The following is a 57,671-nucleotide window of genomic DNA, read 5'->3' as shown; positions in this document are numbered from 1 at the left end:
ACAAAGGCCGTTTCACAAACCCATGATCAGCGCATAGGTTGCATTGTCAACCGCGTAACAATCGCAGGAAATGGCCTCCAGGCCGATGCGGTCGAGAATATCGACATCCCCTCGGCGATAGCGGATCAGATCGCGATTTTGCAGTCATGTAAAAGGACAACCAGCCAAGTGATCAACATTAACAATGAATAGCCCCGCGTGGTTTCTGCTCGTAGGCGGATTACTGCTGGCGATGGGACTGACCGTTCCACTCATCAAGCGCCTTCCGGTTACCTCTTCCATGATCTATCTGGCAGTGGGAATCCTGGTTGGCCCCATGGGACTGGGTCTGTTCCACTTTAATCCGCTCAAAGAGTCGGCTTTACTGGAAGTATTGACCGAGGCAGCGGTGTTGATTTCGCTGTTTGCAGCCGGCGTTAAAATGCCGGCACCCGTAACCTATGCGCGTTGGCGCGCGCCGGTGCACTTGGCGATTTTCTCCATGGTCACCACCGTAGGGCTGGTCACGGTCTTTGCTTACTATCTGCTTGACCTGCCTCTCGGTGCCGCCATACTGCTTGGTGCCATCATCGCCCCGACCGATCCGGTACTGGCCACCGATGTGCAGATCCGCCATCCCGGTGACCGCGACCGGTTACGGTTTACATTAACCTGTGAAGCGGGCATGAACGACGGCAGCGCCTTTCCGTTCGTCATGCTTGGATTGGGCTTGCTTGGGTTGCATGAACTGGGTGAGTTCGGTCTGCATTGGGTTTTGGTGGATGTGATCTGGGCTACTGCAGCGGGGATCGCCATCGGCGTGGCGGCGGGTAGTGGGCTTGCGTACCTGATAGTGCACCTGCGCCGCAATCGGCCGGATGCCGGTATGCTGGACGACTTCCTGGGCCTCGGCATGATCGGTGCGGTGTACGGCTTGAGCGTGCTGCTCAGCGCCTGGGGCTTTCTGGCCGTCTTCTTCGCCGCCGTGGCGTTGCGCCAAACCGAGGTCAGACTCGATCTTGCCGATCCAGAACTCCGGCAGCAGCTACAGGCAGATGTACCGGGCATGGTCGATGATGCGTCACCAAATCATGTCAGTGAAGCGTCCCTGGTATTCAAAGAACACCTCGAACGACTGTCCGAACTCCTGCTGATCCTGCTCATTGGCGGCACGCTGTTTCTGGATTCCTGGAGTTGGAGCGCGCTGGGCTTCGTGCTGTTTCTATTCACCATAGCGCGACCGCTGAGTGTAGTTGTCGGTCTGTTCGGCACCCGTACCCCGTGGCGGATACGCGGTTTGGTCGGCTGGTTCGGCGTACGCGGTATCGGTTCGCTCTACTACCTCATGTACGCCATCCAACATGGACTCCCGGAAGAACTGGCACTGAAATTGATTCAGCTGACGCTGGTTGTGGTAACACTTTCCATTGTCGTGCACGGCATCAGTGTTAAACCGATGATGAGTCGTTTCTGGAAGCGGCGTGAGGGGACTTGAACCGGCTCATCCTGGGTGACTTCATGTGGTCCAGTTCTTTGGGGGCTATGGGTGCCATCGGTCAGGCGACAGCAGTGATTTTTTTGGTGTTTCTAATTTTAGTCGGTGGCGATACCTTCAAGCGCAAACTAGTTCGGTTGACGGTCCTTCGTTTACGTGGAAGAAGATCACCATCAATATATTGAATGGAATTAACAATTCCATTCAGAAATATATGTTCACACTGTTGCTGACTAATATACTTTTAGGTTTGCTCACCTGGCTGACGTTTCACTTGATCGGCCTGGACAACGCCGGAGCCTGGGCGGTGGGTGCGGGCTTAATGCATGTGATTCCCTACATAGGTCCAGTCTTTACTGCGTTGGCGACTGGTATGGCCGCCTTTATACAATTTGATTCGGTCTGAATGGTGCTAATGGTCGCGGGGTCATTGTTGTTAATAGCGACCGCTGTGGGTGTGTTCGTCACAACCTGGGCCACCGGTCGTATAGCCAGGATGAATGCAGCGGCGGTGTTTATTTCGTTGTTGTTTTGGGGCTGGCTGTGGGGCATTTGGGGAATGTTGCTCGGCATCCCGATCAACGTTGTGGTGAAAGTGGTTTCCGAGCATGTGGAACAGTTGCTGCCAGTAGCAGAACTGCTTGACGAATAGCGGCGCAAGATAAGTGTCCATTGCCATAGACGGGTCTCACCACGATCAAGGACTGGGTAATCGGTCGCTGCGACAGTCCGAGCATCACTGCACCTCCACGTCTTGGAGTGCCGACCACGCAGTACTGACATGCTCCCACAGCCGTCCGTTCTCGTCGGCGATGAACAGTGCGGCAATCCCCGCTTGATCCGCCGCGCGCAGCCCGGCGGCATGGCCCAGACAGAGCAGCGCAGTGGACCAGGCGTCCGCCCGGGTGGGATCGTCGTCAAGCACTGTCACCGAGACGGTGTCGTGGGTGATCGGTCGACCGGTGCGCGCGTCCAGCACGTGGCTGTAGCGTCGGCCCTGGGCATCGTAGTAGTGGCGGTAGGTGCCGGAGGTCATGATAGCCAGCTGCGCCTCACGCTTGATAGTGAGCGCCTTCTCGACGCTGCGCTCGCCCGGCAGCGGCCGCTCGACACCGATACGCCAGTGGCCGCCATCGGGCTTGCGGCCACGGGTCTGCAGCTCGCCGCCGATCTCCACGATGTAATCCACGATGCCCGCCGCCTCCAGCAGCATCGCGATGCGTCCCACGCTGTAGCCCTGGGCGATGGAGGAGAGATCGACGCGCAGCCCGGGAAGCACCTTGCGCAGCTTGTCGGGAGGCAGCACCACGAGGTGCCGGAACCCCACCCGTTCACGGGTTCGCGCGAGCACTGCCGGATCGGGGACGGTCAGCGACTCGCCGGTGAAGCCCCAGAGATCGAACAGCGGCTTGACGGTGAGATCGTAGCAGCCGGCGCTCGCCTCGCTGACCGCCCGCGCCGCCTCGATCAGACGGACGATCTCCTCGCCCACCGCGATCGGCGCGGTGACGGCTGCAGCATTGAACTGCTCGATGACCGAGTCGTCGCGATAGTTCGAGAGCAGTCCGTCCAGGCGTTCGAACTCGGTGTTGATGCGACGTCTCAGCGATGCGATGTCCACACCGCCTTGCCGCCACACGGTGACGTGCCAGGTGGTGCCCTGGGCGAGCCCGCTCAGCGTCTGCACTTGCGCAGGACGCCCACAGCCGGCAAGTGCCAGAACAGAGAGTAGCAGAGCGGCGGTGGCTCGGATCACGGGGATACACCTCCCCCCTGGGCCTGGCGGCTCGCCGGATAGGGCGTGAGGCATGCGTAGGTCCAGACCTTGGCCGGCGGGACATTGCGCCACACCTGGGCGACACACCGATCGACCAGCCCCAGGCGCTGTACAACGCGCTTGCGCAGGGGCGATGCCAGACCGTAGCTGAACTGGATCAGCGGCCCCGTCCCTCCCGTGAGCCGCAGCGCCTGTTGCAGCAGTTGTTCCTGTGCCGCCGAGCTCATGGAGAGCAGCGGCAAACCGGAGACCACGGCGCGTACCGGTGTGTTGACGGCCAGGTCTTCCATCAGGGTCACCAGATCCAGTGCATCCCCGTGGCGCACAACAACCCCGGGGAAACGGCGAACGAGATGGTTGCAAAACTGCGCGTCGCGCTCGATCACGACCAGCTGATCAGATCTTACGCCAGCCTCCAGCAGGGCGTGGGTGATCGGCCCTGTGCCGCCGCCCAGTTCCACCACCGTGCCATCGCCGACGGGCAAGGCGGACGCCATGGCCCGCGCCAGTGGCGTACTGCTCGGCGTTATCGAGGCGACGCGCAAGGGCGAGGCAAACCACTTCGAGAAAAATATCAGTTCGGAATTGCGTTTCATTGTCTACGGCCTTTTCCGGCACCCTCATTCTTGAACGTTCAACCGCCAACCCGATCCATCAACGCATCCATCACGGTCGCACCGTGGCGGGTGCCCTACTACGCGGTGTGCATGGAAAGAACATGACCCACTTTCGGGGCGGGCCCGGCAAACACCCGAGCAGCCGCACACGCCCAACCCGGAACGCACGGACTTCTTCGGTTTCGTCCATCCCGGAGAAGGGCGTGATTATAACGGCAATGCGGTGACGATCCAGCAGTTTTCGGGCTTCGCCGCGACGTCGGCTCAAGCGCTCCACCGCGCGGTCAAACGCGGCCACACCTCGATGAAGCCCGCCCCGATCACCACCGCCCAGGCAAGGATGATCACCGCCGTATCCAGCCAGGCGTGAAGCGACACCGATCAGACCAGGCCAGGATGATGGCCGACAATACCACCTTGTAAAGCACACTGAAGTCGTGCAGCACGGCGTAACGAAGGCCGGAGAGGCCCACCCGCAGTTAACGAGGGCGACCCGAATGAGGGCAGCGGTCAATCGAACAGTTCGGACAAGAACGATTTGCGCCGCTTGGGTTTGTGATGATCATCGCGAGGGTAGCGATCGCCCTGGCCACTCTGACGCTGCGGCGCGGCCGCCGGCCCGCTGCGCTCGATGATCTTGTCCAGCTCACCGCGATCCAGCCAGACCCCGCGGCACTGCGGACAATAGTCGATCTCGATACTCTGGCGATCGCTCATTACCAGGTTGACGTCGTTACATACGGGACATTACATCTTGTTCTCCTGATTTCATCGCCCACCGACCAGCGTGCTGTCATGTCAGGATTAAGTAAGTTTCGTTCGCAATTCAATCACACTGACATATCGATCCTGTACGCTGGAAAACAGGCAGCTCGTGAATTGTCGACGTTTGCATTGACCTCCATGACGACATTTCGTTCCCCCAAGCGATGTGCAATGAGATGCCTGCGACCAGCAGTATACCGGCGTCGAGACCGCAACCTGCGCAGACCCGCAAAGCCGTTCGCACAGGGTATAATCTGCCGGTAAAATACCGTCTTCAGCTTTTGCCCACGTCTTCATTGGCCCACTCCCCTGAAGAGCGGATTTTTTTCATTGTATTGACCACAACCAAAATAAGGATACATGCCAATGGCCGGTGTTGGATTACTTGCCCTGCTCGATGACATCACCGCGTTGCTCGACGACGTCGCGGTATACTCGAAACTGGCGGCGAAAAAGACCGCCGGCGTGCTCGGCGACGACCTCGCGCTCAACGCGCAGCAGGTCGGCGGGGTAAGGGCCGAGCGGGAACTGCCGGTGGTGTGGGCCGTGGCCAGGGGTTCGCTGGTCAACAAGCTGATCCTGGTGCCGGCGGCACTGCTGATCAGCGCCTTTCTGCCCTGGCTGATCACGCCGCTGTTGATGGTCGGCGGACTCTATCTATGTTACGAGGGGGTCGAGAAGATCGCCCACCGCTGGCTGCACGCGCCCGAGGCGGACGCCGCCCACCACCAGGCGCTGGTGGTGGCGGCAAGCGAAACCCGCGCCGATGTGCTGGCGGTGGAAAAGGCGCAAATCAGGGGCGCGATCCGCACCGATTTCATCCTCTCCGCCGAGATCGTTGTGATTGCGCTCGGCACCGCCCAGGCGCTGGACATCCTGACCCGTACCCTGGTGGTCTCACTGATCGCGCTGCTGGCCACCGTCGGTGTCTACGGACTGGTCGCCGCCATCGTCAAACTCGACGACGCCGGGCTGGCGCTGGTCGAGGGCGCGGGCGCGGACTTCCGGGGCGACATCCGCCGCGCGCTGGGGCGGGCTGTGCTCTACATCGCACCGCAGTTCATGCGCCTGGTGTCCGTGGTGGGCACGGCCGCCATGTTCCTGGTCGGCGGCGGCATCCTGGTCCACGGATGGCCGCTTCTGCATCATGCCCTCGAGGGTCTGACCCAGGGCATGGGGTCCGTGCCTGGGATGCTCACACCCTGGCTGTTCGATGTAGTGATCGGGCTGGCGGCCGGGGCCCTGGCCCTGGCCCTGGCCCTGGCGGCCATGCTGGGCCTGCGGCGCCTGCGACAGAGCGTCGGCCTTCGCAAGGGATGAGAATGACGGAAAATACCACCCCGACACCGGACAAGCCGGACTCTCCGCCCTGGCATGCCCTACCGGTCAACACGGTGGCGGCGCGGCTTGATGCTGATCCGGGCGACGGTCTGTCGGACGCCGCGGTCAGGGAACGCCGCGCGCGTTACGGCGACAACCGCCTGACCGAACAGCCCGGGCGCAGCCCCTGGCGGGTGTTCCTCGATCAGTTCAGGAGCCTGCTGATCCTGGTGTTGATCGCGGCAGCGGTACTGGCTGGCACCATCGGCGATCTGAAGGACGCGCTGGTCATCCTGGCGGTGGTGATCTTCAACGCCCTGCTCGGCTTTCGTCAGGAGTACCGGGCCGAGCGCGCCATGGCCGCGCTCACGAGCATGCTGGCGCCCGAGGCGGAAGTGCGCCGCAACGGGCGCAGTGGGATGATCCCCGCCGGGGAGCTGGTGCCCGGGGATACCGTGCTGCTGGATGCCGGCGACAAGGTCCCGGCCGACGGCCGGCTGGTGGTCGCCCGCGGCCTGGAAGTGGATGAGTCCACCCTCACCGGGGAATCGACCCCCGCGGGCAAGGATACCGAGCCCTGCACCGCCGCGACACCACTGGCCGAGCGCCGCAATATGGTCTACATGAACACGGTGGTGACCCGCGGGCGCGCCGAGCTGCTGGTCACCGCCACCGGCATGCGCACCGAGACGGGCCGGCTGGCCGGGATGCTCGCCAGTGGCGAAACCACCCCCACCCCGCTGCAGCTTCAGTTGGATAGCCTGGGCAAGCGCCTGGCCGCCATCGCCGGCGTGGTGGTGACCCTGATCCTGCTCGCCGGCCTGCTACGCGGCGAGCCCCTGGTCACGCTCATCCTGACTGCCATCGCGCTGGCGGTGGCGGCCATCCCCGAGGGGCTACCGGCGGTGGTCACCATCACGCTGGCGCTGGGCATGCACCGCATGGCGCGGCGGCACGCCATCGTCAAGCGCCTGGCGGCGGTGGAGACCCTGGGCTGCACCACGGTCATCTGTAGCGACAAGACCGGCACTCTGACCCTCAATCAGATGACCGCACGCCGCCTCTGGACCGGGCAACAACACCTCGAGGTAAGCGGCCAGGGTTATGAGCCGGAGGGCGAGATTCGGGCGCGGGACGCCGCCAACGCGCCCGAGTTGAGGCAGCTGCTGGAGACCGCCGCCCTGTGCAACGACAGCCAGCTGCGTGCCGGACAGGTGATCGGCGATCCTACCGAGGGCGCGCTGCTGGTGCTCGCCCGCAAGGGCGGCCTGGACGAAGGCGCGGCGCGCGAGCGACTGCCGCGCATTGCCGAGATCCCGTTCGACTCGGCGCACAAGTTCATGGCCACCTTTCACCATGACGGCGACAGGGTACAGGTGTATGTCAAGGGCGCGCCGGACATCCTGATCGGACGCTGCGCGCACCTGATCGGCCGCAACGGCGAGGCGCTACTGGATGAGACGCAGCACGCTGCCGTCGCCGCCGAGAACGAGGCGATGGCCGGGCAGGGTCTGCGGGTGCTGGCGCTGGCCTACACCACCCTGCCGGGCCAGGCGTTCGACCCGGCCGGTGATTTGCCGGCTCATGTGCAAGGACTCACCCTGCTGGGACTGGTCGGGTTGCTGGACCCGCCCCGGCCGGAGGCGGCCGAGGCTATCGCCTTGTGCCGCCGCGCCGGCATCCAGGTCAAGATGATCACCGGCGATCACAAGGTCACCGCTGGCGCCATCGCCGGTGGCCTGGGACTGGAGGGCGACACCCTCACCGGTGCCGAGCTGGACGATCTGGACGACGCCCGGCTCGCCGAGCGCCTCGCTGCGACCACGGTGTTCGCCCGGGTCGCCCCGGAGCACAAGGTACGCCTGGTGCAGGCCCTGCAGCGCCGGGGACATGTTGTGGCCATGACCGGCGACGGCGTCAACGACGCCCCGGCCCTCAAGCGCGCCGACATTGGAGTGGCCATGGGCGTCACCGGCACCGATGTCACCCGCGAGGCCGCCACCATGGTGCTCACCGACGACAACTTCGCCACCATCGTGCATGCCGTCGAGGAGGGCCGCGCCATCTACGACAACATCGTCAAGTTCGTGCGCTTTCAGCTCTCCACCAACATCGGCGCCATCCTGACCGTGAGCCTGGCGCCATTGCTGGGTCTGCCGCTGCCGTTCAACGCCATCCAGATCCTGTGGGTCAACATCATCATGGACGGCCCGCCGGCAATGGCCCTGGGCCTGGACCCAGCCCGTCCCGGCATCATGGACCAGCCACCGCGCGACCCGGATGCGCGCATCATGACCCTGCCGCGCCTGGCCAAGCTGCTGTTCTATGGCGTGATCATGACCGCGGGCACCCTGGGCGTGCTGCATTACGCCCTGCAAACCATGGCTCTAGAGCAGGCGCTGACCCTGGCCTTCACCACCTTTGTGCTGTTCCAGGTGTTCAATGTCTTCAACGCTCGCGCCGGTGCGGCCTCCATCTTCCGCGCCTATCTCTTCACCAACGGCAAGCTGTGGCTGGCGCTGGGTGGCGTGCTGACATTACAGGCGCTGGCAGTGCACTGGCCACCCGCCCAGGCGATTTTTCATACCGCCGCGCTCGACGCGCAGGACTGGCTGCTGGCCTCCTGCGTGGCCGCCTCCATCCTGGTCCTGAACGAAGCCCGTAAAGGAATCACCCGAATATGGCGACCAACTGGACACGCAACCACTGATTCAGGCCGATAAGTACAGACAGGATCAAATGCCCATGATGAACGACAACGAGCAACAGGCAACGCCGGTCACGTCGTCGGTCGAGCGCCAGCGCGCGCGTGCCAATCCCATCGGCATGCTGGCGGTGGGGCTGCTCCTGGCGCTGCTGCTGAGCCTGAGCTACCTGGTTCTGCGGGATTTTCTCATCCCCCTGGTCTGGGGCACGGTGCTGGTGTACTCCAGCTGGCCCCTGTACCGGGGGCTGCGCATGCGCCTCGGTGGCCGCGACAATCTCGCCGCCGGGTTGATGACGCTATTGCTCACCACGGCGCTCGTCATCCCCCTGCTGGTGATTACCGCGATGCTGGGCGATGAACTGGCGGGCGCCTACCGGACGGTGCAAGCGCGACTGGACCAGGGTCCGCTCACCCTCCCCGCGTCGCTGGCCGAGATACCCTGGTTGGGAAATCAGCTCACGGCGCTGCTGGAGCGCCTCGCCGGCGACCCGACTACCATCCGCGACTGGCTAACCGCGCAGGGTTCCCCATGGCTGGAGGAGGCACGCGGGATACTCGGTGCGATCGGGCGCAATGTCTTCAAGCTCGGTATCACCTTGCTGGCGCTGTTCTTTCTGTTTCGCGACGGTGAGCGCATCCTGTCGGAGAGCCAACGGGTGCTGCGGCGGTTCCTGGGCGTGCGGGTCGAGGGCTATTGGCGAGCGGTGACGGCCACCACCCGGGGCGTGGTGTATGGCCTGGTCCTGACCGCCCTCGCCCAGGGCGTGCTGGCCGGACTCGGCTATTGGGTGGCGGGGCTGGACACGCCCGCGTTGCTGGGCGCGCTGACCGCCCTGCTGGCCCTGGTCCCGTTCGGCGCACCGCTGGTCTGGGGCGCGGCCGGACTGTGGTTGCTGGCGACGGGTGAGCTCTGGGCAGGTATCGGCCTGCTGCTGTGGGGCGCCCTGATCGTCAGCATGATCGATAACGTGATCCGGCCGCTGGCCATCAGCAGCGCGGCGCGGGTGCCGTTTTTCCTGGTACTGCTCGGCGTATTCGGAGGCCTGCGCGCCTTCGGACTGGTCGGCCTGTTCCTCGGCCCCATCGTGTTGACCGTCATGCTGGCGGTTTGGCGCGAATGGCTGGAAGGACGGCTACAGGTCGCCGAGCCCGGCAAGACGGGTGACCTGGATCAGGAGGGGCCATCCACGACCGATTGACGCCGCGCCTCACGCCAGGCACTGCGACTCGGGATCTGTTCCGCGATGACATAAACCGACTTGAGCTCGCTGCAGTTTCGTTTGCGCATGATGGCCGCGCGTTCTGCAACATGCACGAGGCGTCTGTAAACGGCGGCCAAGCCCGATTTATGTCTACGTGGTCGAGGGTGAGCTCACTCTCGATGTCGGCGACAAAACCAGGGCAATCAAGGCAGGTGAAGCGGTTGCGGAGCCGTTGGATGTGCGGATGCGTGCTCGGAATACGACGGACAAGCCGGCCCGAGCCGTAGTGTTCCAGATAAGCCCGACGGAGAAGTAGTTCCCGGAAGAGGAAAAAAAGGAGCAGGTTGCCGCGCCAGAAGTTCCAGCTGCGAACCGGCTCCATCGCAAGCGGCCTGGCACCCGGACTGGAGCCCGACGCTGATCTGGACTACTGCACAGGCCACGGCGCTGTTGTTCTTTGCATCCGTGCTGGTACACGGGCTGTTCAATGCGCTGATGGGACGGCGCGCCGCGTGACCGGGAAAAACCGTTTCCTATTCCCGGCATGCCGCCGGCGCTAGCGCATACCACTGCCCCGGCAGGCCCTCGTAGAGCGTGACCGCGAACCAGAAGTCCCAAGCGTACCCGATGTCCGCGTCATCCCCGGTGGCGAGGGCGCGCAGCCCGAACCAGCCACCATTCACCGCGCGTCCGGAAAGGATGTGGCGGGCGGGCGGGGCGCTAGCGTCGCGCGGATGACGGGCGAAGAAGTCCCACACGATCTCGGGATAGACGGGTCCATCCCGCGTCGACCAGCGGCCTTCGTTGCCCTCGGCCCCACCGATCCAGTAGTGGCCATGGTCGGTGTCGTTCGGATTGGGGGTGGCGAGGGGGCCGTTGTAGAACACCGTCTCCACCAGCGAGCGGGACGCGGTGGGTGGTGCCCGCGATCGCGGTGGTGCACAGGAGCGCCAGCAATGGCGCGATGCCGAGTCTTGCGAGTCTGCCCGTCCAATGCATGCCGCTATCCTCCCTGTCGCTGCGCAATACCTGGCATTCAGGATAGGCCAGGCGGCGCGCATTCGCTGCATTCAGTCCCGTTCCCGGTCAGGGTAACGTCGCGCTCTATCAAACCACCAGCCAAACCGGCGCTGCGGGGCAGACAAAAAATTACCGGGCGGGGCCCGGTGCAAGGCTGACACAAAATTGTCAGGTGGAGAATCGACAGGACCATCAATCGCTGACCGGGGTCTCCTTCATCGCCGCGTTCATCCGCCGACGTAGCAGGGGGCCGACCAGGCAGGGCAACACCAATCCCAGACCGGCCACCAGCCAGAGCCCCATGGCCAGGGGGCTGGCCCAGAGGATGCTCCAGTCGCCGTCGGACAGTATCAGGGCGTGCCCCAGGTTCTTTTCCATCTCCGGCCCCAACAACAGGCCCAGGATGACCGGCACCAACGGGATCTCCAGCTTGCGCAGAAAATAACCCGCCACCCCAAAGGCCACCATGAAGTAGAGATCAAACGCACTGTGGCTGATGGAGTAGATACCCACGAACGCCACCATGGTCACGATCGGCAGCAGGTACATGGGCGGTATCGACAGCAGCCTCACGAAGAAGCCCACCAACGGAATGTTCAGCCCCAGCAGCAGCACATTGCCGATCAGCAGCGCCGCTATCACGCCCCAGACGATGTCGGCATTCTGGGTAAACATCAGCGGTCCCGGGGTGATGTTCAGAGAGATCAGCATGGCCAACAGTACCGCCGTGGTACCGCTACCCGGTACACCGAGGGTCAACATGGGCACCAGGGCACCGGACGAAGCGCCGTTGTTGCCGGCTTCCGGCGCCGCTACGCCACGGATATCCCCTTCGCCAAACGTGCCCTTCCTGCCCACGATCTGCTTCTCCAGGGTGTAGCTGATAAAGCTGCCCAGCGACGCACCGGCTCCCGGCAGTACACCGGCGATGAAACCCAGGACTCCGCCCCGCAGTTGGGTTGGGATGGTGGACACCAGCTCCTTGAAGGTTAGGGTCAGCTTGCCCACGTTGATCTTCCTGTACCCTTCACCGGCGCGGTTTTCCACAAAGAACAGCAGCTCGGAGATGGCAAACAGGCCGACGATGGCAAGGATGAAATCGATCCCCTCGTACAGCTCCAGCACCCCGAAGGTATAGCGCTGGGTGCCGGTGGAGATATCAATACCCACGGTGGAGATCATGATGCCCAGGGTGGCCGCAATCACCGTCTTCATCGGGTTCTTGCCGGTAATCCCGCCCAGGGTCGCGAACGCCAGCAGGAACAGCGCGAAATATTCCGCCGGACCAAAGGTCAGTGCGAACCGGGCCAGCACCGGCGCCAGCATGATCAGGCCGATGGTGCCGATCAGGCCGCCGGTAAACGAGGCAACCGCCGATATCGCCAGGGCGTCCGCCGCCCGCCCCTTCCGGGCCATAGGGTAGCCGTCCAGGCAGGTCATCATTGCCGGTTCATCACCGGGAATGTTGAGCAGGATGGAGGAGATCCGCCCACCGTACATGGCCCCGGCATACACCGACGTTAGCAGGATCATGGCGGTGTCCGGCGGCAGCCCGAGGGTAAACGCCAGCGGAATCAGGATCGCCACGCCATTGGCAGGCCCCAGCCCCGGCAGACAGCCGATCAGGGTACCGACGATGGCTCCAAACAGGGCAAACATCAGGTTATAGGGTGTTAGCGCCACCGCAAACCCGTCCATCAGAAAGCCAAGAGTTTCCATCAGCTCACCTCCAGCAGGCCCGCCGGCAGGCTCAGATCCAGGCCGTAGTTGAACAGCACAAACACCACCACGGCGCTGACCAGCCCGGTCAGGAAGGCCCGTGCCGGCAGCGCCCCCATCCGCCAGCTCAGGGTGCCGACGGCCAGGGTGGTGGCAATGACAAAGCCCAGGGGCTCCAGCAACAGGGCGTAGATCACCAGCACCACCAGGGAGATGACCAGTTCCAGGGCGGACTTGCCCAGCGGCCACTGGGCGTCCGGATCCGGTTTGACCATCAGGTAGAGACTACCGGCCACCAGCACCACCGAGAGAATGGTGGGGAAGGTTTCCGGGCCAACACTCTCCGCGCCGCCAAACGGCTCGGGCCACTGTTGGGCCGCCCAACCATAGGCCACGGCGAGGACCAGGAGACCCAGGCCGAGGATACGATCACCCAGGCCGCTCATTTCAGCAGACCTATTTCACGCGAGAGGGCTTCGATCTCCTGCACCTGCTTGCGGACGAAGCCCTCAAACTCGTCCGCTGGCGGGTGGAACGGGATCAGGCCGTTGCTTGCCATGACCTTTTTCCATTCGTCGCTGGTATACAGCGTGTCCACTGCCTTGACCCAGTAGTCCCTGGCCTCTTCAGAGGCGCCCCTGGGCATGTAGAAACCGCGCCAGTTCGGGCTCACCGCATCGATACCCTGCTCCTTGGCGGTGGCGATACCACTGAACTTGCCGGGCAGCCGCTCGTCAGCCAACACCGCCAGGACCCGCAGGTCACCGGACTCCATAAAACCGGTGGCTTCGGAAATATCCCCGGTAAAGGCATCCACCTGGCCACCGACCACCTGGGTCATGGCCTCACCACCATTGTTGTAGGAGAGGTAGGGAATGGACGGCAACTGGTCGGCACCGGCCGCCTTGGCGGCGATCAACACCTTGAGGTGGTCCCAGCCACCACGGGCGCTGCCACCGGCGAACTTTACAGCCTTGGGATTTTTCTTCACTGCTGCCAGCAGTTGGTTCAGGTCCTGGTACCGGGAATCCTTGCCCACGGCGATGATGCCGTAGTCAGCCCCCAGGGCACCGACCCAGGTCACCATACCCGCATCCATGCCCGGGAACTGCTTTTGTGCCAGGCGGGTGGTGGTGGCCGTCGATGCCGCCACCAGCACCTTGTCATCCTTGGCGCGTTTACTGACGGTGTGGGCGAAGGCGACACCGCCACCGGCGCCCGCCATGTTGAGGGTCTGGACACTACCGCTTACCAGCCCCAACTGTTGCATCACGTTACCGACGCTGCGACAGGTGAAATCCCAGCCACCGCCCGGATCGGCAGGGGCGATGCATTCGACTTTTCCGGAAGGTTGCCAGGCCATGGCAGAAAGCGTGACGGCAGACGCCGCCACGAAGGACAAGGTTCGCTTGAATAACATGATCGTCTCCTCTTAACTGTTTTGGTGGTCGCTCCTGAAGCGGGCTCGTTATTGGTAAGGCCCCAGGCTGGAATGGCACTTACTTAAGCCAAGAACCACCGTCATCCCGGCCTGCGCCGGGATGACGAAAATCCTGCAATTCGCCTTAAGTTAAGTGCCATTCGCCCCAGACTGGTTATTGACCGGACCAAAGATAGTAGCGACTCACTGACAGGATAAGAGGAGATCATCGGCGCCTGAAGTTTGTGGGCGTAATGCCTTTAAAGAAACTAAAGGACATTTGGATCATAAAATTCACGGGCAAAAATCGCCCGGGTGCTTTAGTCTGATATCAAATGACAACAAAACCGGTTTATGAGACCCGTGTTCCGAAAAACCAAGCTCAAGACCCGGATGATCCTCACCCTTGGCCTCGTCAGTGCACTGCAGACGATCCTGATTGGTGTGTTCGCCGGTTACTACCTCAGCAGCTCGCTATACGACGAAATTGGCCAGCGGGCCCTGATGGTAGCCAAGACCGTCGCCGCGACCCCGGCGGTGATCTTGGGGGTACAATCCCGGGACGTCAGCGGCCTCAATCGGCTCGCCCGGCGATTGGCGACCACCAACGAGGCGCTGTTTATCGTGATTGGCGATCACAATGCCATCCGCCTGGCCCACCCGGACCCGAACCGGCTCGGCCACTCCATGGCCGACGACGACGGCGACGATGGCCGCCAGGCCCTGGTGCACGGCCAGGCCTATGTAGCCAGGGCGATAGGCAGCCTCGGGGAATCGGTGCGTGGCAAGGCCCCGGTGGTGGTGCCTGACAGCGGTGAGATCATCGGCATCGTCTCGGTGGGCTACGGCGTGGACCAGGTGGAGGCCACCATCCAGCGCTACAATTTCGTGCTCTACGGTGTGGTGGGCCTGATGCTGCTGGTGAGCATCATCGCCGCTATCGTCATCTCAGGCCGTTTCAAGCGAGCCATCTTCGGCCTGGAACCCGGGGAGATCGCCCTCTTGTTCCAGGAGCGGGAGGCCACCTTGCAGTCCGTGCGCGAGGGCATTATCGCCATCAACCGTGAGGGTATCATCACCACCGTCAACCGCGCCGCCCTGGAGACGCTGGGGCTCGAGGCCGAGACAACCCTGGCCGGCAAACCACTGCTCGATATACTGCCGGAGAGCGACCTGCTCTCCGTACTGGACTCCGGCAAGCCGGATTTTGACCGGGAAGTGTGGCTGCGGGGCCGGCAGATGATCGTCAATCGCCTGCCAGTGCGCCAGGGGGACGAGATCACCGGCGTGGTGTCCAGCTTCCGCCTGCGCGACGAAGTTGACCAGGTCAGCCGTCAGCTCACCCGTATCCAGCAATACGCCGATACCCTGCGCAGCCAGACCCACGAGTATTCCAACAAGCTGCACACCATCGCCGGGCTGATCCAGATCGGCGCCACCGAAGAGGCGCTGGCCCTCATCGGCAGCGAAGTCAGCGATCACCAGGCGCTGATCCACCTGCTGTTGGAGGCCGTACCGGACCCGGTTATCGCCGGCTGTCTGCTGGGCAAGTACAATCGCGCCCGGGAAATGGGCCTGCGCCTGGACATCGACCCGGATAGCTGGATGTCGGACATCCCCCCTGGCCTGCCCCGGGACCAACTGGTCAGCGTGCTGGGCAACCTGATCGACAATGCCCTGGAAGCCACACGCCTGCACACCGGTGAGGGCGGACGCGTCCAGTTGTCCATGACCGACCTGGGCAATGAGCTAATCTTTGAGGTGGAGGATCAGGGCCCCGGCATATCGGAGGAGGCCCAGCAGAAAATCTTCAAGCGGGGCGTCAGCAGCAAGCAGGGGGATGAACACGGCATCGGCTTGCACCTGGTGCGCCAGTTCCTCAACCGCTGGGGCGGCTCGGTGACCGTGGAGAACCGGCCCGAAGGCGGCAGTCGCTTTACCCTGTACCTGCCCAAGACACCGGAAGCCAGGACTCCGGAAAAGAGGAATGCCCAGTGACCCCCATTCAGCTGCTGATCGTCGAAGATGACCGCAAGATTGCGGAGATCCAGCGAAGATTCGTGGAACGACTGGAGCATATCGAGCTTTGCGGTATTGCCCACACCCTGGCGGATGCCCGGGACCTGGTGGAGGTGATGGCGCCGGACCTGATCCTGCTCGACGTCCACTTCCCCGACGGCAACGGCCTGGACCTGCTGCGGGAGTTGCGGGCCCGGGACAGCAGCAGCGATATCATCCTCATTACCGCCGCCAAGGAGGTGGATACCCTGCGCAGCGCCCTGCGGGGCGGCGTGTTCGACTACATCCTCAAACCCCTGGTGTTCGAACGCCTGCAGGAAGCCGTCAGCCGCTATCGTGAGCACCTGGCACACCTGTCAGGCCTGAACCAACTGGCCCAGAAAGAAGTCGACGTCCTGCTGCCCCGGGGCTCAGCCGAAGAGTCCGCGAACCGGGAAGAGCGCCTGCCCAAGGGCATTGACGCCCTGACGCTGGACAAGATCCGCGAGGTCGTGACCGCCGGCGGGCAATGGAGTGCTGAGGAAGTGGGCGCCGCCATGGGCGCCTCCCGCACCACTGCCCGCCGTTACCTCGAGTATCTGGTAGGCACCAGGGAACTCTCCGCGGAGGTGGCCTATGGCAGCGTCGGACGTCCCGAACGGCGCTACTGTCTCAAGTGAAGAGACAAACCAAGTGTCGGAGGAGGTGCATGCCTCTGGCGTCCGGACGGGCGACGATCTCGATAAACAGATACCTGCACAGTCACTGATAGGCCGCGCTGTTTGCGCCCCGCGGTAGATACGGATCGCACCGTAATCGCTCTCTGTACAACCCCAAAGGGATAACTCGTACGGCGCCTGGATAAAGGTCTTTTCTGCGCCGCGTAACTCGTCCGGGCTGCCTGGATGTCGCGGCCTGTCCCGCCGGCGTCAGCGCTTTCGGCTGGCGGCGGAACTCGGTACTGAATGGCTTCGCAGAGCAGGCGCGTTGCCGGTTGCTTTGTGTTCAGGTCTTGCTCAGTCGGGCTCCATCAGGCTCAGATTTCCAAATCCGCCTGCTGTCTCAAGGTGATCCCTGTCCAGGGTCATCACCTCTTCAAAGGGAACGGATGACTCCTCGCGACTGGTTATCGCCGGCATCCGCTCTTGTGCTTTAAACAGGATATCCACCTGCCGTTCGATGAGATCTACAAACCTGAAGACGATGCCTTCCCGGTCATCCAGCCCTTTCAAGCGCAGAAACTTGAGTGTCAGATTCTGGACAGCGATATCCGCCGTGTGGTTGCTCGACAGAATCAGTTCTTTAAGTGTTACCGTGTAATCCTCTGGAAAGATCTTTTTGAACTTCTTGCTGTGAGTGTGCTCACCGAGATAGAGACAGCCGCCTCGCATGTTGAACACCAGGTAACCCGCCATTAAATTACTGGCGTTCGAAAACGGATCAAAAATGGGCAGCGTGATTTCACACCTTGCCAGTACACGCTGGCCGCTGAATTTACGTTTATCACTCGAGGTTGCTGCAGATTTCATCGTTTTGTCCCTCTTCAAGTGGTGTCCTTGAAATGGAGTATCCGGGTCCCTCTAGATGCATAAAAACAGGATTCCGCAATTAAATCCTGCAAAAGCGATGCCGAATACCAGGATACACCAGACAAGACGACCATATAACTGTTTTTGTTATTATTGAGTGTCTACTATCTTTGATTCACTAGGACCCTGATGAACGATATCCATTCCTGTTAATGGGTTGGCTACTCGACCTGTTCCCAACTATGAGAAAATGTGAGTGGGAATGGAATTAAGTATTGTCTCCCCGAGATATGGCTGGGGTCTGTCCCCGGAATGCGGTAGGTGAACATAACAGGCATTACAATCCCGGCATGCTGGTTGATTATCAGGATCCCAAAAGTGGGGCCGAGGCGATCGCTGTCATCCTTACGGATATTTTGAGTATTGACGATGGGATGACAGTATACCTGCCACCATTTGTTGATGCATGAAGCCTTAGGCAGCTCTACCTCCGATCTGGTCCGCCAATCAGCTGACTACCATCGCCGATGAGGCTCACCACCGCCTGAAGTACGCCATGTCCGTGCAGGTTGACAACCGCGAAGTTCAGGCCATTCCACTGGACTTGATCGCCTAGCCGCGGCGGCCTGCCGAGTTCACTCAGAATCAGGCCTGAGACACTGTCCACCGCCGGGTGGTCCAATTCCCGACCAACGAGGGTGCCGACCAGGCGCAGCAGGTAATTGCCTGTCAGATTGAGCGTCCGCACCAGGGGGGAGAGCACCAGCCCGATCATCAGCATGACGGGCGTCACCCACAAGGCGACGCGCACGGCGTGACTGAGCGCCAGCGCCTTGGGAATCATCTCGCCGAAGACGATGTGCAGGTAAGTGATGGCGATGATCGCCAGCACGACAGCCAGGCCATGCGCCGTGACCTGGGCGCCGAGCCCGGCGAATCCCGCCGCCGTCAACCAATGCTCGAAGAAGACGGCCAGAGTGTGTTCGCCGTACATACCCAACCCCAGACTGGCGAACGTAATGCCCAGCTGTGCGGTGGCCACGTAACGGTCTAGCCGGGTCGGGTCGTCGAGAACGGCCGCGACCTGCCTGGCCCTGCGGCTGCCGGACTCGGCCTGCGCGGCAATGGCCGCACGGGGTGTGCCGATGATGGCGAATTCGGCCGCGACAAACAGCCCGTTGAGAACAACCAGAGCCAGGACCACCAGCAGGACGATGAGCAGATCAGGCATCTCCGCCTCCTGTACCGCGCTGCGGAATCCGCACCAGCACCGACCCGATAGCCAGGCCTTCCAGGGACTCGATCTCGAATTCGATACCGTCGATCGTCAGGCAGCAGCAACCCTCCGGAATCGTATCCAGCCGCTCCAGCAGCCAGCCGGCCAGTGTATCCGCCCGGCCTGGCTTCAATGGCTGGCCTCCGGCGGACTTGATCAATTCGTCGACCTCGTTAAGCGGCAACCGCCCGGGTAGACGCCAACGTCCATCGGGCAGTCGTCTCGATGCCAGCTCGGCGCCGGATTTGAATTCGTCGGACAATCCACCGAGCAGTTCGTGGATGATGTCCTGGAGACTGACCAGCCCCTTGATGTCGCCGTATTCATCGGCGAGCAATGCAATGCGGGCCCGTTGACTGCACAACTGATTGAGTGCGCGGTCAATGGTCAAGGTGTACGGCACAATCAGCAGCGGCCGGACCAGGGACTGTAGATCGGTCAGGTCGTGGTCCGTGGCGATGGCGACGGCGACATCCTTCACATGGATATAGCCGAGTATTTCGTCAGGATTCCCCCGATGGACGATCAGCCGCGTATAAGGCGAGGCTTCGATATCGGCCAGCAGTTGGTCTGGTGGCGCACTCAGATCGAGGCTGGCGATCTGCCGCGAGTGCACCATGAGCTGGCGTACCCGGTGCTGGCCCAGCTGTAAGGCTTCGCGCAGGCGTTTGCTCTCTTCCTGCTCCAGCAGCCCGCCCTCGCGACTCTCGCGGATCAGCAGATCGATCTCCTCGGGCGAATGCACATGCCGGTGGCTCTGTTCGCCGTTGACGCCGAACAGTCGCAGCACCAGGCTGCCGCTGCCATTGAGCAGCGTGATGAACGGCGCCAGGAGCGTTATCGACCAGCGCAGTGGCAGATACGTGCAGATGGCGGTGCCGACGGGGTATTGCAGCGCAACCGTCCTGGGAATGAGTTCCCCGAAGACGACCTGGATCGATGTGAGCACCACCAGTGTGATGGTGGCCGACAAGGCATAGGCAGTGAGCGGTTCGAGTCCCGTATGCTCATCCAGCTGCGCGCCCAGCGCCAGGCCTATCGTCGCCTGCCCGAAGGCGCCGAGCACCAGACTCGAAAGCGTGATACCGAGCTGACAGGCGGCGATATAACGGTCCAGGCGTAGCGGGTCGCGCAGGGTCGGCAGCAGTGCCACCGCCAGCCGCTGGCCCTGAGCGGCCAGTCGTTCGACACGCGTCACCCTCGCACCGACCGCAGCGAACTCCGCCGCGACGTACAGTGCGTTGATGAGGAGGAGCACGATGACAATGAACGCTATCCAAAGACTCATCGCGCCACAATTAGACACCGATCAGACTGACTGAGGGTATTCTGGAGATATCGGCAGGCACAACCATCACCATCGTCAGGATGCAAGACGAGCCGAAGTGAGCTCCACCCTGGCGTAGTCGGTGAAACAATCTATTATGGGCATGGATCAACTCTTCCATATTTGTCTTGGTTCGCTGCATAGCCGCCAGACGGCTGGCGCGTGACATTTGTGCATGAAGCACTTATCGATCGGGACTTCCGCCCAAAAAAGCCATCCTACTGTCGCCTGCACTGCTCATCTACCGGTGTGGAAATGGTAGCCGGTACTTCTCATTCTGTTGCAATGTGCGATAGCGTACAGACGATGGCCACGTCCGGTGATTATGCTTCCTCTGTGATTAAAAGACCATGTGTAAAAAACCACGGGATCATTAAACGTTCACAAGTAAGCACAAGCAGCCTCGACCTGCTCGATACCGCTCTATTTTTTCAGAAGACCGATAAGTCGGTTTTTACCGTATCGAGGCAAATCAAAGCCGGTGTCACTGACACCCCAATTATGGAAATCTGGAGAGTCCAATCATGAAACAATTACGCAACTATCTTACCCTGTTGTTATTGGCTATTACGTTAGCATCGGTCATCGGTTGTACGTCCACCGCAAAACAGGAGAGTACCGGAGAGTATATTGATGACAGTGTTATTACGACCAAGGTGAAGGCGGCCATACTTAATGAACCCACGCTTAAATCCGCCGAGATTAACGTTGAGACGTTCAAGGGTGTGGTACAGCTGAGTGGATTCGTCAACTCCCAGAACGATATCAACAAGGCGGTAGAAATTACCCAGGGTATCAAGGGCGTGACCTCCGTCAAGAACTCCATGCGGCTCAAGTGATCCTGACTATGCCTCGCCAGTGTCAACCTTCCAGGTTCGATGCTGGCCCGGGGTAGTAATGTGTGACAAACCTTGCCCCCTCATCAACTGAGGGGTCACTCTCTCTGGGACGACCATTATAAACCCGCCTGCACCACCGCACAGGTTTTGCAGGTACGCGCCCTGCAGTGCCGATGGGAAACGACATACAAGGCACTAAATTGTCGGGCTCGACAGGCATGGTCACAGTACTTTATCCGCAGCGCTATGTACGCCGCCGTACAGACATTAAACCATTTTGTGGGTAACGTTCAGTTGGTGTTTTCGGGACGTCAGCGGCCAACGTGAGTAACAAGGCTACACAACCACGAATCCTATCCAGAGGCCGTAACGCCACAATTACGATTTCGACGCCATGCATTGGCTGATTGCGGCAACCAGGCACACCTCCTTAGAGCACCAAAGGGATAACCGGAGACGGTATCGGCAGTCAGTCGAGCACCGGGCCAGTACATATCGGTTTTATACTCAAGTCTAGATAATGGATAACCCACATGAAAACTTCACTCTATGCACCTACACTGTTTGCCGTGGCATCTTTTGCCCTGGTCAACGCCGCCTCCGCTGATTTGAACACCAAGGAGGGATATGCGCTCGGTACTCCCAACAATACTATAGTAATGAACGGCTTTAATGGCTGCTGGAGAACCGGATTCTGGACATCCGACATGGCCATCGCAGAATGCGATCCGAGCTTGGTAAAAGTAACCGCTGTCGAGACGCCAAGGGCCCCAATGGCGCCACCTCCGATGAAGTCGGAGGCCATCGTACTTACCCTTGAATCCGATACACTGTTTGAATTTGACAAGTCGGTTATAAGTACCGAAGGTAAGCGGCAGCTGGACAATCAGGTTGTCGCCAAGATGAATGAATACCCTCAAATTGAGATGGTGCGGATCACCGGACACGCCGACCGGATCGGCTCGGAAGCCTACAATCAAAAACTGTCACAGCGCCGGGCGGATGCAGTGAAAGATTATCTTGTCGGACAAGGTATTGTGAGTTCCCGCACTGAAACCGCCGGTAGTGGTGAATCCGATCCTGCTGTTTCCTGTACCGACATGGCCGGTAAAAATAGCAGTAAAAACACGAGCCTGGTTGAATGCCTCAAACCAAATCGCCGCGTTGTGGTAGAAATCAAGACCCACACTATAGTGCAGCAATAGACTGAAACCGCTGCCTCAAGGGCATCCGCGGATGCATCGGATACACAAGGTGACATGAATGCCACCGGCTTAACCCGGTGGCGTTCGTTTACCGCACGGTCTCCGTCCCTCTCGAAATGGATTTTCCCTGATAGACAGGTAAGCGTGAATTGCTTACTTAAACCCTGCGGGATGGACAGCGTACTCAATGATGTGGTTGCTTACTCTGACTCTGCACTGACCCGTCATGAACAAGAGCGAACGTTTCAACGCCGCAGTAACGGTGTTAGGTCGATGGGATACACCTTCCGCATACCCTGTCTATACTGAATGCGTTAGCGCAGTCCGGACCTGAATTCAACCCGAATATAAAAAGGGAATGTCATGAATACAAATAGTGTCGTTTCAAACGCCACCCCACTCAGCCCCGAGCTTGCCGCCAAAATGGATGCCTATTGGCGGGCCGCCAATTACCTGTCTGTCGGCCAGATTTACCTGCTGGACAATCCGCTGCTGAAGGAAAAGCTTAGCAACGAACATGTCAAACCGCGCCTGCTGGGCCACTGGGGAACGACCCCCGGCCTGAATTTTATCTATGTGCATCTCAACCGGCTGATAAAGGAACAGGATCTCAATGTGATCTATCTCGCCGGTCCCGGCCACGGCGGCCCGGCCATCGTCGCCAATACCTGGCTCGAGGGTAGTTACAGTCGCTATTATCCCAACATCTCCCAGGACGAATTGGGAATGAAGCGGTTGTTCAAACAATTTTCCTTCCCCGGCGGCATTCCCAGCCATGTCGCCCCGGAAACTCCGGGATCGATTCATGAAGGGGGTGAATTGGGATACGTCCTCTCCCACGCCTACGGCGCCGCGTTCGATAATCCTGATCTACTGGTCGCCTGTGTAGTGGGCGACGGCGAGGCGGAAACAGGCCCGCTGGCGACCGCCTGGCATTCAAACAAGTTTCTTAATCCAAAAACCGATGGTGCGGTGCTGCCGATTCTTCATCTCAACGGTTACAAGATCGCCAACCCCACCATCCTGGCGCGCATCCCCCGGGAAGAGTTGGAACAACTATTCCTCGGTTATGGCTACCGACCCTATTTCGTAGAAGGATCCGATCCCGCCGAGATGCATCAGAAAATGGCCGCCACGCTGGATGCCTGCATCACCGGGATCCGTGCCATCCAGAGCGCCGCCCGCGAGGAGGGTATCACCGACCGCCCCTGCTGGCCCATGATCATCCTGCGCACACCCAAGGGCTGGACCGGCCCGAAAGAGGTGGACGGCAAAAAGACCGAGGACTTCTGGCGTTCGCACCAAGTTCCCTTCTCCGAAGTGCGGGGCAATAAGGATCACCTCAAACTGCTGGAGACCTGGCTTAAGAGCTACCGCCCGGAAGAGCTGTTTACTGAAGACGGCGCGTTAATACCCGAATTACAGGACCTTGCTCCACAGGGCGAGAAACGGATGGGCGACATTCCTCATGCCAACGGTGGCAAATTGCTGCACGACCTGCGCATGCCCGATTTCCGCGATTACGAAGTAATAATTAAAAAGCGGGGTTCCACGGTGGCTGAAGCGACCCGCGTGCAGGGCACCTTCCTGCGCGACATCATGAAGGCCAACATGAACTCCCGCAACTTCCGCCTCTTCGGTCCGGATGAAACCGCCTCCAACCGCTGGGGCAATGTCTTCGAAGTCACCAACCGGGCCTGGATGGAGGACACCATTCCCGAGGACGACCACCTCGCCCCCGACGGACGGGTGATGGAGATCCTCTCCGAACACACCTGCCAGGGCTGGCTGGAAGGCTATCTGCTCACCGGACGCCATGGCTTTTTCAACTGCTACGAGGCCTTCATCCACATCATCGATTCCATGTTCAACCAGCACGCCAAATGGTTGAAGACCACCTCGAAGGAGATCCCCTGGCGGCGGCCGATCGCCTCGCTCAATTACCTGCTTTCGTCCCATGTCTGGCGCCAGGACCACAATGGCTTCTCCCATCAGGACCCGGGCTTCATCGATCATGTGGTAAACAAAAAATCGGAAATCATCCGCGTCTATCTGCCGCCGGATGCCAATACCCTACTCTCGGTCACTGACCACTGCCTGCGCAGCCGTAACAAGATCAACGTGGTGGTTGCCGGCAAGCAGCCCTCGCCCCAGTGGCTAAGCATGGACGAGGCGATGAAACACTGCACCAGCGGTATCGGCATTTGGGTGTGGGCCTCCACCGACGACGGCGGTGATCCCGATGTAGTTATGGCCTGTTGCGGCGATGTACCGACCCTGGAGACCCTGGCAGCGGTGGACATCCTGCGTCAGCAGATTCCCGACCTGAAGATCCGCGTGGTCAATGTGGTCGACCTGATGACCCTGACGCCCAAAGAGGAACACCCCCACGGCCTGCCGGATCGCCATTTCGACGACATCTTCACCACCGACAAACCGGTGATCTTCGCCTACCATGGCTACCCCTGGCTGATCCATCGCCTCACCTACCGCCGCACCAATCACCATAACCTGCATGTGCGTGGTTATAAAGAGGAAGGCACCACCTCCACCCCGTTTGATATGGTGGCGATGAACGATCTGGACCGCTATCACCTGGTTGCCGATGTGGTGGATCGCGTGCCGCGGTTGCGCCAGCGGGCCGCCCATGTGAAACAATTCGTGCGCGATAAGCTGATCGATCACAAATACTACATCCGCGAATACGGGGAAGACATGCCGGAGATTCGCAACTGGGTGTGGCCCTATTAAACACAGGCCGCCGCGGTCGTCCTCGCAGTGAGACACGACGGTGGATGCCGCGTTTACGCCATTATCCGTCGCGTTGCTCGAAGCGCTTGATCTGCTGTTCGGCTTCGTCCCTGGTGATGCCGTAGATCTCCTGGATCTTCCCCACCAGGACATCGCGCCTTCCCGCGATGACGTCGAGATGATCGTCGGTGAGTTCACCCCAGTACGCCTTCACCTCGCCCCTGAACTGCTTCCAGTTGCCTTTGACTATGTCCCAATTCATATAAAACTCCATATCGATTTCAGAATGACCACAGACTCCAGGCTAATCGAATGCGAGGAGATGGTCTGTACGGCTGCGCACATGCATAAACAGGCAATGACTGCGGGAATCCACAAAGATGTCCGCAGCCGGAACCTATAGGGCATTGTCTGTACGATGTCGAACATAATCCCGCCCCCCCCCCTACACAGGGACGAAGGGTGCCCGGAAACGGTTACCGGATATTTAGACCACCCGCGCCAAACAGCCCAAGCAGGCCAATGACAATCAAATAGATGGCTACGATGTAGTTCAACAGCCGCGGCACGGCAAGTATGAGAATGCCGGCGATCAGCGCGACCAATGGGGCGATGCTCAATGTCATGTTCATGGATATCTCCTTGCGTCAGTGGGAGGTTTGGGATAGTGCGGTTATTCTCACCTCGACCGCGTGCTCCAGACGGTCGTCGATCAATGGAATGAGGTTACCGGCATGCTCGATGCCATCCACCGTGACGCTTACCGCCTGCTGCATCTGTTCAGCGCCGATCTCGACGGCAATATGGTAGACGGTATCGCGATAGCGGTAGTGGACCTTGTATCCCGCCCAGTGGGCCGGGATGCACGGCGCGATGCGCAGGCGATCCACTTCCAGGCGCAGGCCCAGCAGGGTTTCCACGGTCAGCCGGTACATCCATCCTGCCGCCCCGGTGTACCAAGTCCAACCGCCCGTGCCCGTATGCGGCGATGCGCCATAGATGTCCGCGCACATGACATAGGGCTCGACTTTGTAGAGCGCGATGGTCTCGGGCGTGCTGCCGTGATGGATGGGATTGAGCATGGCGAAGAATTCCCACGCACGTTCCCGGTCGCCCAGCATGGCGAATGCCATCGTGGTCCAGATCGCGGCATGGGTATATTGTCCGCCGTTCTCGCGAACGCCGGGAACGTAGCCCTTGATATAGCCGGGCTCCAGCTCCGATGTGTCGAACGGCGGGTCGAGCAGTTGGATCAGTTGCGCATCGCGCCGCACCAGACGCCGGTCGACCGCGGTCATCGCCCGGCGAGCCCGCAGGGGATCACCACCGTGGGATATCACCGCCCAGCTCTGACTGATCGAGTCGATCTGGCATTCGTCGTTGGCGGACGCCCCCAAGGGCGTGCCGTCGTCGAAGTAAGCGCGCCGATACCAGCCGCCATCCCAGGCTTGCGCCTCAATGTTCGCGCGCAGCAGCTCCGCCTGTTCCGCGCATAGCGCGGCGAAGGTAGTGTCATCCCGGCCAAGCGCCAGGTCAGCGAACAGTCGCAGGTTCTCGTACAGGAACCACGCCAGCCACACGCTCTCACCCTTGCCATCGCGGCCGATGAGGTTCATGCCGTCGTTCCAGTCGCCGCAGCCGATCAGCGGCAATCCATGTGCGCCGAAGCGCAAGCCGTTTCTGATCGCCCGCACGCAATGCTCGTAAAGGCTGGCCGCTTCCGGTGAACGCTGCGGCTGGTCGTAATAGGCCTCTTCCTGCGCATTCAACTCACGACCCTCCAGAAAGCGCAAAGATTCGTCAAGCACGCCCGTATCACCGGTCGCCAGAACATAATGGCAGGTCGCGTACGGCAGCCACAGATAATCGTCGGAGAAATGCGTGCGCACGCCCTGGCCGTTGGGCGGATGCCACCAGTGCTGCACGTCTCCCTTGAGGAACTGGCGCTCGGCGCAGCGGACCAGCTGGTCGCGGGCGAGCCACGGTGTCGCGTGGAGCAGCGCAAGGATATCCTGCAATTGATCGCGGAATCCATAGGCACCGCCGGACTGATAGTAGCCACTGCGACCCCACAGCCTGCATGACAGGGTCTGATAGATCAGCCAGCCGTTGACCAACACGTCCAGCGCGGGATCCGGCGTCTCGACCTGCACCGTCCCCAGCGTACGGTTCCAGTACTCCCACACCGCCTCCAGGGCCTGCCGCGCGCCGGCCCACCCGCCGAAGCGCTGGATGCAATCACGTGCCTCATCGTCGTTTGCGGCGGCACCGAAGACGAATACGATCTCGCTGCCCTGCCCCTCGGCAAGTTCGATCCGGGTCTGCAGCGCGGCGCACGGATCCAGGCCCGCACCCACCCTGCCCGACAGACGCTTACGGCGCATTGCCGCCGGCTTGGCCAGCGAGCCATTACGACCGATAAATTCGCTACGATTACCGCTCACCGACCGCTCGTGCGCGTTGACGTGGGCGAAGACTACTCGATTGGCGTATTCGCGGCCGTAGGCATTGCGGGCGAACAGCGCGCCGCTGTGCGGGTCCGTCTCGGTGACGATGTGCATCAGATTGGCATGGCGCCACTCGCCGAGGACGAGCTCCCAGAATCCGGTCAACGACAGCTTGCGGGCGCGTTTCGAATGATTACGCAGCTTGACCACGACGAATTTCACCGGCGCGTCCATGGCGACATAGGTGAAAAGCTCCGAGGAGATAGCGGCTTCGTAATGCTCGAACACGCTGTAGCCGAATCCGTGCCGGCACACATATCCGGACCGGCCGCGGGCAGGCAGGGGCGTCGGCGACCAGAACGCGCCCGTTTCCTCGTCGCGGATGTAGACCGCCTCGCCGCTGCTGTCGCATAGCGGGTCGTTGTGCCACGTGGTCAGCCGGAACTCGTGCGCGTTTTCCACCCAGGTATAGGCGCTTCCGCCCTCACTGACGACCGTACCGATGTGCGGGCTGGCAATGACATTGGCCCATGGCGCCGGCGTGCACTGACCGGGTTCCAGGGTGACGACATATTCGCGGCCATCGGGCGTGAAGCCGCCCACACCGTTGCAGAAGATGCGCTCGCGCGGCGGCAGCGGCGTGACCGGTTCGGCCGCCGCCTTCACTGCCGGCGCCAGGAGGTCCGATTCGCGTTCGGCCGAGACGCGGCGTTCCACCTGCTCGATCAGTGTCTCGGCGGTATCGCTGAAGACGATGCGGGCAACCGACTGGAACAGGACCCGTTCGTTCTCGGAAAGCTCCTCGGCTCGACGTACGAAGACACCGCCCGGTCTGTCGACGACATGCGCCTCCGGCCCCGCGTTGATCAACCCCATGATCTGGTCGTGCAGCAGCGCCCGGTAGCTCGAGAAATCCTCGTTGACGATCACCAGATCCACCGCCAGACCCTTCATCCGCCAATACGCGTGGGCCTGCAACACCTGTTTGACCAGATCGATGCGGTTCAGATCGCCGATGCGCAGCAGGACGATCGGCAGATCGCCCGAGACGGCAAAACGCCACAGTCCGGACTGGCCGAGCCGGTTGCGGATGATGACACTGGGCGCGGCACGGCGCAGGACATTACCGTAGATAACGGAACTGGCCAGCCGGCCATAGACCTGCGCATCGGCCTCGGCGGCGTTGAGATGGCGCAGCACCTCCTGACTCTGGAACCAGGCCATCTCGAAGGCCCGCTCGACAAAGTGCCGGTCGCAATACTTCTCCAGCAGGGCCAGGGCGGCCTCGCGCGTGTCCGCGACACCGGAGATGATCTGCACGGTGGCAGATTCGTCGGCGGACAGGGTGAGCGTGCAGCGGATCGCCACGATGGGATCCAGAACGGAACCCTCGGTACCCGACAGGCGGCTGGTCGAACGCCGCGGACCGCCACCGGCTTGCAGCGCCGCCGGGTTGGCCGTCGTCCGGCACCGGCCGATGAATTTTGCGCGGTCGGTCTCGTAGGACGGTTCATCGGCCAAGGCGCCTGGCGCGGCCAGCAGATGAAACATCCATGGTACCGGCTCACCCGGCGTGCGGCGGCGACGCGTGCACAGAATCGCCTGCCGGTCGGGCAGGATTTCGCTCTGCACGAACAGGTTGCTGAAGGCACGATGCGCGAGGTCGGCATTCAGCGGTGCCAGCACGACTTCTGCATAACTCGTCACCTCGATATGCCGGGTGCGCGACGACTGGTTGGTGAGCGTGACCCGGCGGATCTCGACATCGTCTTCGGGAGACACGCTGATCTCGGTGTGCGCCTCGATCGCCTGGTCGCGCCGCCGGTATTCCGCACGCCCCTGCACGAAAATCGCCTCGTAGTGGTCGGCCTTGCGCAGTGTCGGCTGATAGGTAGCCGACCAGTACTTCCCGGTTTCGCCGTCGCGCAGGTAGATGAAGGTTCCCCAGCCATCCATGGTGGCGTCCTCGCGCCAACGGGTGACAGCCAGGTCGCGCCAACGGCTGTAACTGCCGCCGGCCTGTGTCGCCATGACATGGTAACGGCCGTTCGACAACAGATGGACCTCGGGTAACGGTGTGTTCGGATCGGTGAACACACGCATGAACGCACCAGCTTCCGTGTCGGGCGGGCGCGCGGCGGCGCTCACTTCGGCCGCATGCGGGTGCAGGGTCGCGCCCTTCTTCGGCACCCGTTCCTGAAGCAGCAGTTCGGTCGCACGCGCGAGTGGATCGGACATGAAACGGCGCTGCATCGGCTGGTCGAGCAACACATGCGCGAAGGCCAACAGGCTCATACCCTGATGATGCGCCATAAAGGTCCGCACGATGGCGTGGTGCTTGTCCCGCGGCACCCGCGAGGGTGTGTAATCGATCGCTTCATAGAAGCCATAGGCACCTAGGAATCCCTGGTCGGCCAGCACCTGCAGGTTGCGGCACGCTTCCCGTGGCTGTACCGTCAGCGCCAATGCACTGGCGTAAGGCGCGATGACCAGGTCGTCACCCAGCCCGCGTTTGAAGCCCAGACCCGGCACACCGAAGGCCCGATATTGATAGACATGGGCGGCATCGGTGGCGTTATAGCAGGACTCGGAAATGCCCCACGGCACCGCGCGCTGCCGGCCGTATTCGATCTGCCGTGAAACCGCGGCCATGCAGGTCTTCTCCAGCAGCGTATTCGCGTAACTCGGCATGATCAGCTGCGGCATGAGGTACTCGAACATCGAACCGCTCCACGATATCAGGCTCACGTCGCCGCCATGGCTGGTCAGCAGACGGCCGAGCGCAAACCAGTGCTTCTGCGGGACCTGTCCCTGCGCGATCAGCAGGAAACTGGCCAGGCGCGCCTCCGAAGCCAGCAGGTCGTAACAGGATGGATCGCGGCGGCGTTCACCCACATCGTAGCCAATGGCCAGCAGATTGCATGCGCCGTCATAGAGGAATTCGAAATCCATCACCGCCAGTGCGCGGCAGCGAGACACCAGATCGTCGATGGAATTGAGCCGCTCCAGCGCCGCCTTGACGCGCGATCCCGGGGGCACGGCCGGCCCGGCCATGTCTACCAGCGTCGGGATGCCGCTGAATTGCCGCGACCCTGGCGCCAGAAAATCGAGTTCATCACGCAGTGCACGGGTTTGCCGGTCGAACACCTGTGCCCAGTAGTACAGTTCGCCATCGATATCGATATCGGCGGGCAGCCAGGCGACCAGCCCCCCGCCCGTACGGTGAATCTCGTCCAGCAGATTTTCCGCGGCCACCAGCGTCCCGGGTTGCCCGTTCAGGGTGAGCGCGTGGAGCGTGTCCTGCAGCGAGCTTATCTGCTTCGCCAGATCCGGGTCGGGTGAGGCAGGGACGTGATCGGCAAGCACCTGCAAGGTGTCCTGCAGACCCTGAAACGCATTCGATGAGAATACCGGTCGGTCCTTCAACTCTACCAGGCCAGCTTGCAGGGTGAGCAGACTGCCGGCCAGGTTGCCGCTGTCCACCGAGGAGACATATTGCGGGAACAGCGGTTGCAGTGTGTGCGTGTCGTACCAGTTGTAGAAGTGGCCACGGTAGCGCTCCAGTTTCTCCATCGCCGCCAGCGTGTTTCCAGTCCGCTGCAGTAATTCACCGGCAGCGATGTAACCGAAATCGTACGCCACCAGGTCCGCCAGCAGCGCCAAACCGATATTGGTGGGCGAGGTGCGCGAGGCGATGACCGGTGCCGGATATTCCTGGAAATTGTCGGGTGGCAGCCAGTTGTCCTGTGGACCCACGAAGGTATCGAAGTAGCGCCAGGTCCGTCGGGCCGACGCCCGCAGGAAGGTCCGTTGCCCGACGTCCAGATCCGGCATGGGCGATGCCAGCGGTTGACTGATCCACCAGCCGACCACGGGTGACATCAGCCACAGCAACAGGACGGGTGCCGTGTAGAGCCACGCCGCACCCGCTGTCCACGCCGACGCCAGCGCCAGCCCAATGGCGAACGCAGGCCCGATCCACATCTCTTGCAGATAATCCGCCGGCGTCCGCCGCGCGTTGCGGATCGCATAGGCCGGCAGTTGCCAGATCAGTAATCCGCGTCGTGTGAACAGCATGCGCACACCCGAACGCAGTACCGCATCCAGGTTGATGAACGTGTCGTAGGGCAGGAATACCAGTGCCAGGAACGCATGCCCGAGGGGGCGAACCACGGATTTCCCGGTCAGGCTCAGGTGCGCCGACCAATCGCGTTCTGCGGGTTTGCGGATGAAGTCGATCACGACGGACAGCAAGCAGGGCACGAACAGCACAGCGGTGACCAGCAGGGTCCAGAACCAGACGGGCGCCGGGCCGAACAGCCAGCCGCCCGCCAGCAGGGCCGACAGCGCCGGCGGCACCAGGCTGCGGCGCAGATTGTCGAGCAGTTTCCACCGCAACAGACGCGAGAGCGGATTGGATTGCCGCCGGGTCCTCGCGCTGTTCGGATCACCCGCTACAGGAGGCCCCGGCACGCGCGGCAGCAGCCAGGCGGCGAGCTGCCAGTCGCCACGTATCCAGCGGTGACGCCGGCTCGCCTCTTGTGCATAACTGGCCGGATGTTCCTCGATGAGATCGACATCGGTCACTAGCGCGGAACGTGCATATCCGCTCTCCAGCAGGTCGTGACTGAGGATTAGGTTTTCCGGAAAGCGTCCGTCGACGGCTTGTCGAAAGGCGTCCACATCGTAGATGCCCTTGCCGATGAAAGACCCCTCGCCGAAGATATCCTGGTAGACGTCCGACACCTCACGCGTGTAGGGGTCGATGCCCGAGTCACCCGCGAACAGCTTCGCGAACCGGGACTGACCCGCACTGGTGAGACTGATCGAAGCACGCGGCTGCAGGATCGCGTAGCCCTCCACGATCCGGCCCTTGTCGGCGGAATACAACGGCCGATTGAGCGGATGCGCGAGATTGCCTATCAGCTCGTGTGCAGTATCGCGGGGCAGCTGCGTGTCAGTATCCAGGGTGATGACGTACTTGATCGAATCGAGAATGACCTGATCGCCGACGATGTCCGAGAAGGCCGTGCGTGAACCGCCCCGCAATACGGCATTGAACTGTTCCAGCTTGCCGCGCTTGCGCTCGTAGCCCATCCATACACCTTCGACCGGGTTCCATATCCGCTGACGGTGGAACAGATAGAAGATGCAGGGGCGGTCGTCGCGGTAGGTCGTGTTGAGCGCCTCGACAGCCGCGCGCAGGTACGCCAGCAACGCGTCATCGCCCGGCAGCACTTGCTCTGGCGCGTCTCGATAATCCGTCAGCAGCGCGAAGAACAGGTTGGGGTCGCGGTTGCCGAGGTAGCGGATCTCCAGGGCCTCGAGCAGGCCGTCGACGCCCTGCGGAGTGTCGAGCAAGGTGGGCACGATCACCATGCTGCGGTGGACGTCCGGGATCCCCTTGGAGTAATCCATTCGCGGCAACGTTCGCGGCGGCAGGACGAGGGTGACCACCATATTCACCAGCGGGACAGCCAGTGCCGATGCGGCGACGATACCGACGATCGAAAAAAACCAGGTCCACCAGCCCCCCTGCTCGAAGCCGCCGGAAGCGGAGAGCGCGCCCCAGGTCGCCAGCAATGTGAGCAGGAGGATTGGGCCGAGGTAAAGGCTCAGGCGGATACACCGGGCCGCCCGGTTGATCCTGGATTTCAACGACGGACGGCAACCGACCGCCTGTTCCAGGCTCCGCCGTCCGCTGCTGATCAGATAGTAGCCGACATGCGCGCTGCGATCCTGGTCGCCAAGCCGCTCCGCGGCCGTCTGCGCGAGCATGATGGCGGCGCGAGCCACCGTCGACTCACTGCACGAAGCGCCTCTCGCCACGTCCTCCACGACATGCCGGTAACGGTCCCGGGTGATGAAATTCTGACCAGCGTGCACCCCCATCGGGTCTTCACGCAGGATCTGTTCGACGGCGCTGAGCGATTCGACGTAATTCCGCCAGTCCATTGCCCCGATGAAGCGCAGACTGCCGATGCTGTTGGCGATGGAAATCTGATTGGCCGCGGCGGTTCGTCCGGCCGCTTGCGACAACTGTGTTGCCGTCACCCCTTGCTCGAATAACTTCTGCTCGACCCAGGTTTGAACGAACGCCATGGCTGGCCCCTGCGCCTGAAGTCTGTCGTAGAACTCCTCCACGAACGGCGCGGTCAGCGGTACGTCGGCGTTGGCGAATTCGGCCAGCAACTGGATCAGCTGTTTCGGTTCCTTTTCGACCGTTGCGAGCATGCGGTCCGCCCAAACGATGGCCGCATCGCGTTCCTCGCGCCGCTGAGCGATACGCACCCCGACGCGCCGCAGATTTTCCAGCAGTGCCAATTGCAGCATGATTGGGAAGGCCCACAACTCGCCCAGCTGCAACGATTCGACAGTCTGGTAGGCGACGACGAACTGACTCGCATTGTCGCTGTCGACACGACCGTCCATATGTGAAATAAGTTCCAGCGCCAAGTCGTAGATACGGGGAAAGCCGGCCGACGCGCCGCCGGCCAGTTGCGGCAACTGCCGGCTGTAGCCCCGTGGGAGATGCCGGCGGGCCAGGCCGATCTGCTGTTCTATCAGATAATAATTGTCGAGCAGCCAAGCCTCGGCCGGCACGATCCGTTGCCCCGGCGTGGCTGCGGCCGTGACGACGTCGTACGCCGCCTGCAGCACGCGCGCGTTGTCCGCCAAGCGTGGCAGCAGCTTGTCCGGTCCCGCTTGCGGATCGATTCTATGCTGACTAGCCAGCGTAACAGCGTGGCGCTTAAGCTGTTCGATGCTGAACAGCTCCGAACGCAGCAACTCCGTATCATGCTCGTTTCGCAGCGTGTTGCGTGTGCGCGCAAGAGATATGATCTCTTTGATGACTATGGCGTTCTCCTCGCGAGTACTCGAGTCGTCGGTGCAGAGCCGGGATCAGGTTCCATGGGACTCATGGACATGCATCCCTTGTCCATCGAAACCACCGGCCGGTCGGATCCGACCTAATCAAACAAAAGGCCAACCCAGTCTAAACAGGTTGGCCTGGAGATCCGACCGGGATTCGGTGTATGGAAATCAGTAGCGATAAGCGCGCCCATTATCGATGCGCACCCTGTCTCCGACGCGCAGGCCTTCGATGCTGTCCTGCATGACGGTTTGATAACTTCCATTCTCGAGTCGCACCCGCAGGCGGTAGGTCTCCTGTTGCGTTTGACTGCGCTTTTGTATCTCGTGACCCACCACGGCGCCACCGACGACCCCCACCGCGGTCGCGATATCCTTACCGGTACCACCACCTACCTGATGTCCGAGCACACCGCCGACGACACCGCCGACGACCGCGCCTGCGCCTATACCGGTGCCCGCTATCCCATCGACACCATCACCGGAGGTCACTTCGATCGTTTCGATCACACCATACAAGTTACTCGAGTAGGCCGGTGCGGATGCCACAGGACGATAGCCCGTATTCGTGCAACCACCCACCAGAGCAGTAACAGCGACAATGGCGGCGATGACTATTTGGCATGTTTTCATAAATAACCTCCTGCATTTCAGGATTCAAGATTAATCCCCAAATCCCTGATCCGTCTGTGCGGTGACGTACACATGACGCACGGTGGTGCATGAGGATGATTCCACTAGGCATGACTAATGAGACGTTTCACGTGCGCCGCCACTGCCAAATCCGGCGGGAAGATTAATCCTCAATGGAAAGAGCTCGATGAAGCCGAAATTGCGCATATGTGCGATGCCGTACACAACTCCGGGAGTGGTCTATACTTAGCCTTGAAATGACCTCGTTCACTGTACTTTTTGAACGACCTTATCGAGGCACTTCCCATGGCTGACACGGACGTTATCCGCCGCAACAACCTCCTCGCCGCGCTACCCGAGGATGAATACGCGCGCCTCGCCGCCCATCTCGAACGCGTACGGCTGCCACCCGGCGAGATCCTCTATGAGTCCGGCCGTCCTTCGCAGTACGTTTATTTCCCGACAACCGCCATCGTGTCCCTGCTCTATATCATGGAAAATGGCGCAGCGGCCGAAATCGCCGCGATCGGCAATGAGGGGATGGTCGGTATCGCCCTCATCACGGGAGGTGACAGCATGCCAAATCGGGCCATGGCACTATGCGCGGGCACTGCCTATCGGCTGAAATCCCGGTTACTGATGAATGAAATCAATCGTATCGGGGGACGAAGTACTGGCACGTTGCAACATCTTCTGCTGCGCTACACTCAGGTACTGATTACCCAGATATCCCAGAACGCCGCTTGCAATCGGCATCATTCGATTGAACAACAGCTGTGCCGCTGGCTGCTCTCTTGTCTCGATCGCTCGCCTTCAAGTGAGCTGGCCATGACCCATGAACTGATCGCGATTAGCCTCGGGGTTCGTCGCGAGGGCGTCACGGTCGCCGCTGGTAGATTGCAGCATGAGGGCTTGATCAGTTATCATCGTGGCCACATCACCGTGCTTGACAGGACAGGAATCGAGAAGCGGGCTTGCGAATGTTACCAGACCGTCAAAACCGAGCTTGATCGTCTGCTACCCTGCGCGGACGATAAACGGGTCGCAGCAGCCGCGGCAAATCGGCATACCCCGCCGTTATGCATCTCTCCGAAGAACACCAACGCGCTTGGCCCGAGCGGTCCGGTTCAGGAGACATATCGGATTACGCATTGATTGCGCGATCCACTTGCCAGGCCCTGGGAATCCGCACTATCCGCCAAGCAGCCTACGCATCACCCGCCACGACACCCAGCCGCTCCCCAACCACCTACCCACGCGGCGAGGCCGCAACACCGCCAACAGCACGCCGGGGACGATCAGCCACTGGGGATGGATCCTGATATACCGCAGCGCTGCCAGGCCCTGGTCGGCCAGCGCAAGCGGCATGCGCCATCGTTCCATGTCACGCGCCAACGCACGGCGTTGTGCCGCCGCCTGTGCAACCAGGCGCTCACGCCGTTCCACCAGGCGATCCCGCTTCTCGCTCATGACCGGGAACCGAGTTGCTGCCGGTCTTTATACAATTCCGACAGGCTCGCCGAAAAGAGTTTCGGCTTGGTCCGCGCTTTGTGAATAGCAACCCCGCCTGCCACGAGACCCGCCGCCAGAAAGAACCCGGCAAGCAACAAAAGCACCAGGATACGGTGCGTGTCCCAGAATGCGACCACGAGCAGGATCGTCGTCAGCACCACGCCGATTCCGATGAAGAACAAGGCTGCCAGCCCCAACGTCAGCAACGAGAACACATGCGCCCGCTCCTCCTCCAGATCCGTCGACAACAGATCGAGGCGCGTGTGCGCGATCGCGACCAGGGTCGCTGCAAAGTTCGTCAGCGACTGGAACAGGCCTTTACCCACGGCGGGCGCGTCAGCCGACATGATGTGGGACGACTAGTGCCGGTTGCTCAGCAGACCGACTACCAGGCCGACACCGGCGGCCATCCCGATGGCCATCCATGGATGATCGTGGACATAGACGTCTGTCGCCTTGGCGGCCTCCTTGGTCTTGGCCATCAGCGCGGCCTGTTCTTCCATCATTCTGGTCTTGACGGCCTTGATCGACTCCTCGACTTTGGCACGCAGTTCGGCCACCTCATCGCCGCCGTGGCTGGCAGTCGCCTTCAGCAGCGCTTCCGCGTCCGCCACCATCCTCTTGAAATCGGCGATCAGTTGTTCGTTGGTGACTTCATCCATTACCTTTTCCATACATTACTCCATTAACTTTATCTACTGTGTTTGCGGGAGTGCCGCCGCTACCGGCGCACGAACAGCAGAACCCCACCCGCTGCTATCGCGACCACGCCTGCCCAGACGGGGATGTTTACTGTCTGCGTATCCTTGACAGTCAACTCGAGCGGGCCGATCTTGGCCTGCTGAGTGTCCTTGGTGTAAGTAAACCCGCCGTAGATCAGGCCCAGACTGCCGGCCACGATCAGCGCGATGGCAAACATTTTTATAGTGTTCATTACCGATACTCCGACATTGATACATTCGTTTAACCACGCCGCAAACAACCAAGTATCACGGGGTGGCCGCCACCCCGCTCAACAGCTGCGTCCCGCGCTCATCTCACATCATGGACCTATTCGGCATCGTCAGATGCGTCGACCTTGAATGACACGCAGCACTATCACCACGACGGCGAGGACCAGAAGTATGTGTATAAACCCGCCCATGGTATACGAGGACACCAGGCCGAGTAGCCAGAGGATAACCAGGATGACTACAATGGTTTCGAGCATGGTTGATTCTCCCAGGAAGTGGTGGCATCCGTATCAGCCGCCTTGGCTAAGGGACAGATGCAGTCCACTGTGATGCGCCGCCCGTACAGGCCGGGCACGTCGCAGGTCTGTCATTTTCTTCAATCATCGATCTCATGACCGATGACGCCGCCAACGGCGGCACCGACTCCGGCGCCGATGGCGGTGTTTCCGTCCTGTGGCGACATGCCGGTACAACCGCCCAGGACAACCGGCATCGCTGCACCTACAGCACTGACCGTGTATTTTTGCATCGCTTTCATGTCAATACCTCTTTAAGCATCATTCGTTATCGATCCTTATGAGGCAAGGGTATGGCGAATGCCCCCCATCGTCTGTCTGCTAACGCACATAGACGACAATCGGACGATACGCCGAGCGCCACGCACGCGGCCTGTGATCGTTAGCGCGCAAGCCCGGCGAATCAGTTATAGTTATAGACCAATCCACACGCGTGTCCAGATCGTCTATGGATGTGCACGGTCGCGGCCGATATCCGGTACCAGTCATGCCCATTATCCAGGAACCACGCCATAACCATCTTCTTGCCGCCCTGCCAGCGGAAGGATACGAGCATCTTGCACCCAATTTAGAACTGGTCCAGATGCCGCTCGGTCATGTGCTCTACGAATCCGGCAGCGAGTTGCGTCACGTCTATTTTCCGACCACCTCCATCGTATCCCTGCTCTATGTCATGCTCGACGGGGCATCGGCCGAGATCGCCGTGGTCGGCAACGAGGGGCTCATCGGCGTCGCCCTGTTCATGGGCGGCGAGACCATGCCCAACCGGGCCGTCGTACAGAGCGCCGGCCACGCCTACCGGCTGAAAGGGCAGCTGCTGAAGGAGGAGTTCAATCGCTCCGGAGGATTGCAGCTTCTGCTGCTGCGCTACACCCAGGCCCTGCTGACCCAGATGGCGCAGACGGCGGTATGCAACCGGCATCATTCACTGGACCAGCAACTCTGCCGCTGGCTGCTGCTGAGCCTCGACCGCCTACCCTCCAATGAACTGATCATGACGCAGGAACTGATCGCCAATATGCTCGGCGTGCGCCGCGAAGGCGTCACGGAAGCCGCCGGCAACCTGCAGAGGTCCGGGCTGATCAAATACAGCCGTGGCCACATCACGGTGCTCGACCGGGCGGGGCTGGAGGCGCGCGTCTGCGAATGCTATGCGGTGGTCAGAAGGGAGTTCGAGCGCCTGCTTCCGGAAGTCATCGTTCCATAACCCTGTCAGGACGCCTTTCGATCGCCACCTTGGCCCGATACGCGCATGCGGCGCCGCAGAACCCTCCGGGCTTACCGGGCGGGCGGCGCATGCCGTAAAACGAGATAGGGAAGCGACTTATTGATACCTCGCTGCCGCCACTCTGGATTCGAGCATCCGTCATGAAGTTCTTCGCGGTGGCGCTACACGCCGCGGGAACTAGCCCTGCGCGCGAGGGTCGGGTTGGTTGCACCTCGTAAATTTGCCTGCAGGGCAGGTTCCTGCCAGTTGCCTGCGCGAGGCGAGCGCAGATTCGTAGACTGCCAGCTTTTTCCTGTTACCAAGTTACGCCTGCAAATCCTGACGCAATGCCTGTTCCAGATCTTTTGTCTCGGTGATGTCGACAAAGGTGATCACCACGCCGTCTATAACATTGTCCAGCCTGCGGTAGGGCATGATACGTACGGTAAACCAACGGCTGTCGTTGGTGAGAATCTGCTTCTCGGAAAATGTCAGGGTGCGCAGGGTTTCGAGCGCATCCTCGTGCAACTCCGGGTATTGCAGATTGCTCGTAAGGTCGCTGAATGGCCGTCCCACATCGCTTTCCCGGATATTGACGATTTTTTTCGCCCGGTCGGTGTAGCGCCTGACGTTCAGATCCTGGTCCAGGAACAGAATGGCGATATCGATGCTGTTGAGCAGGTTGCTCATATCGCTCTGGGCCAGAGCGAGATCGTCGAGCTTGGTCTGCAACTCCGCGTTGATGGTCTGCAGTTCCTCGTTCATCGATTGCATTTCTTCCTTGGAAGTCGTCAGCTCTTCATTGGTCGACTGCAGCTCCTCGTTGGTGGACTGCAGCTCTTCGTTAGCCGACTGCAATTCCTCCTTGGAGGCTCGCGTTTCCTCGCGCAGGGTCTGGATTTCATCGCGGTACTGCTGTAGCTCGGACTCATGCGATGCTTCGACCATGGTCTTGCCCTTGCGCTTGCGTCCACTGGCCGGAACCTGTGCGATATCGCGAAATACAATCATCGTCGCGCCGCGCAGAGCGGCCGGCTCGAGCAGTGCCTGTACCGTGACATCGACGCGCTGCTCGCCGCCGCCCGGCAACTGCACTTGCAGCCCGTGCAAATGCTGCGGTTCACTCTCGATTGTGGACTTCTTCAGGGCAACGCTGATCGCTGATCGCAGACCTTCACGCACCATGGCGTGGATATTCCAGTTGGCCTTACCCGCGGCCGGCTCCAGGTACTTGCCCGTTCGCCCGCTGATATAGAGTATGTCACCGTCGCCATTGATCACGACCGCGGCGGGCGCATAGACCTGGAGTAAGACCTGGTCGGCGGCTGCCTGCAGGTTGTCGCTGGGGGTATGATTGGTGGTGGACACGGGATTCTCCCTGGCTACCTTCGATAGGGGTGGAAAGGATTTCATCATAAACTCCGCCCCGCCGCTGGGGACGTCATCCCGGCGCTGGTAAAGCCGCAGATTGGACTGGATGGGCTTGAACAGGTTGTTGAATCGACCCACCGTCTCCGCACTGCCCAATAACAGCGTGCCACCTTCACGCAGGCTGTAGTGAAACAGCGGGATCAACCTGCGCTGCAGGGTGGCGTCGAAGTAGATCAGCAGATTGCGGCAGGCAATCAGGTCGAGCTTGGTAAAAGGGGGATCGAGTATCACATCCTGCTGGGCGAACAACACCATATCGCGGATTTCGGGGTTGATTTTATAGCCGTCCTCCCAGGTGGTGAAAAAGCGTGCCAGCCGCTCCGCGGAGATAGTGTCGCCGATTGACGCGGGGTAGCGACCGCGACGCGCGGTGTCTATCGCCTCGGGGCTCAGGTCGGTGGCAAAGATCTGTAGGGTGAAATCGCTATATTCTCGCCGCTGACGAATCACCTCGCTAAAGACCATCGCCAGCGAATAGGCCTCCTCGCCGGTTGAGCAACCGACCACCCAGACCCGCAGCTTGCGCTCCGTCGTACTCCGAGCCAGCAGCTCCGGCAGTGTGACATTCGCCAAATGATCCCAGACGACGGCGTCGCGGAAGAAACTGGTCACCCCGATCAGCAGCTCCTTGAACAGCAGATCGATTTCGTGGCCATTTTCCTGCAGGAAATTCGCGTAGTGTGCCAGTGTGGCGATATCATGAATCGCCATGCGCCGCTCCACGCGCCGATGCAGGGTGCTGGGCTTGTAGAGGGAAAAATCGTGGCGGGTTCTCTGCTGAAGCAGATCGAGAACGCGCTGCAGTGGCTCGGACTCCAGCATCGGCTCCAGGTCGCCGCCGGCGGGAACGCCCGGGTCCGGGACCTGGGCGGCGTAAGCCAGAATGCGCGCCGGCAACTCCGCCGGCGGCGCAATAATATCGGCACACTTCGCGGCGATGGCGCTTTTGGGCATCGCGTCGAACTGCGCCGTGTCCGGTTGCTGCACCACCGTCAACCCACCCACGGCCTTGACCGCCTGCAGGCCCAGCGTGCCATCGGAGCCCATACCGGAAAGCACCACGGCGATGGCGCGCTCACCCTGCGTGCCGGCCAGCGAAGAGAACAGCACATTGATGGGCAGCCGCATCCCCCGCGGCTCGACGGGGCTGGCCAGGTGCAGCATTCCGTTGACGACGCTGAGCTCGGTATTGGGTGGGATCACGTACACGCAGTCGGGATCGATGCGCATATTGTGCCGCGCCTCGCGCACCCGCATGGCCGTGACGCGCTGCAGCAATTCCGACAGCAGTGCCTTGTGCGTGGGGTCGAGATGCTGCACCACGACATAGGCCATGCCACTGTGCGGTGGGATATTGCCGAGAAACTCTTCCAGCGGCGCAAGGCCACCGGCCGATGCGCCAATGCCCACAATACGTGTCGCAATTGCTGATGTTGCGGGAGGGTTGGCTGCTGTCAGGGAATCCATCGGGCGAAAACGCTCTTTCGGGGCGTTATGTGCACTCGCAACAGGCTAACATAGCACAGCGCTTGTCGGGGGAAGCTTTGGCCATCACCCGCAATGGCCGAAAAGTATTTGCTTCGCCATCCACAGTCACTTCACAGGCGAGTGTTGCACCGTCCTCTCCCACCCTTTCCAGCAGGCTTAGCAGTACAGAGCGGCTTTCAGCGGCCAGGAAACGATCGATACGGTCGCCTGCCAGCTCGTCCCGCCCCACACCGAAGAGCTCGGCGCCGGCCCGATTGCTCTCGATGATCACGCCCTGAAAATCGACAAGGAAATAACCGAGTGGTGCGAACTCGTACAGCTCCTTGTAATGGGCAAACTCTTCGACAAGACGCTGCTCATTGAGGTGCATTTCCTCGTTTTGCAGATCCAGCTCCACCTGGTGGACCTGCAGTTCATGCAACAGCTTGAGTGCGTCGGCGGCGGTTTGGGGATCACTGGATAGCCTGTGGAGTAGTTGCAGGGCATCCACGCCCAGGGACCAATTGTTGTAGGCCGCGGCGGTGCCCGCTTCGAGCCGGGCTTCTGCCTCGTTTCGCAATTGCATATAGATACTCGGTTCAGCGGTGGATGTAGACATAGGGACTCTGGTTTTCCTGATCGTGACTGTCACCCATCATAGCATGCCGATAGCGATGTGGGGGTTACTTGTCTGTGTCGCAGCGGAAGTAAGAAACGGAAGTAAAAGCAAGGACATCCGCGCTCGACGAGTATGGCGAGCGTGCTCTCAGCTTCATCGCGGTGGACAAAAAAGCCGGATACGTAATGGCGATAGTCGTTCATGTTTTTTCACCTTGTGGCGCCCCGTGCGGAACGGATGATAATCCAGTTTATTGCATTGGTCCCTGATGAGTCTGTACGTCATCAAACATAAGGTCCAGCGGGGTATGTTCCTCACGACACGCCTTGTTGCGCGGCGCTTATTGCACCCTACATCACTATCCCGCACGGTGCGGGCAACAAGGTGGTTATTGGACGTGAGGTGGGTATAGGACGTATAAACGCCCTTTTCCGCACTGGTCAACAGGTCTTTCACGGCCACCAGCAAGGCACCTGCCCGCTATCACCGAGAAATCTCGCCGGACCTCACCTGGCTGGCGGCGACGGTTTCCATGGGCGAGATCACCCCCGCGATGCCCACCACCGCCAGCATGCCGGCCTGCTCGACAAACTTCTTAGCGTTGGTTTTCCGCAACTGCTCCAAGTTGAATCACCAGTTCGCGCCAACCAGTTTTTTCCAATGCATGTTTATGTTTGCAGTAAAGCGTCCATTCCCGGCACTCACGTGAGCGGTGATATGCGGAGAGGTCACCTTTCTGTTGTAGGGCGGCTGTGTTTCATCATCAAAATCGATATTCCCATAGGGGCTGGAATAGCTGTAACGTGAATTGGAGAATTTTGAAATAAACGCCTCCTTATAACGCTTTTCAAGGTCATCGACATCCGTGCCATCATCCAGCGGTAAGCGCTTCAGCAGATAACCCACCGTCTTTTCGTATTGGTACACTCTCCCGTCTATCTGCCGAATCATCACCTTGACCCAACCCATTCGATCAGCCGTTTTTCCATCCCCTTTGATAGTCACACCGGTCAATTTGCTGGATGGCCCTGGAGCCCCCATCTTGATGCCCTGTGACTGCAGATTGTTCAGTGCCTGGTTAATCTCCATGCCAAGCTTGACACCATCAATATCGGCATTCTTAATCACGCCTGCGTCGGAGGCCTTAGGGTTATCAGAAGTCTCTCTTTTGGCTTCAACGACCTTCACGGCGTCATCAACCAGAATGGAGGCTTTAGCCATCAACTTATATTCTGTTTTCATTTGATTCCCCTGGGGAATCAATTTCATCGCATAGAGTTCTAACTGATTGTTTTCAAATTCAATGACCGGCACTGGCCTGGAAGACGAGATATCAGTTCCAACCACTTTGAAACGATAACGCAGGAAAAGCCTGCGCTGCTTATTGTCGAAATAATTGGAAATCTGCTCTGCGGTATCCGGGTTCATGGGTAACCAGACCACTTGATCAGGATACTTTGCAGGTAGTGATGAATCACCCGGAATCAGCATTTTAAGTAACACTGTTCGGAAGTTACCGGTAGCAAACTGCACAAAGAATGCCGATTTTTCAAAATCATATTTTTTCAGCTCTACTGGCCGCGCTTTCGAAACAGAGGATTCACGCCAGGGGATAGCTTCAAAACGTAAGGGCGTGTTTTTGGCCTCCCTGAGCAACCGTTCTTTTAGTTCTCCTTTTTGCTTATGCCATTTAAATTCATTACTAACCACTTGGTTGAATTCGGGGTGTATTCTCAGTAGCACATCTTTAAAGAGTGTCTCGTTATCCAACACTTCTGGTCGAAAATGAACGGCGGCGAGCTGCAGGCCCGCTATCGTCGGCTCTGGCAGTTCATCATTTGTGATTGCAGACGGTATGCCGGATTCCTGGCTTTGAGTTTCCTGGAGCCGGTTCAGCAATGTCTGGCTGGGCAGACCATCAACTGTAATCCCCTGGTCCACCTGATAAGCAGCTATCGCCTTTTTGGTACCCGCTCCATATAGCCCATCTACAACACCGACTGGGTAACCCTGCGCTTTCAATTGTTGCTGGATAGACTTGACCAAGGTCTTATCCTGAACTTGCATTGCAGATTGGGTTTGGTTGGTAGGCGATTGGCTGCTTTGAACTTTCGACTCGCTAGTCACCGCCGTGTCAGATTCAGCATCCTTAGGTGTTTGTGGTTGTTTATTACTCGACGAACCACCAATGATGTTACCTATAGAATCACCCACGACTTCATCGGCGGTCTGTTTCGCCTTGTCCACCAGATCATTAAAAAAGCCGGCATATACAGGTGAAGTAAACAGCAGAATAGTAATATACAGTGACAGGAAACGCATTGTTATCCCCCCCCCAGATATTCAACGCATGAGTTAAAGCTAACACAATTCCGCTATTTTTCAATGAAATGACAGGGTAAGTCCCGCTACTACCGCGAATGCCCGCCAACTCCCACTCGGCTGGTCACGAAATCCGCTCCCGTTCTGGCCGATCCCGGGGTCACAGCCAAGCGCCACCCTGCCGCTTCCCAACGAAAGTGGCCACCGGCATGAGCGGGGATCCGGCGCGGGCGCTGGGCTGCGCGGGCAGGGGCATCAATTCAATCGGCCGAGGGGTCAGGAGGTTTTTATTCACTGCATTCTTGATGGCCGCAGGGATATACCATCGTTACTCGAGCGCCGCCTGATTCGATAGAACTTTCCCTGGAATTCCGAACCTATCTTCTGCTTTTTGGCGGATACTTTCTTTGCTGCTAATGCCATTCAATACCAGTCATTGCCAGCCAGTTCCGCTCGCTCCTACCCCGAAACCATCAGCAAACTCGCGCCTGACTCAGGGGACGACCCCGCACCAGTTATGGCGGTGGCTTCAGCCCCCTTTCGGCGGTTGCGGCGGAGCAGGACGCTGTAGACAACCTGCGAAGCTACTCCTGTGACTGACGCCCTGATATCGGTTACCAGGTGGTCGAAGAGTCCTCTTACTCGATTCCTTCCCGACCACTGTTCACGGAGCGGGTTTGCTGGCAAACTGATACGCGCAAGTAAGAGGCACGGCCAAGTGCCCGGCGATTTCCAACTAGCACAACCACCACCAGGTGGCGATTTCGGGAGGGTAGAGAATGAACAGGAACATCCTGGTTGCACTGCTGGCAACCGTTATGGTGACACCCGTGATAGCGGATCAGCAGGTAATGGAAGCTCGAGGTCTGGTCAAGCAGTTTGGCTCCAACCTGAAGGGAGAACTGGTAAAAGCGATGAAATCCGGCGGTCCGACCGAGGCCATCGAATTCTGCAATCTGCGGGCACCAGGCATCGCTTCCGACGTAGCGGACGCATCCGGCTGGGAGGTAGGCCGCACCAGTCTCAAGCTTCGCTCGCAGGCAAACAGCCCGGATGCCTGGGAGATGAAGGTCCTGCAGGGCTTCGAGGCGATGAAAGTGGCCGGGGCCGACCCCGGCAAACTGGAGTACGCGGAGACTGTCGAGGTGAATGGACAAAAGGTTTTCCGCTACATGAAGGCTATCCCCACGGAGAAGGCCTGCCTCAACTGTCATGCCGCCAGTGTCGCGCCGGCAGTCGAGAAGAAGCTGCAGGCGCTCTATCCCGAGGACCGGGCGCGGGGATTCAACGTGGGTGATATCCGGGGCGCCTTCACACTCAGCAAAACCCGATAGCGGGACCGGCGGGACTTCCCTCAACGGGGCCGCCAGGCCCCGTTCTCGATTACCCCCTGAACAAGGCCGCCCACAGACAGGAACGCTATACTCACTACAGGATCCTCAATGCAGGCAATGATCCGGACTGGCCCGCCACAGGCCCTGCAGGTCTCAACGTCTATATGGAACACGCGCTTGAGGCGCTACGCCCACATCATCGAGGTGCGCCGTTCGGCGGGCGTCTGTTCCTGACCTTTGCCGTCTCGTGAAGCTGCATCGGGATGCCCGATACGTTGTCTCGTCGAGGCCAAACTAGAGATAATAGAAGCCCGCACGCGCAAACTGGCATGCCTGCCCGGCCCGATCAAGGGGGAATCGCGATGAAAACCAGTTGTCTGAACAGGATCATTGTGGCCGCTCTGGTCGCTGTATGCATCATTCCGCAGGCTTACGCTGAGGAGTATGTGCGCATCGGCACGGGGGGCACCGCAGGAACATATTTTCCGATTGGACGCCTGATTGCCGACATCATCTCGCAACCGGGAACAATCCTGGCGACGGCACAGCCCAGTAACGGCTCCCTCGGCAACGTCATTGCTGTCAGCAATGGCGCTCTCGAAACCGGATTCAGCCAGGCTGACATCGCCGCCTGGGCCAAAAACGGAACCGGTATCTTCGAAGGCCGCCCCCGCTTGCCCGACCTGCGTCTGATAGCCAATCTGTATCCGGAAAGCATGCACATCGTTGTACGCAAGGATTTGGGCATCGAGCGGATCGAGCAACTCAAGGGGAAAAGGGTGGCCCTGGATGAACCCGGCTCCGGCACGCTCATCAATGCACGACAGATTCTCGCGGCACACGGCCTGAAAGAGGCCGATATTCGACCCGAGTACATCAAGCCCAATCGGGCGAGCGACAGGCTTATTGACGGATCTCTTGATGCATTCTTCTTTACCGGCGGCACGCCCGCCAAGGCCATCGCCGATCTTGCGGCGTCCGGCATCGCCATTTCGCTGTTGCCGATCGAAGGACCGGCCGCCGAGCGCCTGATGGCGGACAGCCGCTTTTTGCATGTGGACCTGATCCCTGCCGATACCTACAAAGGCGTGGCGGCAATTCAGACCCTGGCGGTTGGCGCACAATGGGTCACCAGCGACAGGATCAACGCCGAGCTGATCTACCAGATCACCAAAACGCTTTATAGCGAAGCCGGACAAAAGGCACTGGCCAACGGGCACCCGAAAGGCAGCTTCATCAACCTCGCCAATGCGGTAGAAGGAGCTACCATTCCGTTTCATCCCGGCGCGGAACGCTATTTCCGCGAAGCCGGGATATTGAAGTAGCATGAATGATCGCGCCAGCTTCGGAACGACCGTGCTGGCGATCCTTGTCGGACTGGCGGTTACGGCATACGTCGGCTACAGCCTGGTCCGCGAACGCGACTTCGCGATCGAGGTGGCCAGTTCGGAAACCCGGAATATCGCCCGCGTACTCGAAGAACATGCCCGCCAATCTTTGCGGCGAATCAGCGCAACGATGGTTCAGGCGGATGCCACGTTGCTGCAATTGCAAAGCGCCGGCATCCGCGATCCGGCCCGCTTGGCGGAGTTGTTGAAGGACCTGCTGCCCCAGGACAGAATCATCCGCTCATTTGTTGTGCTGGACCAAGACGGCACTGTTCTGCTTTCCACGCGCGCCGAGTATCCAGAACAGGACAAATCGAGAGCAACCCGGGACTATTTCGTTCCGCACATCCGGGGTGCGGATCGCGAGCTGGTCTTTGGTGCGCCCGTGCTTGGCGCCGATGATCGCGAATGGATACTGCCGATCAGCCGCCGACTCAGCCACGCCGACGGCACACTCGCCGGCGTGCTCGTCGCCAAGGTTCATGGCGCGCATTTCCAGCCGTTCTACGATTCCATCGACGTGCGTCAGGATGGATTTGTAGCGCTGTTCCTCTCAACCGGCTGGGCCGCCGTCAGTGCGCCTGACAACCAGACCATCGTTGGTCACAACTGGTCCGGCACTCCGCTGTTTCGCGAGCACATTACACAATGGCCCACGGGCACGGCGCGCGAGGTGCTTCTCGGCAACGGTATCGAGCACATCTACAGCTACCGGATATTGAATGACTACCCGGTGATCGTAAGCTACGGACTGGCGACTTCGACGATCCTCGGCACATGGTATCAAAGCGCCTGGCGTGACGGCATGCTTCTGCTGGGTGGGCTGATGGCACTTGGGAGCATCGCCTTCATGCTGAATCGCGACGAGCAGAGGCGGCAGGAGACCGAGGCGACCACGCGCGTCGCCGCCACCGCTTTCGAAGTTCAGCAGGGGATCGTCGTCACCGACGCCGACGCCAGGATTCTGCGGGTCAATCGAGCCTTTACCGAAACTACCGGTTACAGCGCGGACGAAGCCGTGGGAAAGACGCCGCATCTGCTTCGCTCCGAAAGACACGATCAGCGTTTCTACGCCGACATCCTGGACACGCTGAACGCAACCGGCTCATGGCATGGAGAGTTGTGGAATCGACGAAAAAATGGTGAAGAGTATCCCGTACGCCTGTCCATCACCGCCGTCAAGAATGCCGGCGGCACACGGACGCATTACGTCGGCACCATGGTCGACATCACCTCAGAGAGGGCGGCCGCACTTGAAATCGAAAAACTTGCCTTTTTCGACCCCCTTACCAAGCTGCCCAACCGCCGAATGGTGATGGATCGACTTCATCAGGCTCTGGCGTCCAACGCCCGACACGGCTTGCACGGCGCCTTGCTGTTCCTCGATCTGGACCACTTCAAGACACTCAACGACACCCTCGGTCATGACGTCGGTGATGCATTGCTGACGCAGGTGGCGCAGCGCCTTGCCCGGGTACTGAGGGAGGGCGATACGGTGGCAAGACTGGGAGGGGACGAGTTTGTCGTGCTTCTAGAAGATTTGAGTGACCGGGCCAAGGAAGCTGCCGAACTGGTGCATGTCATCTCCGAAAAGATACTGCTGACCCTGAACGAGCCCTATCCGCTGGGTGATTCGCAGTATCACAGCAGCGCAAGCATTGGCGCCACGCTCTTCAGCGATCAGCAAACGACCATCGATGAACTGATGAAGCAGGCCGATCTTGCAATGTATGCCGCGAAGACTTCGGGACGAAATACCTTTCGCTTCTTTGATCCCGACATGCAAGCCTCGATTACCGCCCATGCCCGACTCGAAGTCGACCTGCGATTGGCCCTGACCGAGCGCCAGTTCCAACTGTATTTTCAGAAACAGGTCGCACACAACGGGGATGTGATCGGTGCCGAAGCGCTGATCCGCTGGCTACATCCCGAGCGGGGCCTGATTCTGCCCGGCAGATTCATACCCCATGCCGAAGAGTCGGGCCTTATCGTACCACTGGGAAAATGGGTGCTCGAAACCGCCTGCGGCCAACTCAGGCACTGGGCCGACGACCCGGACCTCAAGGGATTGCGACTGGCCATTAACGTCAGCGCCCGGCAGTTTCAACTACCTGATTTCGTGCCGATGGTTCGCGAGGTTCTGCAACAGAGTGGCGCACCGCCCGGCAGACTCAAGCTCGAATTGACGGAAAGTACCGTCCTTGCCAATGTCGATGACACCATCGTCAAGATGAACCAGCTCAAAGCCGATGGTGTGCAGTTTTCACTTGACGATTTCGGTACCGGGCACTCTTCCCTCTCCTACCTGACACGCCTGCCGTTTGATCAGATCAAAATAGATCAGAGTTTCGTCAGCAATATCGGCATCCGGCCCGAAGATGCCCTGATCGTCCAGACCATCATCGGCATGGCGAATAACCTTGCAAAGGAGGTCATCGCCGAAGGCGTGGAAACCGAAAGCCAGCGGTTGTTTCTTGAACGGCAAGGCTGCCCATTATGTCAGGGCTATCTGTTTGGGCATCCGCTTCCGATCGAGAAATTCGAGCGCCAGTTGTAAATCCAGGAATCCTTCGCCAGTTTCCTCGTATTGGCCCGGAAAGCGCGGCTAAGCACAGGAACTATAACCCCACTTTTCACTGACATACCACCCTGGCCACCCGGCATCAACCCGATCATTTCGCGGACCAGGCTTCTCCAATCTCACTCGGCGCTGTAGCCCAGCAGGCGAGTCCGGATTTTGGCCCTTCGATCCGCCCTGACCAAGCCGGCACCGAATCTAGCGGCCGGTGCTGTCAGGATGGTGTCCACTTGTTTTTTAGGTAACTGTCCGGTAACCCCATCTTGTGCCGAATGCTGACATCACCAGGATAGTGTCCACTTATTTTTTAGTGGACACTCCGGCCGGGGTCTGGATGATCGGTCCCGCCTCAACCAAACCAGGTACGCCACCAGGGTCGAAGCAAACGACGATAGGCGCGACGGTCGGCGCGCAATACAGGCTCACCCTCATGTTCACCGCAAACTTCAAGCCGGTCACCCTTGCCGGGCGTATCCAGATGCTCGAACGCTTCGTTACGGTGGACGAAGAACCCGAGCTCGCCCGCGATTCGGGCACCAAGCATTACTCCCGAACTCAACATTTTTACGGAATGCACGTCTGTTACGCCGTCCTGCTGCACCCAGCGGCCACCAGGCCACGGCCATCAGTACGGCCGCGATCGCAACAGAGACCAGAAGGCGGTGACGGCGGCGACGCTGCCGATCGAGTGGCAGCAATTCGCGGAAATCCACTTCGGCCGCGGCTGCAACCGCGCGTATCAGCTCTACGCGAGTCTTGCGCCGTGGCCTGCCCAGGCGCCAGCCGCTGCGCAGATCGGCCCAGCGCAATTCGATGTCGCACAACGGCGCGGGCAGATTCTCCGGTGGATCGTCGGCCAGGATCACCGGCAGAACGGGTTGCCCCGGCGCCAGTTCACGGAAGGCCTCGATTTCGCGTGAAACCCAGGCGGACTTCACCGCGGCTTCGGAACAACACACCAGCAGACTGGATGATGCGGCCAGCGCGGCACGCAGCTGTTCCGGTAATTCGCCTCCGGAGATATCGGTCTCGTCCCGATAGATCCGCAGCCGCCGCCCATCGGGCAAGCGGTAACGCTCGAGAAAGCGCTGCACGCGTCCGGCAATGGTCGCATCGCGCGAACTGTAGGACAGAAAGGCATCCCAGCGCCGCGCAGCGGTGCCATCTGCAATCGAGTCTGCCTTCTCGTCCACGTTGAGACCTCCCTCCTGCGTCTGAAGTATGCTGCACTGGGAGCCACAACTGACGGTGTTCAAGGCGGCTGCCAGCTACCGCTTTGCAGGCCCGGCGATTGGCGAGGGGTTCTCCTCCTACATGCCGGACACGGTGGCTATCCAGGGCTGGCGGGTGACCGATGCGGATTGTTCACTGGCCGAGGCGATTACCCGCGCCAGCGAGTTGGGGTTTGCCAGCCTCTGGTTCCATTCCAAACAGGCCGAGTCCCGGGGCAAGGGACTGGATCTGGAGATGCTGGACAAGGCCCGTGGCGGTCCGCTGGATATCTGGATCTCAGGTAGCGTTCCCGAGTGAAGTATAGGAAGTATAAACCCCATTTTCACTAAAAAACCACCCTGACTACCCCGAATCCACCCGGCCATGTCACGGCCAGGCTTCGCCAATCACACCCGGCGCTGTAGCCCAACCGGCGAAATCGGCCGGATTTCGGCCCTGTGATCCACCGCATCTAAACCGGCCGCCGAGCGCGACCCTTGCCCTGTATCGCCGGCAACGTCCCTGTTATTCATCTTGAGTTTTTCCTAATCGAACACGCTGACCTGTGGCGGGTCGCGCCGCCTCAAAACTAAAGTGTCAAGCACTACAAGTTTCAAAATTTCACAATCAGTCAACCATAAAAATCCGGCACAAGGCCGGATTTTTATGCGCACTTCAGGAACGGGGCTTACCCCAGCGCCTCCCTCATCGCCGGCAGCGCCTCAAACAGGTCTTCCACCAGTCCGTAGTCCGCCACCTGGAAGATCGGCGCTTCGCTGTCCTTGTTGATCGCCACGATCACCTTGCTGTCCTTCATCCCGGCCAGATGCTGGATCGCCCCTGAGATACCCACCGCGATGTACAAGTCCGGCGCCACCACCTTGCCGGTCTGCCCCACCTGGAAGTCGTTCGGCACATAGCCCGCGTCAACCGCCGCGCGTGACGCGCCCACTGCGGCATCGAGCTTGTCAGCTACCGCATCCAGCAGTTGGAAGTTGGCGCCGTCCTGCATCCCGCGGCCACCGGAAATCACGATCCGCGCCGAGGTCAGTTCGGGTCGTTCGGATTGTGACAACTGGCGACCCACAAAACTGGATAGACCACTCTCTTCACTGGCGGTCACCGGCTCCACAGCGGCGTTCCCGCCCTCTTCCGCACTCGCTTCAAATTTGGTGGTGCGCACCGTGATCAGCTTGCAGGAGTCGGATGAACGCACTTTGGCCAGCGCATTACCAGCGAAGATGGGACGGATAAAGGTTTCCCCATCCACCACTGCGCTGATATCGGAGATCTGGGAAACGTCCAACAGGGCCGCCGCCCGCGGCAGGAAGTTCTTGCCGAAGGTGGTGGCCGGGGCCAATATGTGGCTGTACTCCGCGGCCAGCGCCACCACTTGGGCGGCCAGATTTTCCGCCAACTGTTGGGCTTGTGATGCGTCATCCACGAGCCGCACCCGGGCAATACCCGGGATTCGGGCCGCCGCCTGTGCCACTGCATCACAGGTCTGGCCGGCGACCAGAATATCCACGGTAGTGTCAGCATGACCGGCGATCTGTTGCGCCGCGGTGACGACGTTCAGGGTGGCCGGTGCCAGAGCCTGATTATCATGCTCGGCAATAATTAACACACTCATCGCTTGCTCCTCATCACACAGGATCAGATGACCCGCGCCTCATTTCTCAGTTTTTCCACCAACTGCTCGACGCTCTCCAGCAGCACTCCTGCCGCGCGGGCCTCCGGCTCCATCACTTCCAGAGTGGTGAGGCGCGGCGCCACATCCAGACCCAGCTCTTCCAGGGCCAGTTTCTGCAACGGCTTCTTCTTCGCCTTCATCACATTGGGTAACGTGGCGTAGCGAGGCTCATTGAGACGCAGGTCCACGGTCACAACCGCCGGCATACGTACGCTGATCCGCTCCAGTCCACCGTCTATTTCGCGCAGGGTGGTGGCGGTTTCACCCTCCACTTTCAGCTCCGAAGTAAAGGTGCTCTGGGACCAGCCGAGCAGCGCCGCCAACATCTGTCCGGTCTGGTTGCAATCATCATCGATCGCCTGCTTGCCTACCAGCACCAGGCCGGGTTGCTCCTGCGCCACCAGGTGCTGAAACACCTTGGCCACGGCGAGCGGTTCGAGGACCTGTTCGGTGACCACATGGATGGCCCGGTCCGCACCCATGGCCAGCGACTGACGCAGCGTCTCCTGCGCCTTTTCCGGTCCGATGGAGACGGTCACAATCTCATCCACCTGTCCCGCCTCTTTGAGTCGAATCGCCTCTTCCACGGCGTTTTCATCGAACGGGTTCATCGACATCTTGGCATTGGTCAAGTCCACGGCTGAACCGTCCGCCTTGACCCGCGCCTTCACCTGCGGGTCCAGCACCCGCTTCACTCCAACCAGCACCTTCATCACGCTATGCTCCACTTGCCGGTGTCATGCGACACCGGGACTGATCATCATTACCGGAATCCAATTGATCCCAGGACGACCGCCGCCGTCCCGTAAACGGGTTTATGCACGCAGGCACTTGTTCTCGGGATCGAACGGCGACTCCTCGATCACCGTGGCGTTGTACAGCTCGCCCAGGATCTCGATCTGCAGCTCCGTACCAATCTCCGCCAGCGCCGGCTGCACCAGCCCCAGGGCCAGTGACTTACCAACGCGCCAACCGTACCCGCCAGAGGTGGCACGACCCACCACTTCACCATCCTTGTAGATCGCCTCCGAACCACGGGCATCCGCATCGGTCACGCCGTGCACCTCGAGGGTGACAAAGGCGTTGTTGAAACCGCGCGCCCGCCAATCTGTCAGCGCCTGTTTACCGATGAAGTCACACTTCTTGTCCAGGCGCACGAAGCGGTCCAGACCCGACTCCAGGGCCGAGTATTCAATCGACATCTCACGCGGGATCAGGCGATAGGATTTCTCGATTCGCATGGAGTCCATGGCGCGAATACCGAACGGCTTGATATCAAACTCTGCGCCCGCCGCCATCAACTGATCGAAGATGTAGTTCTGCATCTCTATCGGATGGTGCAGCTCCCAGCCCAGCTCGCCAACGAAGTTGACGCGCAGGGCGTGGGCCTGTGCATAGCCGACGTTGATGAACTGTCCGGTCAACCAGGGGAACGCCTTGTTCGAGAGGTCGCTATCGGTCAGCTTCTGCAGTACCTCGCGGGAGCGCGGACCGGCCAGCACCAACACGCCCTGCTGGGTGGTGATCGGCTGCAGGTTCACACTCCCGTCGTTCGGCTTCAGCTTCTTCAGGTAGTCATGATCATGGTTCTCAAACGCACCGGCGGAAACCAGATAGTAGTTCTGCGGGCCGGTCTTGTAGACCGTAAACTCGGCGCGTACGCCGCCGTTCTTGGACAGCATGTGGCACAGACCGATACGCCCAATGCTCTTCGGGATACGATTCGCAAACAGAGACTCCAGCCACGCTTCGGCACCGGGGCCGGCGACCAGGCACTTGGCGAAGGCGGACATATCCAGCACCCCCACCTTGCTGTTCACGTGGCGACACTCCCGACCCACGAACTCAAAGTAGTTGGAGCGACGGAAGGAGTTCTTCTCCACCACGCGCCCATCCTCCAGGGGCTGGGAGTGGTTGTCATTCAACAGCACATCGGCCTTGGCCAGATCGCCCTCGCTCAGCTGATAACCCTTGGGCGCAAACCAGTTGGGGCGTTCCCAGCCATAGACGCTGCCGAACACCGCGCCGAGCGCCTTCATGCGATCATAGCAGGGGCTGGTCTTCAGAGGCCGTGCCGCTGGGCGCTCCTCGTCCGGATAGTGGGTGGTGAAGACGTTTGAATAGGCCTCCTCGTTCTTGTTGCGCAGATAACCCCGCGAAGCATAGGGGCCGAAACGGCGTGGGTCCACGCCCATCATGTCCACGGTCGGCTCGCCGTCCACGATCCACTCCGCGAGCTGCCAGCCTGCGCCACCAGCGGCGGTGATGCCGAAGCTGTGTCCCTCATTGAGCCAGAAGTTCTTCAAACCCGGTGCCGGGCCGACGATCGGATTGCCGTCCGGGGTGTAGGCGATGGCGCCGTTGTAGACGGTCTTTACCCCCACCTCACCAAATGCCGGCACCCGGTTCATACAAGCTTCCACGTGCGGCATCAGCCGGTCCAGCTCCTCGTTGAACAGCTCGTACTCGCAGTCATCCGCGGGACCGTCCACGTAACAGCAGGGGGCGCCCTTCTCATAGGGACCGAGCAGCAGACCACCGCCCTCCTCACGCAGGTAGTAACCGGCGTCCGACTCACGCAACACGCCCATCTCAAGCTTACCCTGCTGATGACGCGCCTGGATCTCCGGATGGGGCTCGGTGACGATAAACTGGTGCTCCACCGGGATCACCGGGATATCCAGTCCCACCATCTCGCCGGTCCTGCGCGCAAAACTGCCGGTACAGGAGACCACGTGCTCACAATCGATATCACCCTTGTCGGTCTTCACCAGCCAGCGCCCGTCGGCCTGCTGCTCGATACCGGTCACGGTGGTATAGCGGTAGATCTCGGCCCCTCGCTCACGTGCACCCTTGGCCAGCGCCTGGGTCAGATCCGCCGGCTGGATATAGCCGTCCTCCGGATGCTGGATGGCACCCAACAGTCCCTCGGTGTTGCACAGCGGCCAGATTTCCTTGACCTCGTCGGGGGTGAGGAACTTCACCTCCACGCCCACGGTCTTGGCTACTCCTGAGTAGTACTTGTACTCGTCCATGCGGTAGTCGCAGTTAGCGAGGCGGATATTGCTTACCTGGCTGAAGCCCACGCTCTGGCCGGTCTCCCGCTCCAGCTCCTGGTAAAAGTCGACCGAGTACTGGTGCAATTTGCCGACCGAGTAGCTCATATTGAACAGGGGCAGCAGGCCCGCCGCGTGCCATGTCGAGCCGGAGGTGAGCTCCTTGCGCTCGATCATCACCACATCGGACCAGCCCTTTTTGGCCAGATGGTAGAGCGTACCGGCGCCGACGACGCCACCACCTATCACTACAACACGCGCGGTAGATTTCATTGTATTGTTTGCTCCCAGTGTCCTGCTGTGCGAAACCAACCCGCCCACGGGCCACCACAAGCCCCGCGCAACGACGGTATTTCCGAAGCAGTTTAGCCAGCGCCCCAGCGCCCCGACTGCCCCGTTTGCGACTGTTAGGTATCAATTTGCGCCACCCACTCAGGGCCTCGGGAAGCCGTTGGAAAAGGGGCGGCAGCGATGCCGTAATCGTGTATCGCCAGGTCGCAAACAAACAATACCGGCCGCCTCAACCCGGGTAGGATCCCGTACAACCATAAACCGCCGACACAGAATCAGAGAGTGGCCCATGAAAAAAAGCCTGCGACAGGAGATCTTCAGACAGCGCAAGGCGCTCGACGCTCAGTCCTACCAGGAGCATAGCCGGGCGGTGATGCAGCGCTTGCTGGACAACGGCTTCCTGGACGAAGTCAAAAGCGTTCACCTCTACTACGCCATCTATAATGAGGTGAACACACTCGAGTTGATCGAAGAGCTCTGGCGGCGCGACATCCAGGTGGTGATGCCGCGCACCGATTTGAAAAACCACAAGCTGGACAACTATCAGGTCACCAGCTTCGACCAGTTCGAGGAGCGGACCGCCTTCAACCTGCTGGAACCGAAACAGTCCCTGCCACGCCACGAGGAGGATTGCGATCTCATCCTGGTGCCTGGTCTGGTATTCGACCACAACCTCAACCGTATCGGTTACGGGGGCGGTTTTTATGACCGTTTCCTGGCCCGAAGCAACGGGCGCAAGGTGGCCATTGCGTATGACTTTCAAGTCAGGGAATCGATTCCCAGCGAACCGCATGACATCCGGATGGACCAGATCGTTACCGACACGCGCATCTACGCCTGATCAGCCGTGGCGGTCGCCAGACAGGCCGTTTCCGAATCCGCCTCGAGTTAATACTCAAGTTTCGGAGTTTTAAAGGCGTCGTTTAGGGCGGGCTACGCCCTTGCTGGGACCGTCGGAGGCAGGAGGAGTGGTACAGGGATGTACCGTTTACGGAGCCGAGGATGCCATGCCGACGCCGAGCGTACAGGGACGTATTCACCGCGTGTCCCGGCAAGGGGGTGGCCCACCCGGTGTCTGGAACTGAACTCCGAAACTTGAGTTATATCGAGTCGTCATCCCCAGGTGAGTTGCCGCCGAGCGCCCTAAGCCGCCCCGGAAGCGAAACCCGCTGCCCGCAGCGACAAGGGTCACTTTATCGAAGAAACAGGTCGTTGTGAGCACAGGGACGGCAAAGCGGGTTGGGTACCATCCCATCATGTTTACCCGGGAATAACCAAATAGTGAGGATACCTTCGTGCAAGTAGCGGCCACGCATGAACACAAAGACCTGAACGGAAGAGCTGTCGCCGACCAGATCCTGGCCGACATACACGACCAGATGGAGTCGCTTAAATCGCACGGTTGGAAACCGA

General features: G+C 60.3%; 46 protein-coding genes and 2 pseudogenes (1 of these 48 only partly in view). 20 read left to right on the top strand and 28 right to left on the bottom strand.

Translation table 11 applies throughout. The features are described from left to right. Positions 1 to 232 precede the first annotated feature (232 nt). Together O9K64_RS04605 and O9K64_RS04600 are read left to right on the top strand one after the other, a co-directional pair. Positions 233 to 1,474: a cation:proton antiporter gene (locus O9K64_RS04605; RefSeq protein WP_420493150.1), complete on the top strand. Its 1,242-nt coding sequence runs from the start codon at positions 233 to 235 to the stop codon at positions 1,472 to 1,474. 25 nt (positions 1,475 to 1,499) lie between these two features. Next, positions 1,500 to 2,126, top strand: a pseudogene (locus O9K64_RS04600) (AI-2E family transporter). A gap of 84 nt (positions 2,127 to 2,210) precedes the next feature. Here O9K64_RS04600 and O9K64_RS04595 read toward each other — a convergent pair. Then, the gene (locus tag O9K64_RS04595; protein WP_275096908.1) at positions 2,211 to 3,161 is read right to left on the bottom strand and encodes an FAD:protein FMN transferase; all 951 of its coding nucleotides are present in this window, start codon (positions 3,159 to 3,161) and stop codon (positions 2,211 to 2,213) included. Between the two features lie 65 nt (positions 3,162 to 3,226). Next, positions 3,227 to 3,847 (bottom strand): class I SAM-dependent methyltransferase, encoded by a 621-nt coding sequence (locus O9K64_RS04590; protein ID WP_275096907.1) that lies wholly within the window; start codon positions 3,845 to 3,847, stop codon positions 3,227 to 3,229. Positions 3,848 to 4,091: 244 nt separating this feature from the next. Here O9K64_RS04590 and O9K64_RS04585 point away from each other — a divergent pair, with 244 nt between their 5' ends. Beyond that, positions 4,092 to 4,238 carry a hypothetical protein gene (locus O9K64_RS04585; RefSeq protein ID WP_275096906.1) on the top strand — a complete coding sequence of 49 codons (147 nt, stop codon included), beginning with the start codon at positions 4,092 to 4,094 and terminating at the stop codon, positions 4,236 to 4,238. A 140-nt stretch (positions 4,239 to 4,378) separates the two neighbouring features. Here O9K64_RS04585 and O9K64_RS04580 read toward each other — a convergent pair. After that, a pseudogene (locus O9K64_RS04580) lies at positions 4,379 to 4,603 on the bottom strand (zf-TFIIB domain-containing protein); the annotation flags it as partial. Positions 4,604 to 4,999: 396 nt separating this feature from the next. Between O9K64_RS04580 and O9K64_RS04575 the strand changes: the two are divergent. The 4 genes from O9K64_RS04575 to O9K64_RS23760 all read left to right on the top strand — a co-directional run bounded on the left by O9K64_RS04575 (position 5,000) and on the right by O9K64_RS23760 (position 10,178). After that, entirely contained in the window at positions 5,000 to 5,953 is a 954-nt protein-coding gene (locus O9K64_RS04575) for a DUF808 domain-containing protein (protein WP_275096905.1), read from the top strand. A 2-nt stretch (positions 5,954 to 5,955) separates the two neighbouring features. Further along, on the top strand, positions 5,956 to 8,676 hold the full coding sequence (locus O9K64_RS04570; protein WP_275096904.1) for a calcium-transporting P-type ATPase, PMR1-type: 2,721 nt from the start codon (positions 5,956 to 5,958) through the stop codon (positions 8,674 to 8,676). A 22-nt stretch (positions 8,677 to 8,698) separates the two neighbouring features. Then, positions 8,699 to 9,859: an AI-2E family transporter gene (locus tag O9K64_RS04565; RefSeq protein WP_275096903.1), complete on the top strand. Its 1,161-nt coding sequence runs from the start codon at positions 8,699 to 8,701 to the stop codon at positions 9,857 to 9,859. 157 nt (positions 9,860 to 10,016) lie between these two features. Continuing rightward, the gene (locus O9K64_RS23760; RefSeq protein ID WP_420493149.1) at positions 10,017 to 10,178 is read left to right on the top strand and encodes a cupin domain-containing protein; all 162 of its coding nucleotides are present in this window, start codon (positions 10,017 to 10,019) and stop codon (positions 10,176 to 10,178) included. A gap of 217 nt (positions 10,179 to 10,395) precedes the next feature. On the opposite strand, the gene O9K64_RS04560 is transcribed toward O9K64_RS23760, so the two are convergent. From O9K64_RS04560 to O9K64_RS04545, 4 genes are all read right to left on the bottom strand, one after another. After that, positions 10,396 to 10,749, bottom strand: coding sequence for a hypothetical protein (locus O9K64_RS04560; protein ID WP_275096902.1), 354 nt, complete (start codon positions 10,747 to 10,749; stop codon positions 10,396 to 10,398). Positions 10,750 to 11,074: 325 nt separating this feature from the next. Then, positions 11,075 to 12,601 (bottom strand): tripartite tricarboxylate transporter permease, encoded by a 1,527-nt coding sequence (locus O9K64_RS04555; protein ID WP_275096901.1) that lies wholly within the window; start codon positions 12,599 to 12,601, stop codon positions 11,075 to 11,077. Then, on the bottom strand, positions 12,601 to 13,047 hold the full coding sequence (locus O9K64_RS04550) for a tripartite tricarboxylate transporter TctB family protein (RefSeq protein ID WP_275096900.1): 447 nt from the start codon (positions 13,045 to 13,047) through the stop codon (positions 12,601 to 12,603). The genes O9K64_RS04555 and O9K64_RS04550 overlap by 1 nt, the downstream gene beginning before the upstream one ends. Continuing rightward, positions 13,044 to 14,021, bottom strand: coding sequence for a Bug family tripartite tricarboxylate transporter substrate binding protein (locus O9K64_RS04545; RefSeq protein ID WP_275096899.1), 978 nt, complete (start codon positions 14,019 to 14,021; stop codon positions 13,044 to 13,046). Before O9K64_RS04545 ends, O9K64_RS04550 begins: the two co-directional genes overlap by 4 nt. 363 nt (positions 14,022 to 14,384) lie before the next feature. Between O9K64_RS04545 and O9K64_RS04540 the strand changes: the two genes are divergently transcribed. Further along, positions 14,385 to 16,019, top strand: a complete 1,635-nt coding sequence (locus O9K64_RS04540; protein WP_335342231.1) for a sensor histidine kinase — start codon at positions 14,385 to 14,387, stop codon at positions 16,017 to 16,019. After that, complete coding sequence (locus tag O9K64_RS04535) at positions 16,016 to 16,699, top strand: response regulator (protein WP_275096897.1); 684 nt, start codon at positions 16,016 to 16,018, stop codon at positions 16,697 to 16,699. Before O9K64_RS04540 ends, O9K64_RS04535 begins: the two co-directional genes overlap by 4 nt. A gap of 336 nt (positions 16,700 to 17,035) precedes the next feature. Here O9K64_RS04535 and O9K64_RS04530 read toward each other — a convergent pair whose 3' ends face one another. The 3 genes from O9K64_RS04530 to O9K64_RS04520 form a co-directional block, all read right to left on the bottom strand. Next, positions 17,036 to 17,548 (bottom strand): hypothetical protein, encoded by a 513-nt coding sequence (locus O9K64_RS04530; protein WP_275096896.1) that lies wholly within the window; start codon positions 17,546 to 17,548, stop codon positions 17,036 to 17,038. Between the two features lie 484 nt (positions 17,549 to 18,032). After that, positions 18,033 to 18,779 (bottom strand): CNNM domain-containing protein, encoded by a 747-nt coding sequence (locus tag O9K64_RS04525; protein WP_275096895.1) that lies wholly within the window; start codon positions 18,777 to 18,779, stop codon positions 18,033 to 18,035. Beyond that, on the bottom strand, positions 18,772 to 20,112 hold the full coding sequence (locus O9K64_RS04520) for a hemolysin family protein (RefSeq protein ID WP_275096894.1): 1,341 nt from the start codon (positions 20,110 to 20,112) through the stop codon (positions 18,772 to 18,774). The genes O9K64_RS04525 and O9K64_RS04520 overlap by 8 nt, the downstream gene beginning before the upstream one ends. A 563-nt stretch (positions 20,113 to 20,675) precedes the next feature. Between O9K64_RS04520 and O9K64_RS04510 the strand changes: the two genes are divergently transcribed. The 3 genes from O9K64_RS04510 (at position 20,676) to O9K64_RS04500 (ending at position 24,946) form a co-directional block, all read left to right on the top strand. Continuing rightward, positions 20,676 to 20,990 (top strand): BON domain-containing protein, encoded by a 315-nt coding sequence (locus O9K64_RS04510; protein WP_275096893.1) that lies wholly within the window; start codon positions 20,676 to 20,678, stop codon positions 20,988 to 20,990. A gap of 533 nt (positions 20,991 to 21,523) precedes the next feature. Continuing rightward, entirely contained in the window at positions 21,524 to 22,195 is a 672-nt protein-coding gene (locus O9K64_RS04505) for an OmpA family protein (protein WP_275096892.1), read from the top strand. 363 nt (positions 22,196 to 22,558) lie between these two features. Further along, positions 22,559 to 24,946 (top strand): phosphoketolase, encoded by a 2,388-nt coding sequence (locus O9K64_RS04500; RefSeq protein ID WP_275096891.1) that lies wholly within the window; start codon positions 22,559 to 22,561, stop codon positions 24,944 to 24,946. 61 nt (positions 24,947 to 25,007) lie between these two features. On the opposite strand, the gene O9K64_RS04495 is transcribed toward O9K64_RS04500, so the two are convergent. From O9K64_RS04495 to O9K64_RS04480, 4 genes are all read right to left on the bottom strand, one after another. Then, positions 25,008 to 25,208 (bottom strand): CsbD family protein, encoded by a 201-nt coding sequence (locus O9K64_RS04495; RefSeq protein WP_275096890.1) that lies wholly within the window; start codon positions 25,206 to 25,208, stop codon positions 25,008 to 25,010. Between the two features lie 214 nt (positions 25,209 to 25,422). Further along, positions 25,423 to 25,572: a DUF3096 domain-containing protein gene (locus O9K64_RS04490; protein WP_335342236.1), complete on the bottom strand. Its 150-nt coding sequence runs from the start codon at positions 25,570 to 25,572 to the stop codon at positions 25,423 to 25,425. 21 nt (positions 25,573 to 25,593) lie between these two features. Next, positions 25,594 to 34,182, bottom strand: coding sequence for a GH36-type glycosyl hydrolase domain-containing protein (locus tag O9K64_RS04485; RefSeq protein ID WP_275096889.1), 8,589 nt, complete (start codon positions 34,180 to 34,182; stop codon positions 25,594 to 25,596). A gap of 255 nt (positions 34,183 to 34,437) precedes the next feature. Next, a complete protein-coding gene (locus O9K64_RS04480; protein ID WP_275096888.1) occupies positions 34,438 to 34,899 on the bottom strand; it encodes a glycine zipper 2TM domain-containing protein in 462 nt (153 codons plus the stop codon). A gap of 306 nt (positions 34,900 to 35,205) precedes the next feature. Here O9K64_RS04480 and O9K64_RS04475 point away from each other — a divergent pair, with 306 nt between their 5' ends. Beyond that, the gene (locus tag O9K64_RS04475) at positions 35,206 to 36,054 is read left to right on the top strand and encodes a Crp/Fnr family transcriptional regulator (protein ID WP_275096887.1); all 849 of its coding nucleotides are present in this window, start codon (positions 35,206 to 35,208) and stop codon (positions 36,052 to 36,054) included. A 36-nt stretch (positions 36,055 to 36,090) separates the two neighbouring features. Here O9K64_RS04475 and O9K64_RS04470 read toward each other — a convergent pair whose 3' ends face one another. The 6 genes from O9K64_RS04470 to O9K64_RS04445 all read right to left on the bottom strand — a co-directional run bounded on the left by O9K64_RS04470 (position 36,091) and on the right by O9K64_RS04445 (position 37,902). After that, positions 36,091 to 36,369 (bottom strand): YqjK family protein, encoded by a 279-nt coding sequence (locus O9K64_RS04470; protein WP_275096886.1) that lies wholly within the window; start codon positions 36,367 to 36,369, stop codon positions 36,091 to 36,093. Then, positions 36,366 to 36,758, bottom strand: a complete 393-nt coding sequence (locus tag O9K64_RS04465; protein WP_275096885.1) for a phage holin family protein — start codon at positions 36,756 to 36,758, stop codon at positions 36,366 to 36,368. The genes O9K64_RS04470 and O9K64_RS04465 overlap by 4 nt, the downstream gene beginning before the upstream one ends. Before the next feature lie 12 nt (positions 36,759 to 36,770). Continuing rightward, entirely contained in the window at positions 36,771 to 37,085 is a 315-nt protein-coding gene (locus O9K64_RS04460; RefSeq protein ID WP_275096884.1) for a DUF883 family protein, read from the bottom strand. Between the two features lie 47 nt (positions 37,086 to 37,132). Continuing rightward, complete coding sequence (locus O9K64_RS04455) at positions 37,133 to 37,345, bottom strand: hypothetical protein (protein ID WP_275096883.1); 213 nt, start codon at positions 37,343 to 37,345, stop codon at positions 37,133 to 37,135. Positions 37,346 to 37,474: 129 nt separating this feature from the next. Further along, positions 37,475 to 37,621 carry a lmo0937 family membrane protein gene (locus O9K64_RS04450; protein ID WP_275096882.1) on the bottom strand — a complete coding sequence of 49 codons (147 nt, stop codon included), beginning with the start codon at positions 37,619 to 37,621 and terminating at the stop codon, positions 37,475 to 37,477. 119 nt (positions 37,622 to 37,740) lie between these two features. Continuing rightward, positions 37,741 to 37,902: a glycine zipper domain-containing protein gene (locus O9K64_RS04445; protein ID WP_275096881.1), complete on the bottom strand. Its 162-nt coding sequence runs from the start codon at positions 37,900 to 37,902 to the stop codon at positions 37,741 to 37,743. A gap of 245 nt (positions 37,903 to 38,147) precedes the next feature. Between O9K64_RS04445 and O9K64_RS04440 the strand changes: the two genes are divergently transcribed. Continuing rightward, on the top strand, positions 38,148 to 38,867 hold the full coding sequence (locus O9K64_RS04440) for a Crp/Fnr family transcriptional regulator (RefSeq protein WP_275096880.1): 720 nt from the start codon (positions 38,148 to 38,150) through the stop codon (positions 38,865 to 38,867). A 324-nt stretch (positions 38,868 to 39,191) separates the two neighbouring features. Here the strand turns inward: O9K64_RS04440 and O9K64_RS04435 are convergent, their stop codons facing one another. The 4 genes from O9K64_RS04435 to O9K64_RS04420 form a co-directional block, all read right to left on the bottom strand. Then, entirely contained in the window at positions 39,192 to 41,765 is a 2,574-nt protein-coding gene (locus O9K64_RS04435) for a chemotaxis protein CheB (protein WP_275096879.1), read from the bottom strand. 25 nt (positions 41,766 to 41,790) lie between these two features. Further along, a complete protein-coding gene (locus tag O9K64_RS04430) occupies positions 41,791 to 42,384 on the bottom strand; it encodes a PAS domain-containing protein (protein ID WP_275096878.1) in 594 nt (197 codons plus the stop codon). A 483-nt stretch (positions 42,385 to 42,867) separates the two neighbouring features. Next, entirely contained in the window at positions 42,868 to 42,999 is a 132-nt protein-coding gene (locus O9K64_RS04425) for a hypothetical protein (protein WP_275096877.1), read from the bottom strand. A 15-nt stretch (positions 43,000 to 43,014) separates the two neighbouring features. After that, positions 43,015 to 44,706 carry a peptidoglycan-binding domain-containing protein gene (locus O9K64_RS04420; protein ID WP_275096876.1) on the bottom strand — a complete coding sequence of 564 codons (1,692 nt, stop codon included), beginning with the start codon at positions 44,704 to 44,706 and terminating at the stop codon, positions 43,015 to 43,017. Between the two features lie 779 nt (positions 44,707 to 45,485). On the opposite strand from O9K64_RS04420, the gene O9K64_RS04415 reads away from it, so the two are divergent. The 3 genes from O9K64_RS04415 to O9K64_RS04405 all read left to right on the top strand — a co-directional run bounded on the left by O9K64_RS04415 (position 45,486) and on the right by O9K64_RS04405 (position 49,985). Next, a complete protein-coding gene (locus O9K64_RS04415) occupies positions 45,486 to 46,040 on the top strand; it encodes a Tll0287-like domain-containing protein (RefSeq protein WP_275096875.1) in 555 nt (184 codons plus the stop codon). Positions 46,041 to 46,402: 362 nt separating this feature from the next. Further along, a complete protein-coding gene (locus O9K64_RS04410) occupies positions 46,403 to 47,365 on the top strand; it encodes a TAXI family TRAP transporter solute-binding subunit (RefSeq protein WP_275096874.1) in 963 nt (320 codons plus the stop codon). A 1-nt stretch (position 47,366) separates the two neighbouring features. Continuing rightward, on the top strand, positions 47,367 to 49,985 hold the full coding sequence (locus O9K64_RS04405) for an EAL domain-containing protein (RefSeq protein WP_275096873.1): 2,619 nt from the start codon (positions 47,367 to 47,369) through the stop codon (positions 49,983 to 49,985). Between the two features lie 515 nt (positions 49,986 to 50,500). On the opposite strand, the gene O9K64_RS04400 is transcribed toward O9K64_RS04405, so the two are convergent. Further along, entirely contained in the window at positions 50,501 to 51,199 is a 699-nt protein-coding gene (locus O9K64_RS04400; protein WP_275096872.1) for a toll/interleukin-1 receptor domain-containing protein, read from the bottom strand. A gap of 28 nt (positions 51,200 to 51,227) precedes the next feature. On the opposite strand from O9K64_RS04400, the gene O9K64_RS04395 reads away from it, so the two are divergent. Further along, positions 51,228 to 51,536, top strand: coding sequence for a hypothetical protein (locus O9K64_RS04395; RefSeq protein ID WP_275096871.1), 309 nt, complete (start codon positions 51,228 to 51,230; stop codon positions 51,534 to 51,536). A 370-nt stretch (positions 51,537 to 51,906) separates the two neighbouring features. Here the strand turns inward: O9K64_RS04395 and O9K64_RS04390 are convergent, their stop codons facing one another. The 3 genes from O9K64_RS04390 to O9K64_RS04380 form a co-directional block, all read right to left on the bottom strand. Continuing rightward, the gene (locus tag O9K64_RS04390) at positions 51,907 to 52,851 is read right to left on the bottom strand and encodes an electron transfer flavoprotein subunit alpha/FixB family protein (RefSeq protein WP_275096870.1); all 945 of its coding nucleotides are present in this window, start codon (positions 52,849 to 52,851) and stop codon (positions 51,907 to 51,909) included. A 23-nt stretch (positions 52,852 to 52,874) separates the two neighbouring features. After that, entirely contained in the window at positions 52,875 to 53,624 is a 750-nt protein-coding gene (locus O9K64_RS04385) for an electron transfer flavoprotein subunit beta/FixA family protein (RefSeq protein WP_275096869.1), read from the bottom strand. Between the two features lie 102 nt (positions 53,625 to 53,726). Next, positions 53,727 to 56,240, bottom strand: a complete 2,514-nt coding sequence (locus O9K64_RS04380) for a GcvT family protein (RefSeq protein WP_275096868.1) — start codon at positions 56,238 to 56,240, stop codon at positions 53,727 to 53,729. A gap of 307 nt (positions 56,241 to 56,547) precedes the next feature. Here O9K64_RS04380 and O9K64_RS04375 point away from each other — a divergent pair, with 307 nt between their 5' ends. Next, complete coding sequence (locus O9K64_RS04375; protein ID WP_275096867.1) at positions 56,548 to 57,099, top strand: 5-formyltetrahydrofolate cyclo-ligase; 552 nt, start codon at positions 56,548 to 56,550, stop codon at positions 57,097 to 57,099. Between the two features lie 454 nt (positions 57,100 to 57,553). Continuing rightward, positions 57,554 to 57,671, top strand: partial view of a bifunctional 5,10-methylenetetrahydrofolate dehydrogenase/5,10-methenyltetrahydrofolate cyclohydrolase gene (locus O9K64_RS04370; RefSeq protein WP_275096866.1) — the beginning only. 800 nt of this gene lie beyond the right edge of the window; the window shows 118 of its 918 coding nt (coding positions 1–118); the start codon lies at positions 57,554 to 57,556; its stop codon lies off the right edge, out of view.

Source organism: Sedimenticola hydrogenitrophicus (assembly GCF_029017505.1).
In the GTDB taxonomy this organism is placed as follows: Bacteria; Pseudomonadota; Gammaproteobacteria; order Chromatiales; family Chromatiaceae; genus Sedimenticola; species Sedimenticola hydrogenitrophicus_A.
Note: the sequence above shows the minus strand (reverse complement) of the source record. Positions and strands in the feature narration are given on the sequence as shown.

What these genes read in the sequence shown, in the direction of transcription:
- O9K64_RS04605 (WP_420493150.1), top strand. Translation starts at nt 233, where the DNA reads ATGGGACTGACCGTTCCACTCATCAAGCGCCTTCCGGTTACCTCTTCC.
- O9K64_RS04590 (WP_275096907.1), bottom strand. Translation starts at nt 3,847, where the DNA reads ATGAAACGCAATTCCGAACTGATATTTTTCTCGAAGTGGTTTGCCTCG.
- O9K64_RS04575 (WP_275096905.1), top strand. Translation starts at nt 5,000, where the DNA reads ATGGCCGGTGTTGGATTACTTGCCCTGCTCGATGACATCACCGCGTTG.
- O9K64_RS04570 (WP_275096904.1), top strand. Translation starts at nt 5,956, where the DNA reads ATGACGGAAAATACCACCCCGACACCGGACAAGCCGGACTCTCCGCCC.
- O9K64_RS04565 (WP_275096903.1), top strand. Translation starts at nt 8,699, where the DNA reads ATGATGAACGACAACGAGCAACAGGCAACGCCGGTCACGTCGTCGGTC.
- O9K64_RS04555 (WP_275096901.1), bottom strand. Translation starts at nt 12,601, where the DNA reads ATGGAAACTCTTGGCTTTCTGATGGACGGGTTTGCGGTGGCGCTAACA.
- O9K64_RS04550 (WP_275096900.1), bottom strand. Translation starts at nt 13,047, where the DNA reads ATGAGCGGCCTGGGTGATCGTATCCTCGGCCTGGGTCTCCTGGTCCTC.
- O9K64_RS04545 (WP_275096899.1), bottom strand. Translation starts at nt 14,021, where the DNA reads ATGTTATTCAAGCGAACCTTGTCCTTCGTGGCGGCGTCTGCCGTCACG.
- O9K64_RS04530 (WP_275096896.1), bottom strand. Translation starts at nt 17,548, where the DNA reads ATGAAATCTGCAGCAACCTCGAGTGATAAACGTAAATTCAGCGGCCAG.
- O9K64_RS04525 (WP_275096895.1), bottom strand. Translation starts at nt 18,779, where the DNA reads ATGCCTGATCTGCTCATCGTCCTGCTGGTGGTCCTGGCTCTGGTTGTT.
- O9K64_RS04520 (WP_275096894.1), bottom strand. Translation starts at nt 20,112, where the DNA reads ATGAGTCTTTGGATAGCGTTCATTGTCATCGTGCTCCTCCTCATCAAC.
- O9K64_RS04510 (WP_275096893.1), top strand. Translation starts at nt 20,676, where the DNA reads ATGAAACAATTACGCAACTATCTTACCCTGTTGTTATTGGCTATTACG.
- O9K64_RS04505 (WP_275096892.1), top strand. Translation starts at nt 21,524, where the DNA reads ATGAAAACTTCACTCTATGCACCTACACTGTTTGCCGTGGCATCTTTT.
- O9K64_RS04500 (WP_275096891.1), top strand. Translation starts at nt 22,559, where the DNA reads ATGAATACAAATAGTGTCGTTTCAAACGCCACCCCACTCAGCCCCGAG.
- O9K64_RS04495 (WP_275096890.1), bottom strand. Translation starts at nt 25,208, where the DNA reads ATGAATTGGGACATAGTCAAAGGCAACTGGAAGCAGTTCAGGGGCGAG.
- O9K64_RS04490 (WP_335342236.1), bottom strand. Translation starts at nt 25,572, where the DNA reads ATGACATTGAGCATCGCCCCATTGGTCGCGCTGATCGCCGGCATTCTC.
- O9K64_RS04480 (WP_275096888.1), bottom strand. Translation starts at nt 34,899, where the DNA reads ATGAAAACATGCCAAATAGTCATCGCCGCCATTGTCGCTGTTACTGCT.
- O9K64_RS04475 (WP_275096887.1), top strand. Translation starts at nt 35,206, where the DNA reads ATGGCTGACACGGACGTTATCCGCCGCAACAACCTCCTCGCCGCGCTA.
- O9K64_RS04470 (WP_275096886.1), bottom strand. Translation starts at nt 36,369, where the DNA reads ATGAGCGAGAAGCGGGATCGCCTGGTGGAACGGCGTGAGCGCCTGGTT.
- O9K64_RS04465 (WP_275096885.1), bottom strand. Translation starts at nt 36,758, where the DNA reads ATGTCGGCTGACGCGCCCGCCGTGGGTAAAGGCCTGTTCCAGTCGCTG.
- O9K64_RS04460 (WP_275096884.1), bottom strand. Translation starts at nt 37,085, where the DNA reads ATGGAAAAGGTAATGGATGAAGTCACCAACGAACAACTGATCGCCGAT.
- O9K64_RS04455 (WP_275096883.1), bottom strand. Translation starts at nt 37,345, where the DNA reads ATGAACACTATAAAAATGTTTGCCATCGCGCTGATCGTGGCCGGCAGT.
- O9K64_RS04450 (WP_275096882.1), bottom strand. Translation starts at nt 37,621, where the DNA reads ATGCTCGAAACCATTGTAGTCATCCTGGTTATCCTCTGGCTACTCGGC.
- O9K64_RS04445 (WP_275096881.1), bottom strand. Translation starts at nt 37,902, where the DNA reads ATGAAAGCGATGCAAAAATACACGGTCAGTGCTGTAGGTGCAGCGATG.
- O9K64_RS04440 (WP_275096880.1), top strand. Translation starts at nt 38,148, where the DNA reads ATGCCCATTATCCAGGAACCACGCCATAACCATCTTCTTGCCGCCCTG.
- O9K64_RS04435 (WP_275096879.1), bottom strand. Translation starts at nt 41,765, where the DNA reads ATGGATTCCCTGACAGCAGCCAACCCTCCCGCAACATCAGCAATTGCG.
- O9K64_RS04430 (WP_275096878.1), bottom strand. Translation starts at nt 42,384, where the DNA reads ATGTCTACATCCACCGCTGAACCGAGTATCTATATGCAATTGCGAAAC.
- O9K64_RS04420 (WP_275096876.1), bottom strand. Translation starts at nt 44,706, where the DNA reads ATGCGTTTCCTGTCACTGTATATTACTATTCTGCTGTTTACTTCACCT.
- O9K64_RS04415 (WP_275096875.1), top strand. Translation starts at nt 45,486, where the DNA reads ATGAACAGGAACATCCTGGTTGCACTGCTGGCAACCGTTATGGTGACA.
- O9K64_RS04410 (WP_275096874.1), top strand. Translation starts at nt 46,403, where the DNA reads ATGAAAACCAGTTGTCTGAACAGGATCATTGTGGCCGCTCTGGTCGCT.
- O9K64_RS04405 (WP_275096873.1), top strand. Translation starts at nt 47,367, where the DNA reads ATGAATGATCGCGCCAGCTTCGGAACGACCGTGCTGGCGATCCTTGTC.
- O9K64_RS04395 (WP_275096871.1), top strand. Translation starts at nt 51,228, where the DNA reads ATGCTGCACTGGGAGCCACAACTGACGGTGTTCAAGGCGGCTGCCAGC.
- O9K64_RS04390 (WP_275096870.1), bottom strand. Translation starts at nt 52,851, where the DNA reads ATGAGTGTGTTAATTATTGCCGAGCATGATAATCAGGCTCTGGCACCG.
- O9K64_RS04385 (WP_275096869.1), bottom strand. Translation starts at nt 53,624, where the DNA reads ATGAAGGTGCTGGTTGGAGTGAAGCGGGTGCTGGACCCGCAGGTGAAG.
- O9K64_RS04380 (WP_275096868.1), bottom strand. Translation starts at nt 56,240, where the DNA reads ATGAAATCTACCGCGCGTGTTGTAGTGATAGGTGGTGGCGTCGTCGGC.
- O9K64_RS04375 (WP_275096867.1), top strand. Translation starts at nt 56,548, where the DNA reads ATGAAAAAAAGCCTGCGACAGGAGATCTTCAGACAGCGCAAGGCGCTC.